This is a genomic window from Arthrobacter sp. NicSoilB8, assembly GCF_019977355.1.
Classification (GTDB): Bacteria; Actinomycetota; Actinomycetes; order Actinomycetales; family Micrococcaceae; genus Arthrobacter.
This window is the reverse complement of sequence record NZ_AP024655.1, coordinates 341,882-398,751: the sequence shown is the minus strand read 5'-3', so window position 1 is coordinate 398,751 and position 56,870 is coordinate 341,882. Positions and strand designations below refer to the sequence as shown.

The following is a 56,870-nucleotide window of genomic DNA, read 5'->3' as shown; positions in this document are numbered from 1 at the left end:
GCGTTGCCGGTTCCGACGACGGCGGGGACGCCCAGCTCGCGGCTGACGATCGCCGCGTGGCTCGTGGGGCCGCCGTGGTCAGTGACGATCCCGGCCGCCCGTTTCATGATGGGCACCCAGTCCGGGTCGGTCATTTCGGTGACGAGGATGGCGCCGTCGCGGAACTTCGCGATGTCCGCCGCGGCCCGGATGACGCAGGCCGTGCCGTGCGCGATCGAGTCGCCAATGGCCGACCCGGTGGCGAGCACGGGCCCCTGTTCCAGCAGATGGTGGATGGTGAAGTGCGGACCGGTCCGGCGCGACTGGACGGTCTCGGGCCGGGCCTGGACCATGAAGAGTTCCCCGGTCTCGCCGTCGCGGGCCCATTCCATGTCCATAGGCCGGCCGTAGTGGTTTTCGACACTGACGGCCCAGCGGGCGAGGGCAAGGATCTCGGCGTCGCCCAGCACGAAGGCCCGGCGTTCGGCCTCGGAGGTGTCCACCATGCGGGTGCGGGCGCTGCCGCCGCGGGCGTAGACCATTTTCCGGGCCTTGGAGCCGAGGGACTTTTCGATGATCGGGGTAATGCCGTCCGCGGCCGCGGATTCTGTCAGGAGCGGCTTGAAGACCAGGTACTTGTCCGGGTTGATGGTGCCCTGAACGACCGTTTCGCCGAGGCCCCAGGCCGCACTGATGACGGCGGCGCGGGGAAAGCCCGAGTCGGTGTCGATGGAGAACATCACCCCCGAGGCTCCGACGTCGGAGCGCACCATCCGCTGGACGCCGATCGAGAGGGCGACGTCCATGTGGTCGAAGCCCTTGACCTCGCGGTAGCTGATGGCCCGGTCCGTGAAGAGGGAGGCGTAACAGCGGCGGCAGGCGTCCAGCAGTTCCCGCTCACCCGCGATGTTCAGGAACGTCTCCTGCTGCCCGGCGAAGCTGGCGTCCGGGAGGTCCTCCGCCGTCGCACTGCTGCGCACCGCCACGGCGAGCCGGCCCTGGCCGGCGCGCTCGCCCAGGGACCGGTAGTGGACGCGGATGGAGTCCGCGATGTCGTCGGGGAACTCACTGGCAAGGAACAGCTCCCGGACGGCCTCGCCGGTCGCGCGCAGCGTGGCCTCTCCGGACCGGTAGGCCGCAATGCGCGACCGCATGGCCGCGTCGATCCCGTTGGCCGCGATGAATGAGCGGTACGCGGCGGCCGTGGTCGCAAACCCGTCGGGGACCCGGACCCCCTTACTTTGGAGGGTGCGGATGAGCTCGCCAAGGGAGGCGTTCTTGCCGCCGACCCGCGGGACGTCGGCCATGCCGATTTCGTCAAACCACATCACTGGCGATTCAGCCATCTCAGCGCTCCTGTGCGTTGTCGGTGGACCCATACTGCGTGGGAGCGGTGTCCCGGGGTCAGGGGCTTTGGACCCGCGGGCCGCCCCTGCCGGGTCCGGGCCGGGCAGGTGACCCGCCGGCTGACCCGCCGGCTGACCCGGTAGGATAGCCGCCGGCGGGTGACCCGGCCCTGCGGTGACGGACGATCTTGTACAGCCAGTCCGCGAGCAGGACGGCGGGGATCGCGGCCAGCGCCACGGCCAGCCCACCCGGTGTCGGCGGGGCCTGGCCCAGCAGCGTTGCCAAGGGCACGAGGAACAGGAACACGCACAGCAGCCCCAGTTCGGCCAGCACGGCCCACAGCAGAAGCCTGTTGGTGAACCAGCCCAGCCGCCAGGGCGGGACGGTGGCGCTGCGGCAGGCGAAGGCGTTCGCCAGCTGGGCCAGGACAACCGTGGTGAAGGCAGCGCCGGACGCCGCCATGAGCACGTCGGTGGCCGGCAGTTCGGCGCCGGGCCGCCACCCCGCGCCGAGCATTACCACCGTGAACGCCGTCATCTCCATCACCGCCTCCACCGGCCCGAGCAGCCCAAACACCCGGAACATGAGGGCACGGTCCATCAGGTGCCGGCGCTCGGGCGGCCGCTTCAGCGTCCCCTTGCTCGGCGCCTCGCTGCCCAGGGCGAGGGCTGGCAGCAGGTCGGTACCGATGTCCAGGGCCAGGATCTGCAGCACCCCCAGCGCCAGCGGGAAGTGGCCGCCGGACAGTGCCCAGATCACGAACGGGGTGAGCTCGGCGACGTTGTCCGTCAGGTGGTAGGTCAGGAAGCGCCGGATGTTCGCGTAGGTGGCGCGGCCCTGCTCCACGGCGGCGATGATCGTGGCGAAGTCGTCGTCCAGCAGCACCAGGTCGGCGGCCTCGCGGGCAACGTCGGTGCCGCTGCGTCCCATCGCGACCCCGATGTCGGCCTGCTGCAGCGCCGGGCCGTCGTTGACGCCGTCGCCGGTCATGGCCAGGACGTGCCCGCGGCCCTGCAGCAGGCGGGCCACCCGGAGTTTCTGTTCTGGCGTCACCCGGCTGACCACCACGCCGTCACGGTCCAGCAGGGCCGCCAGGACGGCGTCGTCCTCGGGCAGGTCCGGTCCCTGCAGCACGGTCTCCGTGGGGCCAAGCAATCCCGTCTCCCGGGCAATGGCGGCGGCGGTGAAGGCGTGGTCGCCGGTCACCATCGCGACCTTGATTCCGGCGTCTCGTGCAGCGGCGAGAGCCACCTTCACCTCGGCCCGGGGAGGATCGTGCAGGCCCATCAGGCCCAGCAGCGTCAGCCCGGACTCTGCGTCTTCCAGCCGGAACGTGGCGCCGGGCGGCCCTGGCAGGCTCCGGCTGGCGACGGCGAGCACGCGCAGGCCGCGGGCGGCCATCTCATCGACCATGATCCGTGCCTGGTCCGCGCCCGGGCCGGACGCCGCGTCTGGGGCCCCGGCGCCGGGTGCCGTGCCGCTGCCAGCGCCGCCACTGCCTCTGCCAGTGCCTCTGCCAGTACACAACGGAATCACGGACTCCGGAGCGCCCTTCACGTAGAGCGTGGTGCCGACGATTGCCGACTCCCGCAGCCGGCGTGAGTCAAACGCGAACCGGTGCGACGGCGTCGGCCAATCCGGCTGTTCGCCCGGAACGGCGAGCCGGACGGCGAGCGCGTCGATGGCGGCCTCCATCGGGTCCCCCTCCGCTATCCACCGGTCTTCGTGGAGGACGGCCCGCCCCACCGAGGCGGTGCGCGCCGCGACGCTGAGCTGCCGGGCCGCCTCCACGCCGCCGCCCGTGATGTCGGCCTCGGGCCCGTAGCCCTGGCCGTTGATGGTCAGCAGCCCGGCCGGCGTCCAGACCTCGACGACGTTCATCCGGTTCTGCGTCAGGGTTCCGGTCTTGTCCGTGCAGATGAAGGTCGTGGACCCGAGGGTCTCCACGGCCTGGAGGTTGCGCACCAGGGCGTTGCGCTTGGCCATGCGCTGCGCGCCGACCGCCAGGGACAGCGTGACGGTCGGCAGCAGCCCTTCCGGGACCAGGGCGACGGCCACCCCGATGGCGAACAGGAACGCATCGCGCCAGGAAATCCCGACCAGAAGCGAGAGCAAAAAGAACAGGGCCCCGATGCCCAGGGCCATGGTGGCGGTAATGCGGACGATTCTCTGCAGTTCCTGGGCGAGCGGGCTGGGCGGGGCCTCGACCTTTCCGGTCAGGGCTGCGATCTCCGCGAGCCTGGTCCGGCCCCCCGTCACCGCGACCACCCCTTCGGCCTGCCCGTTGACCACGAACGTCCCGCCGAACGCGGTGTCGCCCGGGAATTTGGCGACGGCCTCGCTTTCGCCCGTGAGCATCGACTCGTCCACCTCGCAGCTGGCGGCCAGGGCCAGCCGGAGGTCCGCCGGAACGCGGTCGCCGGCCACCAGCACCACGACGTCGTCCGGCACCAGCTCGGTGGAGTGGACCTTGATGACCCGGCGGTCCCGGCGGACCGACACCATGGCCGGGAGAAGCTCGCGGAGCTTCGCGGCGGCGTGCTGGGCCCGTTCCTGCTGGATGTAGGCGAACACCCCGTTGACCACAATGACCACCACGATGGCGACGCCGAGTTCGGGCATGCCGGCAATGAACGCGAAGACGGCAGCCACCCAGAGCATGATCGCGAAGAAGTGGGTCAGCTCGGCCAGGAGCCGCCGCCAGCCGGGGACCGGACGGGGCTCGGGCAGCTTGTTGGCGCCGAATTGCTTCAGCCGCCGGGCAGCTTCATCGGCGCTGAGGCCGGCGACGGCTGACAGCGAGTCCTGTCCCGGCCCGGGATTCACACGCCCGCTCCGCCCTTCACGGGCACCGCCGGCCGCCGGCCCTGATCAGGTACCTCATGGATCGAGCATGCTGCCGGCTCCCCGGGCTTGTAAGGGCCAAAGGTCATTTCGGGGCCGCCGTCGAAATCGCCGGGACGCTGCGGGGAGCGCTGTCCATGTACGGCGGTGGCGGTGCGGGTCCGGCGGATTCGGGACCGCCGCGGCGTTAGTCGCCGGCGGCACCTATCCCGAACTCGCTCTGAAGCCGCACGCGGGCGCCGCGCTCAACCAGGGTGGGGATGAAGGTCTTGATCCGGCCCCCGTCCAGGGCCTCGAACTCCTCGCCGACAATCCAGACGATGTGCAGCCGCGGAACGTGCGGAAAGCGGGTCATCAGGCGGTCAACAACCTGGTCGATGCCGGGTTCGTTCGCAGCGTCGGTCACTTCCTTAGTGTGGAGGCGGACCGGTCCGGGCGTCAATGAACCGGACGTCAATGAACCGTGCGTCAATGAACCGTCAGCCGGCAGGCGGCGGCAGCAACTGGCCCAGGCTTCGCAGATAGGTGCCAAAGCCGTCCGGAGCACGGGCATGGGTCCGGCCGGAGGTCATGACCCGGGTGCTGTCCGTCGCCGTGACCGTAAAGGCCCGGCTCCGGAGGTTGCGGACGAGGATCCGGTCCTCTTCGGACCTGATCCGGGCGAACCCTCCAGCGGCCAGGTAGGCGGACGCCCGGACCCCGAAATTCGCGCCGTAAATGTGGGGATGGTCCTCGTGGAAGGGGTGGCGTTCACGCCAGCGCCGGAGCAGTTCAGGGTCCATTCCGTTGGGGTCAGGTTCCACGGATCCGAGGACGGCGTCGGCTCCCGCCTCGGCGAACTCAAGCTGGCGCACCAGCCAGTGCTCCGGCACCCGGGAATCGGCGTCGGTATTGGCTACCCACGTCCGGACTGCCCAGGGCGGCTGCGTCCAGCGCTGGGCAGACTGCCGCCGCCGGGGCAGGCCGATGCCCGAGGCCCGGACGCCGGCGGCCCGGCTGGCGCCGGCGCTGCGAAAGCTGACGTCCAGGGCGCTGAACCGCGGGTCCGCGGCAACGTAGCCGGCCGCGATGGCGGCGGAACCGTCGGTGCAACTGTCCAGCACCACCGTCATCCGAAGGTCGACGTCGGGCCGGGCGCTGTGCAGGGCGTCGGCGGACCGTTGCAGGGCCCGCAGCGACTGCCCCAGGTGGGCTTCTTCGTCGTGTGCGGGCACGACGACTGCGACGCGCTCGATGCGGTGCCCGCGCGGCAACGGCAGCGGCAGGGCGGCCATCCCGGTCACCGGCCCCGTTCGAGGCCGCCGCGGTCCGGCACAGTGTCCGGCGGTAGGCCCGGCGGAGTGTCCGGGGGCAGGCCCGGCGTTGCTGCCGGCGCTGGTACTGCCACGGCATCCGGCGCTGCGTCCGGGGCAAGAAGCACCTCAAGGACAAAATCGCGTTCCTGATAGATACCGCCGCCGGTCCAGCCCAGCTGCCGCCGGGCCGCTGCGTGGACCGAGTCGCCGTCGAGTTCCCAGCCGGAAACGGGGTGCCGCCAGTGGCACAGCACGAGGGTTCCCCCGGCCATGAGCGCGCCATCGATCCGGCCGAACAGTCCGGCGAGCTCTGCCGGTGAGAGGTAGTAGCCCACCTCCGAGACGACGATCAGGTCGAATGATCCGTCCGGCCACTGGTCCGGGACGGTCAGATGGTGCGTCCGTGCAGAGGGCAGGTGGGCGAGCCGCCGGGCGGCGTGGGCCAGGGCGGTGCCGCTGGCATCAACGGCCAGGAAGCTCCCGCACCGCGGCGCGAGCTCCGCGCTCAGCGTCCCGATCGAGCAGCCGACCTCCAGCCCGGCCGTGTACGTGCGGGCGGGCAGCGCGGCGAGCGTGAGGGAACGCTTGCGGTGCTCGTACCAGCTCGAGGTGTACTGCCAGGGATCCTCGTCCCGGGCGTGCACAGCATCGAAGAGGCGCTCCGCGTCGCCCGCGGCGAAGGGGCGCGGGGACCGGCCTCCACCGCCGGCCGGGGCGTCGGACGGGGCATTCACCGGCGGAACGTTGCGCGGAGGGTCCGGGAGGTCGCCCGGGGCGTTGGCCGGATGCCAGGCAAACGTCTCCCAGGGCCGGTCGAAGTGCGCCAGGAAGTCCGGCGGCAGGAGCACCTCGTCGCCCGGCAGACCGGAGAGCGGCTGCACCTGCGACACATGCGCCGCCGTGGCCGCAGCCTTGGCTTGTTGCTCGGCGGGGCGCAGCGACAGCCGGAACCAGCCGTGCCATGCCGCGCCGGCCGAGTCAGCCGGCGCATCCGGAGCGGCCCACAGCCAGTACCAGATGGGGTATTCGAGGAGTCCGTGGCCCGCCGCCGTGCTGAGCTCGGCTGCGACGGATCCGAGGACGTCGTGGTCGGTATGGCCGTCCGAGCGGTAGGGCGCCACGAGCACCACGTCGCCGGCGGCACGCCCACACCGGACGGACGCTTCGCGGACTGCGGCGCGGATCTGCTCGCGGTGTTGGACGAGTTTGCCGTCGGGCAGGCCCAGACACTGCCAGCCCTGATCTCCGTCCCATGCCCGTTCCCCCAGCAGGTGCGTCAGGGCTCCGCCGAATTCCCGCACCCGGACGGCGGCGAGCTCGTCCGGCGTCGTGGTTGGCGAGCCGGGGTGCGATGCCTCCCCCGCCGTGCACAACAGCACGCGGACGGTGGCGCCGACGGCGTGCAGCCGGGCCAGCAGCCCGCCGGCGCCGAGCGATTCGTCGTCGGGGTGGGCCGCCAGTACGATGAACGCCCGGCCGGCGAGATCCGCGTCATCCAGCGGCAGCTCGGGCAGCTCGCCCGCGCCGCTGGAAGCCCACGCGGCCTCGCTGGTTCCGGCATCGTTGTGGCTGAAGCTCACCATGGGGTGTCACCTGCCAGCGTCAGGGCGCCCAGCTGCGCGTCGTCGCGCATGGCGTGGTGCTGGCGGATGTAGAGGGCCAGGTCGGCCATCCGTTTTCCGTAGGCGTCATCAAAAGCGAGCGGGGCAGGCCCCAGATTCTGGCTCACGAGCGCCTGGATCCGTTCGACGGCGGTGGCCACGCTTCCCCGGACGCGCAGAGCCTCACGCCATGCGCCGGCGTCGGAAAGTTCCCCCGCGTCGATCCGGTCGGCGGTCCGCGCGAGGTACGCGGTCAGGGCGGCCAGCGTGCGGTCAATCTCGCCGAGGTGGGCCAGCGCGATCTGATCCGGCTCCCGGCCGCCGTCGGCGGCCTTCCGCAGCGACGTTGTGAAGCTGCGCGCCACCGCCACGGCGCCGCCCAGCCAGCAGGCGGCCACGCCCATGCCGCCCCAGGCGAACCCCGGGCGCTGGTAGTACCAGCCGGATCCGCCCAGCGGAACGGCCGGGACGCCATCGAAATGGACCGTGCCGCTGGGGATTTCCCGCAAGCCCCGGCTGGTCCACTCCGGGTCCCCGAAGCTCACGCCATCTGCGTGGAGGTCGACGGCGAACGCGGCACGGCCGCCACCCTCGACGTGCGCGGTCAGCACCGCGTGGTCCAGCTGCGCGGCCAGCGAACACCAGGGCTTGGAGCCGTGGAGCAGGAAACATCCGTCGGCCGCCCGGGCCTCTAGCCGGAGCCCGGGGGCCTCTGCCGCGAACACGCCCCAGGCGCCGTCAAAACGGATCCCGCCAAAGTCCGGACAGTCCCGGCCTTCCCCCGCGGCCAGTCCTGCCGCCTGCGCCAGGATCGCGGCGGCGTCCAGGTGCGGTTCAAGCACCCGTCCGGCGGCGACGTCGACTGCGGTCACCGAGGCCAGGATCTCCCAGAGGAAAGCGGTCCGGCCTTCCCCCGGCTTTGGCGCCGTCGCCGCCGCCGCTTTGGCCAGGTCCAGCAGCGCCGGAACGTCGCCGACGGCTGCCTGTGCCTCGGCCATCAGTGGGCTGATGGCGTCCAGGTCTCCGGCCCCAGAGCCGAACCTGACAGAGCCGATCCTGACAGGGCTGATCTTGGCAGGGCTGATCGTGACTGAGGGTGCGTGGTGGGTGGTGTTGGTCCCGTTCATTTCGGCTGCCTGTATTCCTTCGGACTGGACGCTTCGGACTGGACGCTTCGGGCTGGACAGTTCGGGCTGGACAGTTCGGGCTGCGGGCGGGCTGCAGGGCCGGAGTCCGGCGCGTCGCCGGCGGGCCCCGACGCCGCTGCCAAGCAATCTAAGCATACTTAGCACTTGTTGCGGACCGGCCGAGACTACCCCACCGCTGCCTCGCGAACACCCTCCCGCGCCTACCGGACGATCGCGAGGGCGAAGCCGTCCCACCCCTTCGAACCCACGGTCTGCATGACCGTGCCGTCCAGCCGCGGGTCGTCGCCAAGCATCTGGAGCGCACTGATGATTCCCGGTGCGTTCACCGTGTCCATCGACGCATCCAGCACGGCACCCTCCCACACGACGTTGTCCACCACGATCGTGGTCCCGGGCCTGCCAAGCCGGATGGCCCAGTCCAGATAGTGCGGGTTGTTTTCCTTGTCAGCGTCGATGAACACGAAGTCGAACGGCGGTCCCGCCTCGCTTTCCAGCTCGCGGAGGGTGTCCAGCGCTGGGCCGACCCGGATGTCCACCTTGTGGCCCAGGCCGGCGTCGTCCACGTTCGCGCGCGCAACGCGGGCATGCTTGGGGAGGTACTCGCAGGTGACCAGGCGGCCGTCGTCGGGCAGCCCCTGGGCCATCCAGATGGTACTGAAGCCGGCCAGCGTGCCGATTTCCAGAACGCGGCGGGCGCCGGAGAGCTGGACCAGCAGTTTCAGGAGTTTGCCCGCGTTGGGCGCCACTTCGATCGGCGGCATGCCCGCCTCAACGGCGGTGGTCACGGCGCGCTGGAGCGCACGGTCCGGACGGACCACGACGTCGGAGAGGAAGTTTTCGACTGCGACCCAGGCGGGTGTGGACTGGTGCTCGATCATGCCCCCAGTGTCCCAGCCGCCCCGGCCCGGCGGTAGCCTCCCGGCGGCGGGAACAAGTCCGAATCAAGTCCGAAAGCGGCCCGGCTTCCTGCCGGGCTAGGCGTGCACGGGTCTGCCGGGCTCCTGCCTGCCGGGCCCACTGGAGGCCCCTGTACTGGCCGGCTGCCTAACTGTCGAGGGCCTCTTCAAGCCGCTCCAGCTTCCCGGTCAGCTCGCCGCTGTAACCGGGCCTGATGTCGGCCTTGAGGACCAGCGAGACGCGGGATCCATATGCGCCCACGGCTTCTGTCGCCCGTTTGACGACGTCCATGACCTCGTCCCATTCCCCCTCGATCTCGGTGAACATGGAACTCGTCCGGTTGGGCAGGCCGGACTCCCGGACAATCCGGACGGCCGCCGCGACGGCGTCGTGGACCGAAGCGTCGCCGGGCGCCTGGCCGTTGGCGGGGTCACCGGAGGGTGCTACGGAGAATGCGACCAGCATGTAATGGTTCCCTTCACTCGGTCCGGACAGCGAGGCGGAAAATCGGGGGCTGTCCCGGATCAGTCTTTCACGGCATGCCGTCACCGGACCGCCCGGATTGCCGGTGGAAACCGTCACATAACGCACTACCGGGCGGTAACTGCTTCGCTCACCCCGTGCGTTGCTACCCTAGGCAAATGAACCGGGCAGTAGACCGCAGGCCGCTCCGCGCAGACGCCGCGCGCAACGTGGACAAAATCATCTCCGCGGCCCGGCAGTGCTTCCGCGAGCACGGCCCGGAAGTGCCGCTGCAGACCATCGCCAGCACCGCCGGAGTGGGGCCGGCCACCCTCTTCCGGAATTTCGCCGACAAAGAAGAACTGGTGCTCGCCGCCCTCAACCGGCAGCTCCGGCTCCAGGTGGATCCGGCCATCGATGAGGCCCTGGCCGATTCGGACGCCGCAGCCGGACTCTTTCGGGTCATCGATGCCACGATGCGCGTTGCCAGCGAGGAAGCCAACCTCCTGGGAGCTGTTGCAGGCCGGCGCGGTCTGCTGGCCGGGATCACCGGGGGCCTGATTGAGTCCATCGCCGTGTTGCTGGGCCGCGGGCAGGGCCAGGGCACCCTGCGCAGCGATATTTCCATGACGGATATGATCCGCCTGCTGGCCATGCTGATCGGCGCCGTGGACACGATGGAACCGGGCTCCGACGCATGGCGGCGACCCGTGGCGCTGGTCGAGGACGCCATCCGGACGGAGCGGCCGGACCGGGCACTGCCGCCGCAGGCCCCGCTGCCGGGCACGGCGTTCGATGCCGTTCTTGGCTAGCTAAGTAAGATCGAGCCCATGGGATGGGAAACCCTCGCCGGGGTCATTGGCGGCATTCTGGTGGTCTACGCGGTCCTGCTGTTGCTGCTGTGGGGCTACGCCCGACGGCACCCCGAGACCGTCACCATGCGGGATGCCTTGCGGCTGCTGCCGGACCTGCTTCGACTCATCCGCCGCCTGCTGGCCGACCGCACTGTGGCGCCGGGCGTCCGGGTCCGGCTGGCACTCCTGCTCGTCTATCTCGCCTCGCCGATCGACCTCGTCCCGGATTTCATTCCGGTAATCGGTTACGCGGACGACGTCGTGATCGTGGCACTGGTGCTGCGCTCGGTGGTCGCCCGCGCCGGAGCCGACGCCGTCCGGCGCCACTGGCCCGGCACTCCGGACGGCCTTGCCGTCATGCTGCGGCTCGCCGGACTCGGGACGCCGGCCTAGCCGCTGGAATACGATCGCCGGGGCGTCAGTTGCTGTATGTCATGAAAGCGATGACATACAGCAAGTACGGAAGTCCGGATGTCCTTAAACTGACCGAGCAGCCCCTGCCGAAAGTGGGGCCCGGAATGGTTCTGGTCAAGGTCAAGGCGGCGTCGGTGAACCCGGTCGACTGGAAGATCATGGCGGGCTACCTCGATTCGATGATGGACCTGCAGTTCCCGGCCATTCCAGGCTGGGATGTCGCGGGCGTTGTGGAGTCTGTAGGCATCGACGCCCCGCAGTTCAGGCCCGGCGATGAAGTCATCTCCTACGCCCGCAAGGACTTCGTCCATGGCGGCAGTTTTGCCGAGTACATTGCTTTGCCTGAGCGGCTCCTGGCCCGGAAGCCGGAGACGCTGGACTGGGACCAGTCCGCCGGGCTTCCGCTCGCCGGGCTCACCGCGTACCAGGTCCTGACCCGGCTGGACGTAAAGGCGGCGGACACGCTCCTGATCCACGGCGGGGCCGGCGGTGTGGGCTCGCTGGGAATCCAGATCGCGGTGGCGCTCGGCGCCAGGGTGATCGCCACCGCCTCCGAAAAGAACCATGCCTTCCTTCGCGCCCTTGGCGCGGAACCGGTCAGCTACGGGGAGGGCCTCGCGGAACGTGTCCGGGCGCTGGCACCAGGCGGCGCCGACGTCGTCGCGGACTTCGTGGGCGACAACCTGGACACCACTCTGGCGGTCCTTGCCGAGGGAGGACGGCATGCCTCCATCGCTGACAGCGCGGTGGAGCAGCACGGCGGCACCTGGATGTGGGTGAACCCCATCGGGGCCGACCTTCAGCGTTTGGCGCGGCTCGTGGACGAACGCCGGCTCAAGGTCGAGGTGGCCCGCACGTTTCCGCTCGCGGAGGCCGCCGAGGCGTTCAGGCTGAACATGGAGGGCCACACCAGGGGCAAGATCATTGTGAAGGTCGACGACGCCGGCTGACCGGTATGGGGGCACGGCACCTGCCGGGAGCGTCAGGTCCCGGGGCCGAAGTCGGCGGCGACGGGCCCCGGTTCGAACCTGCGCAGGATCTCCTCGGCCACGAGCCGGACCTTGACGTTGCGGTTGTTCGAGACCTTGCTGAGCAGGGTGAAGGCCTCAGCCTGTGAGCACCGGCTCTGGGCCATGAGAATCCCTGACGCAAGGTTGATGATGGTCCGGGATTTCATGGCCTGGAGCAGATCCCGGTTCAGGTCCTGGACCGATCCCAGGCGCACGGCCAGGCGCATGGACTTCCCGGCCGTGGCGGCAAACGCCTCGCAGCTCGCGGCCGCCCCGCCGTCGAATGCATGCGGGTCGGCCGCCAGGTAGGTCAGGGCGGCCGCCGCCCCATCGTCCAGGGCCACCGGGACGCTAAGCGCGCTCCGGATGCCCCACCTGGCGGCGGTGCGCCGGTAGCGGTCCAGCCGCGGCTCGGTGGGGTCCCCGGTGAGGCGGCCGTCCAGCAGGGCGGTCCGCCCGGTCTCCAGCGCGTCCAGGGCGGGCCCGGCCGTCCGGTCCTGCAGCTGCTCCAGCGCCAGCGCAGCAGGGTCACTGCCGGCTGTCACGGCAGGCTTCGAGGCACGGATGAGGCGAACGGAACTCAGCACCCGGCAGCCTGCCGCGGACGCACCAAACTCGGCTATTGCGCCGGACATTTCCTGCAGAAACTCGTCGAGGCTGGCATTTTCAAGCACCAGATCCTGCAGGTGCTCCGACAGCCTGGCGCCCGACATCAGTCCTCAACCGGTTTTTCTTTGGCTTCCAGGAGGTGTTGCTGCAGCTTCTCTTCGGCTTCCCGACGGCGGCGGGCCATCTCGCGCAGTTCCCGGGTGGATTCAGCCCCGGCAGAAACAAACGGCTCGTGCGGCTTGGCATGAGGATGCTTGCGCGGCTCCTCAGCCCCCGGGTCGTCATGTTCACTCATGTTCGAATGCTCCCATGCGGCCCTTCCGGCAAGTAGGGACTAAAGACCGTTCCCGCCACACGCGGAACCGCGTAGGGAGGGACCGCGTAAAGAGGGACAGCGTAAAGAGGGACAGCGTAGAGAGGGACAGCGCGGGCCCGTCAGCCCCAGCCCAGCAGCCGCAGCCCGGCGGCCGCCGCCGCACCGGCGATCACCACCACGAGGAACGGCGCCCGGAACCACAGGGCGATCGCCGCCGCGGCCAATGCGCCAAGCCGGGCGTCCAGCGCGAGCGACTGGCCCGACGCCACCGCATTGACCACCGTCAGGGACGCCAGCAGCCCGATCGTCATGGTCCCGGCAATCCTGGACATCCGCGGGTTGCGGAGCAGGCTGGCCGGCACCAGGTATCCGAGCAGCTTCCAGGCGTAGGCGAGCAGGCAGGAGAGCAGCAGCCACATCCAGAGGTTCATGCGGGGTCTCCCGGGTACCCGCCATGCTGGTCGCGGTGATGATGCGCGTGATGCTCCGCGTAGGGGTCGACGTCCGGTTCGAGGCCCTCGTCGCTGCGGCCGTGGCTGAACCAGCCGATTCCGGCCGCCACGACGGCGGCGACGAGGATCGGCACTCCCGGCGGCGCGAACGGCACGGCCAGCACGGTGGCCAGGGCACAGACGGCCGCGATCGCCATGGGTTCCCTGCCCTTGAGCCGCGGCCACAGCAGGCCCAGGAAGGCTGCCACGGCTGCGCCGTCGAGTCCCCACTGCTTGGGATCCCCGAGGGCACCGCCCGCCAGCGCGCCGAGGGCCGTGAAAAGGTTCCAAAGGACGAACACCCCGATGCCGGCGGTCCAGAAGCCTCGTTTCTGCTCATCCGGGTCTGTCTGCCCCGTGCTGGTGGCGGTCGACTCGTCAATGGTCAGCTGGGCGGCGGCGAACTTGCGCCATCCGCGCGGCTGCAGCAGGGCGTTGATTTGCATACCGTAGATTCCGTTGCGCATGCCCAGCAGCGTCGCGGCGCTCATCGCGGCGACGCCGGACCCGCCTCCGGCCACCACGCCGATGAAGGCGAACTGCGATCCACCGCTGAACAGCAGCAGGCTCAAGGCCATGGTCTGCCAGAAATCGAGGCCAGACGTGACGGACAGGGCGCCGAAGGAGACGCCGTAGAGACCGGTGGCAATACTGATCGACACCCCGATCCGCACCGCCGGCGACTGCAGGATTCTCACGGGCGCCGGCTCCGCCGTGTCAGGGTCCAGGCCCACCCGATGAGGGGCGCCTGGAGCGGGAGGCGCAGGGTGTGCACCAGGCGCCGGCGCGGCGTGCCTTCCGGCCCGTACGCCGTGCGCAGGGCGTCAACGTGGCCGGCGAGGAACGCGGTGAACATTGCCGTGACGCAGCCGGCGGCGGCCGGCCGTGTGGCCGGGATCAGGAGCCCGACGGCGGCGGCCGCTTCCAGCAGGCCGCTCGCTGCCACCCATTCCTCCCGGGAGAGCACAGCCAGCGGGCCGTTGGGCTGCCTGCCGGAGTCGTCGCGGCACAGGATGTCGGGAACCACCGGGTGGAAGAATTCGGGCTCGCGGAAGTGCTTGGCGGCGCTGGCAAGCAGGAGCGCGCTCAGCGCCGCCGCGGACAGCGTCTGAAGGTCCCGGCCGGACCGGCGAAATGACATGCACCCACTCAATCACAGCGGCCGCGCCCGCCGTAATTCGCTCGGGAGCCGCGGCGCGGCCCGGTTCCAGCGCGGCTTGGATTCGGCAGGAACGACTCCGGCGGCCGGGCGGGACAGTTACCGGAGCGGCTGGCTGTCCGCCAGGAGCTGGGACAGGACCTGGGCCGGCCAGTTGGTGGTGATCTCGTGGATCCCGAGGTTCCTGCACCGCTCGACGTCCTCCGCGGCGTCGACCGTCCACACCCGGAACCGTCGCCCTGAACCAAGCCAGCGCTCAACCGTCCCGGGGTGCGCGCGGACGTAGCCGATGCCCGGACCGGCAATGCCCGCCTCGGCCGCGTCCAGGATCCGTTCGCCCTCGGCCTGGGCCGCCTTCATGACGTTGGCCAGGGCCCCGCCGGTCAGGGCACCCAGTCCCAGTTCCTCACGAATATCCGCCAGGTTGACGTCGTCGACGAGCTGGCAGACGGCCTCTGCCGGCACGGACTCGAGCAGGTGCTTCACGGCGTCGGGACTGAAGCTCATGAAGGAAACCCGGACGCTCTCCAGCATCGACGTCGCCGGATCCCAGCCCTCGCCCCTCAGGACCTCGAGGACACGGTCCTCGAGTCCGAGGTGGAACGGGCTCGGGTGTTTGAACTCAATCGCCAGGCCGATCCCGCGGCCGGCCGCGCGCAGGATGGCGAGCAGCTCCGGCAGGGTCAGGAACTGCTCGGACTTGGCGCCGTAGGCCTCCGGGACCCGCGCTCCCTTCCAGGAGGAGAAGTCCAGCAGCCGGAGCTCGTCCAGGGTCCGGTCCGCGACCTGACCGGTGCCGTCCGAGGTGCGGTCCAGGGTGGAATCGTGCAACAGCACCACGTGCTGGTCCCGGGTCAGGTGGACGTCGCACTCCACGCCGTCGGCGCCGTCGGCGATTGCCTGCAGGTACGCGGCCCGGGTGTGCTCGGCGAAGGCTCCGCTGGAGCCCCGGTGGGCATAGACCAGAGGACGGGCGGCGGCGGACACGTCAGTCGTCATGGTGCCACGTTAGCGGACTGCCGGCTCCGCGGCGGGACTAGGCTGGGCTCATGCAGGTGAACACTGAGCCAACTGCCCCGACCCGTGCCGCGGAACGTCCGGGCGGCGTTCCGGACGGTCCCGCCAGACGGCGCGCCGCGTCCAACGACGCCGAGAAGGCGGCGGCGCTGCGCCGGATGAAGCTCTTGGCGCTTTCGCTGCTGATCGTCATGGCCGTGATCTTCGTCGTCGCGTTCGCCCTGCAGAAGTACTATCCGTGGCTCGAATACGTCCGTGCCGCGGCCGAGGGCGGCATGGTGGGGGCCCTGGCCGACTGGTTCGCCGTCACGGCCCTGTTCAAATACCCCATGGGAATCAAGATCCCGCACACCGCCATCATCCCGCGCCGCAAGGACCAGATCGGAGCCTCGCTGGGCGAATTTGTGGAGACCAATTTCCTCTCCGAACAAGTGGTCCAGGAGAAGCTGGCGTCCGCGGACATTGCGCGCAAAGCCGGCGCCTGGCTGTCCAGCCCAGGCGGCCCGGACCGCGTGGCCAAGGAGGGCGCCGCGGTCATCCGCGGCGCGTTCAAGGTCCTCAACGACGACGACGTCCAGGCCGTCATCGAGGGCATGGTCCGCAAGCACCTGCTCACGCCGCCGTGGGGCCCGCCGGTGGGCCGGCTCGCCGAGCGGATCTTCGCCGACGGCCACCACCACGCCCTGGTGGACCTGCTCGTGGACCGCACCGTGGATTGGGTGCGGGACAACCAGGAGACAGTCAACAGGCTGGTCACCGACCGCTCGCCGACGTGGGTGCCGTCGTTCGTGGACGGACTCGTGGGCGACAAGGTGTACGTGGAAATCCTGAAGTTCACCCGCGCCGTGCAGTCCGATCCGCAGCACCAGGTCCGCCGGTCGATCGACAAGTACCTCAAGGACCTCGCGCAGGACCTGCAGCATGACCCGGTGATGATCGCCCGTGCCGAGGGCGTCAAGGCGCAAGTGCTCGGCGACCCCGAGGTCCGCGAGCTCGCCTCCCGCACCTGGGACACCATCAAGTCGGCCCTGCTCAACGCCGTCGATGATCCGCACAGCGAACTGACCGTCAAATTCAAGGCGGCCGTGCATGACTTCGGCACCCGGCTGCTGGTCGATCCGGAGCTCGCCGGCAAGGTGAACGCCTGGATCGGCGACGCGGCGGGCTACCTCGTGAAGACCTACCGCTCGGACATTGCCGGGGTCATCACGGACACCGTGGCCCGCTGGGATGCCGAGGAAACGTCCCAGAAGATCGAGCTGCAGGTGGGCCGGGACCTGCAGTTCATCCGGATCAACGGCACAGTGGTGGGTGCCCTGGCCGGACTCGCCATCTTCACTGTGGCGACCCTGCTGTTCGGCTAGCTGTTCTCCGGTCGCGGCTCCGGCTAGGCAGCGGCGACCTTTGCCTTGGTCCGGCCGTGCATGGCGAAGATCGTGAAGACCAGCGCCGCGAGCGCCGTGGCGACGAGCAGCAGCAGCCCGATCGCGTAGCTGTGCGCCGCGGCGTCATAGGTGGCGCCCATGATCAGCGGCGGGAAATAGCCCCCCAGGCCGCCGGCCGCGCTGACCACCCCGCTGATGCTGCCGACCTTGCCCTGCGGCGCGAGCACGCCCACCCAGGCGAACACCCCGCCCGTGCCCAGGCCCAGCGCCGCCGCCATGGCGACGAACGTCAGGCCGGCGGGGACATCGCCGTCGGGCTGCAGGTTCACCACCCAGGCGAGGACGGCGACGCCGGCGAGGGCGGCGATCACCACGGGCTTGGGACCGATCTTGTCAGCGAGCACGCCGCCCACCGGCCGCGCCAGCACGGCGGCGAGCGCAAACCCCGCGGTGCGGGCGCCGGCCGCGCTGGGATCAAAGCTATAGACATCCCGAAGGTACGTGGGCAGATACGTGGCGAAGGAAACGAAGCCACCGAAGAGGACTGCGTAGAGGAAGCACAGCTTCCACGTGACCGGGGTCTTCGCGGCGTCGATCAGCTTGGGCATCACGGGCGCGTTGCTGCGGGTCCAGCCCGGCGCCTCCTTCATTCGGAACCAGATGATGGCGGCCATGACCGCCAGAATCGCGGCGATCAGCAGGTGGGTGGGAACGTAGCCGATGGCGGCGACAAGCCGGGGGTTCAGGAAAGCGGCCAGGGCCGTTCCGCCCATGCCCGCGCCGAAGACGCCGGTGGCGAAACCCCGCCGGGCGGGCTCGTACCAGGCGCTGACGAAGGGGATCCCGACGGCGAAGACGGTTCCGGCGACCCCCAGCAGCACGCCGGCAGCCAGCACCAGGGCGAAGGAGTCGAGGCTGCCGCCGACGGCCACCAGCAGGATCGGGACGATGGAGGCCAGCAGGACAAAAGTGAACATGGCGCGGCCGCCGTACTTGTCCGTCAAGGCGCCGACGACGATCCGGCCCAGCGAGCCCACGAAGACGGGCATGGCCACGAGCACGCCGGTAGTGGCCGGATTGAGGTGCAGGTGCTGGGTGTAGAACGCGCTCAGCGTGGCGATGGAATTCCAGGCCCAGAAGCACACCACCGACGCCGAGGTGGCGAGCGTCAGGTTGAGCGCTCGGCCGGCGGGGGCGGCGACGGTCGGGGACACTGTTCCGGCCACGGTGGTCTCCTTTTCAGTTCGGCAACGCTTGGTTCGGCAACGCTCAGTTCGATGTCCAGTTCAGCAATGTCCAGTTCAGGAAGCTCACCGGTTCCTGGTGTCCCGGTCCCGGGTTCCGACGGCGGACCAGCCGCGCCGCGTGGCCACCGTGGAGCTCCGGGCGCCGACGGTGCCGGCGGTCCCTTTGGACCCGGCCCCGCCGGTGTCCCGGTCCCTGGAGCGGTAGACGATGTAGGGACGGAAGAGGTAGTGGAACGGCGCCGTGAAGGCGTGGACCAGCCGGGTGAAGGGCCAGATCACGAACAGCGCCATGCCCACGAGGGTGTGCAGGTGGAAGGAAAAAGGCGCCGCGGCCATGGCCGTGATGTCGGGCTGGAAGATGAACAGGGAGCGGAACCACGGGGCCACGGTCTCGCGGTAGTTGTGCCCGTGCTCGCCCTCGAAGACGCTGGCAAGCGTGGTCCAGAGCCCGAAGACGATCGCCGCCGTCAGCACCACGTACATGGTCTTGTCATTCCCTGTGGTGGCCATGAAGACGGGGCCGGTGGTCCGGCGGCGGTAGATCAGCAGGAGGATCCCGCCCAGCGTTCCCACACCGGCGATCCCGCCGACCAGCAGGGCGTTGAAGTGGTAGAACTCCTGGCTCATCCCGGCCGCCTGGGTCCACGCCATGGGAATGACCAGGCCGAAGAAGTGGCCGGCGATCACGGCGAGCAGGCCGAAATGGAACAGCGGGGACGCGATCCTCAGCAGTCTGGATTCGTAGAGCTGGGAGGACCGCGTGGTCCAGCCAAACTGGTCGTATTTGTACCGCCAGACCAGTCCGCCGACAAGGACCACCACCATGACGTAGGGCAGCACGCCCCAAAGCAAAATGTCTAGAGCGGAGATGTCGACGGCGGATCCGGGCTCGGCTTCCAGCATGGTCAGGCTCGATGCGAGCATGGTCAGGCCCCCTTCACGGGCAGCAGGCGCGGATCGTAGGGGTCCAGGCCTACGGCCTCAGTGGGTGGGCCGTAGCCGGCCATCCGCATGACGGCCTGCTCATCCGCCGGGGATTTCCCGGGCAGCGTGGCGCAGACGGCCTGCAGGATCCGGGCGTGCGGCAGCTCGTCCCGGAGCAGCCCGAAGCGCAGCATTTCCAGGCTCGCCCGGAAGCGCGTCAGGAGCCCGCGGCCGGCCGCGAGGTCCACCACGGCGGCGTATTCGAGGACCATCGGAAGGTAGTCCGGCAGTTCGCCGTGCGTGTCCACCAGAATGTCGCTTTGCCGGTAGGTTTTCTTGAAGTTGCCCAGGACCTCGCCGCGGCGCCGGGTGTCCCCGTCCGTCCAGTAGGACAGGTGCAGGGCGTGGCGCTTGCCGAGGTCGAACTCGCGCACGTACTGGGCCTGGCTCTCCATCGGCGGCGTGGATTCCAGCGCCTCGAGCACCTCCCGGAAGTCCTCGACGGCGCCGGGGAACTCGCCGAGGGCGGCGCGCATGAGCGGCACCCGGCCGATCAGGTCCTCGTCGGGGTAGGACAGGCACCAGGCCGCCGCGAGGTAGATGACCTGCTGGCGCCGGGTCACGGCTGCTCCCCCGGCCCGGGAGCAGGAGCGGGTGCGGCCGGCGTCCCGGGGAGGGCCGCCTTCTCCGGGAAAAGCCCCGGCGGTGCCCCCGTGCCGTCCCAGTTCAGCAGGTTCACCCGTCCCCGGAGAGTTGTTTCGCCGGGGGCCTCGCCGGAGGTCTGCCGGTCCCGGAGTGCGTTGAAGGTTTCCACTGCCACCGGGACGGGCCTGCCGCTGGCCTCGCCGAAGGGGGAGGAATCCTGCATCCCCGGGCCGCCGTCGAAGTCCAGCGAGCAGCCCATTTCCTCCAGGTCATGGGCCTGTTCCACGTGCGCTTTGGGGATGACGTAGCGCTCCTCGTACTTCGCGATCGCCATCAGCCGGTACATCTCGTACATGGTCTGCCCGTCCATGCCCACGGCTTCGGGGATGGAATCGTCGGGGTCGTTGCCCATGTTGATGCCGCGCATATAGGAGCGCATCGCCGCGAGTTTCTTCAGCACGGCGGTGACCCGGTCCGCGTCCCCGGCGGTGAAGAGCTCCGCGAGGTATTCAACCGGGATGCGCAGCGCGTCAATGGCGCCGAAGAGGCTGCCGGCGTCCTCGCCGTCGTGCCCCTGGTCCCGCAGCAGGTCCACCACGGGTGAGAGCGGCGGCACGTACCAGACCATCGGCATCGTCCGGTATTCGGGGTGCAGCGGCAGGGCGACCTTGTAGACCTTGGCCAGGGCGTACACCGGCGAGCGCCGGGCGGCGTCGATCCAGTCCTCCGGGATGCCCTGGGCCCGGGCCTCGGCCTGGACGGCGGGGTCGTTCGGGTCCAGCAGCACATCCATCTGGGCGTCGTAGAGTTCCTGGGGGTCGGTAACGGCGGCCGCCGCGGTGACGGCGTCGGCGTCGTACAGGAACAACCCCAGGTACCGCAGCCGGCCCACACAGGTTTCCGAGCAGACCGTCGGCAGCCCCACCTCCACCCGCGGGTAGCAGAAGGTGCACTTCTCGGCCTTCCCGGTCTTGTGGTTGAAGTAGATCTTCTTGTACGGGCAGCCCGTGACGCACTGCCGCCAGCCGCGGCACTTGTCCTGGTCCACCAGCACGATCCCGTCCTCCACCCGCTTGTAGATCGCACCGGAGGGGCAGGAGGCCATGCAGGACGGGTTCAGGCAGTGCTCGCAGATCCGCGGCAGGTAGAACATGAAGGTCTGCTCGTAGGCGAACTTGATCTTGTCCTCGGAGTCCCGCCGGACCTTCTCCACGATCGGGTCCAGGTGGCCGTTCTCGGCGGAGCCGCCCAGGTCATCATCCCAGTTCGCCGACCAGGTGATCTTGGTGTCCTCGCCGGTGATTAGGGACTTGGGCCGGGCCACGGGGAAATCATCGCCCAGCGGCGCATCCACGAGCGTCTTGTAGTCATAGGTCCACGGCTCGTAGTAGTCCTTGAGCTCGGGCTGGACCGGGCTGGCGAAGATCCCGAAGAGCTTCTTGACCCGGCCGCCGGCCTTGAGGACCAGCTTGCCGCGCTTGTTCAGCACCCAGCCGCCCCGCCATTTGTCCTGGTCCTCGTAGCGGCGCGGGTACCCCTGCCCGGGGCGGGTTTCGACATTGTTGAACCAGACATATTCGGTGCCCGCACGGTTGGTCCAGGCCTGTTTGCAGGTCACGGAACAGGTGTGGCAGCCGATGCATTTGTCCAGGTTCATGACCATGCCCATTTGAGCCATAACACGCATCAGTACTGCACCTCCTGGGAACGACGGCGGACGGTGGCAACCATGTCGCGCTGGTTTCCGGTGGGGCCAAGGTAGTTGAACGCGTAGGCCAGCTGGGCGTAGCCGCCGATCAGGTGCGAGGGTTTGACCAGCAGGCGGGTGACGGAGTTGTGGATGCCGCCGCGCCGGCCTGTCGCCTCCGACTTCGGCACGTCGATGGTGCGTTCCTGCGCGTGGTGGACGTAGACCACGCCGGCCGGCATCCGGTGGCTGACGATCGCCCGGGCCACCAGGACGCCGTTGGTGTTCAGGCATTCCACCCAGTCGTTGTCCCTGACCTTGATGGCGTCGGCGTCAGCGGGGCTCATCCAGACCGTCGGACCGCCGCGGGACAGCGAGAGCATCAGCAGGTTGTCCTGGTACTCGGAGTGGATGGACCATTTGGAGTGCGGCGTCAGGTAGCGGACCACCACCTCCAGCTGCCCGTCCCCGCCGAGTTTGGGTTCGCCGAAGAGCCGGTGCATGTCCAGCGGCGGCCGGTAGATCGGCAGCGGCTCGCCGATGTCGATCATCCAGTCGTGGTCAAGGAAGAAATGCATCCGCCCGGTCAGGGTGTGCCACGGCTTGAGCCGCTCCACGTTGATGGTGAAGGGGGCGTAGCGCCGGCCTCCCGTTTCGGAGCCGGACCACTCCGGCGAGGTGATGACCGGTACCGGCCCGGCCTGGGTCTGGGCGAAGGTAATGAATTTTTCCTCGGAGCCCTCGGAGAGGTCCGCCAGCTTCCGGCCGGTGCGGACTTCCAGGTCCTTGAAGCCCTGGACGGACAGCGCGCCGTTGGTGGTGCCGGAGAACGCCAGGATGGCCTCGGCCATTTTCGCGTCGGTATCGATCGCGGGTCGGCCGTCCGCGGCGCCGCCGAGCATCACGCCGTTGGAACGGCTGAGCCGGTCCAGCGGGCCGGCGAGTTTATAGGTGACGTTCTTGACCGTGAAGCCCAGCTTGTCGGCCAGCGGCCCGACGGCGGCCAGCTTGTCCGCGATGGCCGTGTAGTCCCGCTCCACCACGGAAAAGATGGGCATGTTCTGTCCCGGCACCGCGGGGATGGACGTGTCCCGCCAGTCACGCACGATCCCGCCGGGCTGGGCGAGCTGGCCGGGGGTGTCGTGCTGCAGCGGGACGCTGACCAGGTCGCGGCGGACGCCCAGGTGCGTTTTCGCCTGCCGGGAGAACTCCTGGGCCAGCAGGTGGAACATGTCGAAGTCGGTTTTGGTCTCCCACGGCGGGTCGATCGCGGGGCTGAAGGCGTGCACAAACGGGTGCATGTCGGTGGAGGACAGGTCGTGCTTCTCGTACCAGGTGGCGGCCGGGAACACGACGTCGGAGAGCAGGGTGGTGGAGGTCATCCGGAAGTCGGCGGAGACCAGCAGGTCCAGTTTTCCTTCCGGCGCCTGCTCGTGCCATTTCACGTCCCGGGGCTTGAGGCCCTCGGCGTGGTCCGGGCCCAGGACATTGTTGTGGGTGCCCAGCAGGTTCCGCAGGAAGTACTCGTTGCCCTTGGCCGAGGAGCCGAACAGGTTGGAGCGCCACAGCACGAGGGTCCGCGGCCAGTTTTCCGGGGCGTCCACATCCTCGATGGCGGGGTTCAGGGTGCGGTTCTTGAGCGCGTCCGCGATGTAGCTGGGGGTGTCTTCCGCGGTTCCGGCGGCGACGGCGGCCTCCGCCTCGTCGGCGAGGTCCAGCGGGTTGCGGTCGAACTGCGGGTAGAACGGCATCCAGCCGAGCCGGGCCGACTGGGCCAGCGCGTCCGCGGTGTGCATGCCGTCCAGGGCCCCGGTGGACAGCGGCGACTTGAGCGCGTCCGCGGAGTAGCCGTCCTGCCGCCACTGGTCCGTGTGCATGTACCAGTAGCCCGTGCCGATCATGGTCCGCGGCGGGCGGGCCCAGTCCAGGGCGTTGGCCAGCGACACCCAGCCGGTGGCCGGCCGGGTCTTTTCCTGCCCCACGTAGTGCGCCCAGCCGCCGCCGTTGCGGCCCATGCAGCCGGTCAGCATCACGAGTGCCAGGACCGCCCGGTAGGTGGTGTCGCCGTGGAACCACTGGCAGATCCCGGCGCCCATGATGATCATGGAACGGCCCTTGGACTCCTCGGCGTTCCGGGCGAACTCCCGCGCCACCCGGATGCATGCCTGCGCGGGAACAGAGGTGATCTCCTCCTGCCAGGCGGGGGTGTAGGGCGTCGCGGCGTCTTCGTAGCCCACGGACCATTCCCCCGGGAGCCCTTCGCGGCCCACACCGTACTGGGCCAGCATGAGGTCGAACACGGTGGTGACCAGCTGGCCCTCCACCTCGATGACGGGCACCCCGCGCCGGAGCACGCTGCCGGTGCCGTCCGCCTGCTCGAAGCAGGGGAGCAGAATCTCGGCGCTGGCCGCGGAGACCTCGCGCAGCGACAGCGCAGGTTCGATCCCTTCGAGGTCCAGGTTCCATTTGCCCTCGCCGCTGCCCGAATAGCGGAACCCCATGGAGCCGTTGGGCACGGCCGGGCGCCCGGCCTTCTTGTCGAACAGCACGGTGCGGAACGCCGCGTCCTCAGCCAGGGACTCGGCCGGGAGGTCTTTGGCGGTGAGGAACTTGGACGGGGTGAGGGAGCCGTCGTCGCGCCGTTCCAGCCGGACCAGGAACGGCAGGTCCGTGTATTGGCGGACGTAGTCGGAGAAGAACGGGACCTCGCGCTCGACGAAGAATTCCTTGAGCATGACGTGCCCCATCGCCATGGCCAGCGCGGCGTCCGTTCCGGCCTGGGCGGGGAGCCACTCGTCGGCGAACTTCGTGTTGTCCGCGTAGTCCGGACTGACGGTGACCACCTTGGTGCCGCGGTACCGCACCTCGGCCATCCAGTGCGCATCCGGGGTCCGGGTGACGGGGACGTTGGAACCCCACATCATCAGGTAGCTGGCGTCCCACCAGTCGCCGGATTCCGGGACGTCGGTCTGGTCCCCGAAGACCTGCGGGCTGGCCACGGGCAGGTCCGCGTACCAGTCGTAGAAGGACGTCATCACCCCGCCGATCAGCTGGATGAAGCGGGTCCCGACCGCGTGCGAGACCATGGACATCGCGGGGATCGGCGAGAAGCCGGCGCAGCGGTCCGGGCCGTAGGCCTTGATGGTGTTCACGTGGGCGGCGGCCGCGATCTCGGTCGCTTCCTGCCAGGACACCCGCACCAGGCCGCCCTTGCCGCGGGCCTGCTGGTAGCGGCGGCGCCGTTCCGGGTCCCCCACGACGTCGGCGAAGGCCAGCACCGGGTCCCCAAGCCGGGCCTTGGCCTCGCGGTACATCTCAACCAGGACTCCGCGCGCATACGGGAAGCGCACCCGGGTGGGTGAATAGGTGTACCAGGAGAACGCCGCCCCGCGCGGGCAGCCCCGCGGTTCGTATTCCGGGCTGTCCGGGCCCACCGAGGGGTAGTCGGTCTGCTGGGATTCCCAGGTGATGATGCCGTCCTTGACGTACACCTTCCAGGAGCAGGAACCGGTGCAGTTCACCCCGTGTGTGGACCGGACCACCTTGTCGTGGCTCCAGCGGTCCCGGTAGAAGATGTCGCCCTTGCGGCCGCCCTCCCGGAACACCGCCCTGCCGTCGTCGGTTTGGTCCCATTTCGTGAAGAATCGGCCCAGCTTCAACATTGCATCCGAGGCGGGTCCGTCCAACCCCGCGGCGCCTCCGGCAGTCATGCCCTCAAGCTATGGGGCACTTTCCGGGCCGGATAGGGCCTTAGGACACTGGGCGAACCCGGCAAGGGAGTGCCCGGCCGGGGCTCGGTTTTCAGGCCCGGGGCTTGGGGCTCAGGGCTCAGGGCTCAGGGCTCAGGGCTCAGGGCTCAGCTCAGCCCAGCTCAGCTCAGGCGAAACTTTCCAGCTCGACGCCGGCGGCCTCCAGGGCCGCACGGATCGCGGTGGCCGTGGCAATGGACCCGGGTGTGTCCCCGTGGAGGCACAGCGAGTGCGGCTCGATCCGGAGCACAGTGCCGTCGACCGCCTCAACCTCGCCCTTCGTGGCAAGCCGCACCGCGCGCTCGGCGATCTGACCGGCGTCGTGCAGCACGGCACCGTCCTGCGAGCGCGGCACGAGGGTGCCGTCCGGGAGATAGGCGCGGTCGGCGAAGGCTTCGGCGAAGACAGGATGCCCGGCTTCCTGGGCGATCCCCAGCAGGGCTGAGCCGGGGAAACCCAGCACGGGAAGCCCCGGGTCGTAGGCCTGGATGGCGGCGACCACGGCGGAGGCCTGCTCGGCGTCGCGCACGGTGCGGTCGTAGAGCGCCCCGTGCAACTTGACGTAATCCACCGAGGCACCCACGGCATGGGCGACGCCGTCGAGCGCGCCAAGCTGGTAGAGCACGGCGCCGAAGAGATCATCGAAGGTCATGTCCAGCGCGCGGAGGCCGAACCCGGCGAGGTCCGGGTAGCCGAGGTGGGCGCCGACCCTGACGTCGAGTTCGTACGCCGCCCGGCAGGTGTCCAGCATGGTCACGGGGTCGCCGGCGTGCAGCCCGCAGGCCACGCTCGCGCTCGTGACGAGCGGGAACATGGCGGCGTCGTCGCCCAAGGTCCACGTCCCGAAGGACTCCCCCAAATCAGCGTTCAGATCCAAAACGTGCCGCCGTCCTTCGTTGATGTCTTGGAGCCGCCGCGGTCCGCGGGCGGCTCCAGGGAAAGGTCCGGTGCGGTGTCGTGGAGCGCGGCCGGGCCGGTGGTGTCCGCGAGGGCCTGAAGCTCTCCCGGAATCGTGTCCGGGATGGGCCCGAATGCTTCCTTGGCGTTCGCCACGACCGCGCGGGCCATCAGCCGGTTGCCGACGCCGCCAACGACGGCGCCGATGCCGAACGGCAGGGCACGGCCCAACCAGGCCGTGCCCTGCTTTTTCAGCAGGGTCCGGAGGAACATCGTCTGGATCTTGGCGCGCACCGCGCCGAAGCCGGCAAGGGGGACGCGGCGGGTGAAGGCCGCGGTCCAGGCCTGGGACGGCCCCTTGCCGCGGCCCAGGGCCTGCCCGCTCAGCGAGCTCAGCAGCTCAGTGCCTTCCTCGCCCAGCATGATCGCCATGACCAGCGTGCTGGCCCGGTCCGGATCCACCATCCGCACGCCGTGCAGTTCCGCCAGCGAGGTGGAGAACAGTGCCGTGGCTTCGAGGAACCCGACCGCCGCGGCCGCCGAAAGGCCCAGCGCCGCCGCGGTTCCGACGCCCGGAATCACAGCCGCCCCGCCCACCAGCGCCCCGCCGCCGGTGACGGCCAGCAGGTAGTCGCGTTCCAGGATGGCGGCCAGCTGCGCAGCCGAGGCGTCCGGGTGCCTGCGCTGGAGCCTGCGGATGTTGGCCAGAACCAGCGGCCGCTGGACTTCAACGGCCTTCAGGAGCACGTTGTGGAGGCCGGGCCGGGGCTGGCCGGCGGCGTCGAACATCGCGCCGTGAGCTGTTTGCTGGGCAATCTTCATTGCCGGGTTGCTGCGCTTGGCCATGATCGCCTCTCCTCGGAACCGAAAAACTAAGTTCACTTAACACTAGGGCACGGCCCGGGCAGACTCAGCCCCCGCCCCGGCCGCGCCCCTCGTGGACCACGCCACCGGACCGGCCATAAGACCGGCCGCTACGCCGGCCACTAGACTGGGCGCATGCCCGCCCCGCGAGCCCTCCGCCCCTTCGCGCACCGGGAATACCGCGTGCTGATCACTGCGCTGGCCGTCTCCATTTTCGGTTCCGGAATGTGGGCCGTTGCGATGGTCTACGAGGTGATTCACCTCGGCGGCGGTCCGCTGGAACTCTCCCTCGTCGCGGCGGCGGGCAGCGTGGGGCTCGTGGCGTTTCTGCTGGCCGGCGGCATTGCCGCCGACCGCCTGCCCCAGCGGCTCCTGATCATCGCGGTCGAGGGCGCCAACCTCGCCGTCATTGCCACCGTCAGCGGACTGGCCATGGCGGGCTGGCTGCAGCTCTGGCACCTGGCGCTCGGGGCCTTCGTGCTCGGCGTCGGGGCTGCGTTCTTCTTCCCCGCCTACTCCGCCATCCTGCCGCGAATCCTGCCACCCGAGGACCTGCTGGCGGCCAACGGCCTCGAAGGGACCATGCGGCCGATGCTCCAGCAGGCCGCCGGACCGGCCGTTGCAGGCATCCTGGTGGCGGCGCTGTCCCCCTCGCATGCCGTCACCGGCGTTGCGGTGTGCCATTTGGTGGCCTTTTCCATCCTGAATTTCCTTCGCCCCCAGCCCGGTCCCGGGGCGCCGGACACGCCGGACGTTGCGGCCGGCGTCGTCGGCGGGGGCGGCGGGGGCGGTGACGACGGCCCCGGCGGGGCGCGGGCCAAGACGACCCTGCGCCACGACCTCCGCGAGGGCGTCAGATACACCGTCCGCACTCCCTGGCTGCTGTGGACCCTGCTGTGGGCCTGCATTTCCGTGTTGTTCCTGATCGGGCCCATCGAGGTCCTGGTCCCGTTCGTGGTCCGGGACCAGCTTGGCGGGGACGCGCGCATGTTCGGCTTCCTGCTCGCGATCATGGGCGTCGGCGGGGCCGCGGCTTCGCTGGCCACGGCCTCTTTTCCGCTCCCGCGACGTTATCTCACCGTCATGATGGTGTCCTGGGGTGCGGGCAGCCTGCCGATCGCCGCCGTCGGCATCATGGACAGTTTCTGGGCCGTGGCAGCGGCCCTGTTCGTCTTCGGCGCCACCGGCGGGGTGGGCATGGTGATCTGGGGGACCCTGCTGCAGCGCCGGGTGCCGCCGCATCTGCTGGGCCGCGTCTCGAGCCTGGATTTCTTCGTGTCGCTGGCCCTCATGCCGGTCTCCATGGCTCTCGCCGGACCGGCGGCCGAGGTGGTGCCGCTGTGGCTGATCTTCCTCGTGGCCGGGACCGTGTGCCCGGTGATGGCCGTCGTCGCGCTGGCGGCGGCCAGGATGCCGGCCGACGAGCTGGCCCATCCCCTTTCCGGCGCGGAAGTCGAGCCCGTTTCCGGCGCCACCAAGCAACGCGGGGTCACTTAGCGCCCATCCCAGGGGGATTTATGGGCGCTAAGTGACCCCGCGTTGCTTTGGCGGTGGCTCAGACGCCGGCGCGCACCACCGGGATGGACGCCGTCGGGAGGCCGCTGGGGAAGATGGTCGGCTCGGGTGCCGCAACCGGGGCCAGCGGGACCCGGACGGTGTCGCCGGCAACGGTGAGCAGTTCCCCGCGCACGTCGATCTCCAGCGGTTCGCCGTCGCGGACGGTGAGGCTGATCGAGTCCTGTACCAGCCCGATGTGCAGGAGCCGGCCCTGGATCTTCAGGTGGAACTCGAGGCCGTCCCATTCGGCGGGCAGCCGCGGGTCGAAGTACGGCACCGCGCCCTGGTCCCGGAGTCCGGCGAAGCCGCTGACCAGCGAGCTCCACACGCCGCCGGTGGAGGCGATGTGGACGCCGTCGATCGTGTTGCCGTGGGTGTCGTCGAGGTCGATGAACAGGGCGTGGGTGAAGTGGTCCAGCGCGGCCTGGCCGTAGCCGACCTCGGCCGCCATGATGCCCTGGACGCAGGCGGAGAGGGTGGAGTCGCCGGTGGTGATGGGGTCATAGAAATCGAAGGCGCGGCGCTTTTCCTCGGCCGTGAAGTCCTGCCACTGCAGGAACATCGCCAGCACAGTGTCTGCCTGTTTCAGGACCTGGTGCCGGTAGATCACCAGCGGGTGGAAGTGCAGCAGGAGCGGGTACTTGGACCGGGGCGTGGTCCAGTCCCAGGGCTCCAGGGTCATGAAGTCGTTGTCCTGCGAGTGGACCTGAAGGTCCTCGTCGTAGGGCAGCTGCATCCGGTTGGCGGCCTGTTCCCAGAGCTGGCGTTCGGCATCGCCGATCTCGGCGTGGTCCAGGGCGGCGGCGGCGCGGAGGTTAAAGCGGGCCATGACGTTGGTGTAGAGGTTGTCGTTGACCACCGCGGTGTACTCATCCGGGCCGGTGACGCCGTGGATGTGGAACAGCCCGTCCTTGCCGAAGAAGCCCAGGGACACCCACATCCGCGCGGTTTCGATCAGCAGTTCGGCGCCGAGGGTATCCCGGAATGTCTGGTCCCCGCTGGCCCAGATGTACCTGTTGGTCGCGAAGGCGATCGCGGCGGCGATGTGGAACTGCGCGGTGCCGGCCGCGTAGTAGGCGCTGGCCTCGAGGCCGTTGATGGTCCGCCACGGGAACAGGGCGCCGTCGACACTGAGCTCCTTGGCGCGGATCTTCGCCTCGGGCAGGAGGTCGTGGCGGAATTCCAGGACCTGGCGGGCGTTGCCCGGGTTGGTGTAGGTCAGGTACGGTAGCAGGTACACCTCCTGGTCCCAGAAGTAGTGGCCGTCGTAGCCGGAGCCGGAGACGCCCTTGGCCGGGATGCCGGCCACATCCGCGCAGGCCGTCGCCTGGGCAAGCTGGAAGAGGTTCCAGCGGACGCCCTGCTGGAGCTCGGTCTGGCCCGCCACTACGATGTCGCTCGTTGTCCAGTACGCCCGGTAGTGGGCCTCGCTCTGGGCGAAGATCTCACCGACCGGCTTGAGGCCGGCTTCGGCGACGTCCGCGAGGTCCTCGGCGGCCTGGCCCACGGCGTAGCTGACGCTCTTCTCCAGCACGAACGGTTCCTCCGCGCTGACGGCGAGCACGTAGCGGACGCTGCTGTCGTCCTGGTCAACCAGGGTGTCGAACGGCTGCACCCCTGCCGAGGTCCAGTGATCCACCGCCATCCCGAGCCGCTGCTTGGATTCCGAGGCCTCCCAGGACAGACGCAGGGAGCCGTCGCCGCCGTCGAGCCGCAGGGGCAGCAGCACGCGCCCGGCGTGGCGGCCGGCGCGGCGCGGATCATGGGCGGAGTGGTCCTCCACCGGCTGGTCCTGGCGGTTGATGACCGAGGACGTCACGTCCGCCGAGATGTCACGGTCGGCCGCCACCTCGAGGCTGATGCCCAGCGCGCCGCGCGATTCATAGCCCACGGCACGGCGCTCGGTGGTGGTCACCGTCGCCCCGGAGCGGCACTGCCAGGTGATCCGGCACTCGTAAACGCCGGTGACGAAGTCCACGCTGCGGCGGTAATCCAGCACCGTGGACTCCTCCAGGCTCAGCTGCTCGCCGTCGATGATCACGGTGAAGTTGTTCGCATCCGGGACATAGAGGATCCGCTGCCCGGTCCGGGCGAAGCCGTAGGCGTTCTCCGCATGCTTGATGTCCCAGGTCTCATGGAAGCCGTTGATGAAGCTGCCGGGAAGTTCGGCATCGGCGGCCGCCCAGTGCGCGCCGCGGATCCCCAGGTGCCCGTTGCCGAGGCTGAACAGGGTCTCCAGGGTGCCAGCGTTGCCGGGGAGATGGACGGTCTCGACCAGCTGCCAGGGATCGTTGGGGAACCGGGCGCGGTCCGAGGTGATGAGAGCCATGGTTTAGGGGTTCCTTCGGCGGGTGAGTGATGCGGGTGTGCGGTGCTGGTCAGCGGTGGGGGCGCGGGTGGCGGGCCGCGGCCGGGTCTGGCGCGGGACGCGGCGCCGGTGCCGGCGCCGGTGCCGGCGCTTGGTGCGGCCGCCCGGCTAGAGCAGTTCGGCGAGGTCGTTGACCACTACCGTGGCGCCGGCGTCGAGCAGGGTCTGCCGGCCTGCTCCGCGGTCGACGCCGATCACGGACAGGAAGTTCCCGGCGCTGCCGGCCTGCACGCCGGAAACGGCGTCCTCCACCACGACGCACTCCTGGCTCGGCACGCCGAGGAGGCGCGCGGCATATTCATACGTGGCCGGGCTGGGCTTGCCGGGCAGCCCCTCGGTCACGGCGACGACGCCGTCGACCACCACCGGGAAGTAGTCGGACATCCCGGCGGCCTTGAGTACGGCCGGGGCGTTGCGGGAGGAGGAGACGACGGCGAGCTTGAGTCCGCGGGCCAGCGCGGCGTCGACAAACCGGACGGACCCCTCATACGGCTCGACGCCACCGGCCTCGACGATGTCGTTGAAGACCTTGTTCTTGCGGTTGCCGAGCCCGTGGACGGTATCGTGCGCGGGGTCGTCGTCGGCCGGCCCCTCGGGCAGCGCAATCCCGCGGGACGCCAGGAAGTCCCGGACGCCGTCGAAGCGCGGCTTGCCGTCGATGTGGTCGAAGTAGTCGCTTTCACGGTACGGCGCAGCCTCCGGGACAGAGGCCAGGAAACCGTCGAAGAGCTGCTTCCAGGCGTGCTCGTGCACCACCGCGGTGGGGGTCAGGACGCCGTCGAGGTCAAAAAGGATGGCGGAGGCTCCGGAGAGCGCACCGGCGAGGCCGGAAGTATCGGGAACTGCGGTCATGGGTCAAGGTCCTTTCAGACGATGGGCAGGCAAGACGGTCTTGTTCAAAACTTTTCGTTGTGTCGCAGCCGGTTCTGGGCGGCCGGCTTAGGCGGCCGGGCCGGGCCTGCGGTTCAGGGCGCTGTTACGGTGCGACGGCGGCTGCGGCCGCTGCTGCTGTGGTCTTGTGCGGCTGGCGCCGCTTCGGCGGCGGGAGCCAGCCGTTCAGCAGCGCACCGCGGTCAGCAGTGCAACGCGCTCCGGCGCTCCACCAGTTTGGTTTCCAGCAGATGGTTCGACGGCGGACCGGCAAGCGGCGGATTGGGAAAGCCCGAGCGATGGAGTCTTTCAATCAGCAGGTTGGCCGCGAAGGCGCCTTGGTCAGCCACTGGCTGGGCCATGGTGGTCAGGCCCAGGAACCAACTCATCTGATGATCGTCTATTCCTATGATGGACACGTTTTCCGGCGCTGACAAACCGAACTCCCGCAATGCCATGAGCGCGCCGAAGGCTGTTTCGTCGCAGCCGGCGAAGATCGCGGACGGCATCCTGCGGTTTTCGATGAGCTTCGCCATGGCCTGCCTGCCGCCTTCGATGCTGGAGCCGGCGTCGATCACGAGGTCCGGATCGGCCGTGAGTCCGTACCCGGCCAGGGCCCGTTCGAAACCCCGCCGGCGTTCGCTGGCGGTCACGAGCGAGGGCGCACCTGTTTCGCTGCCGGCGAGAATGGCCAGGTTCCGGTGGCCGAGCCCCAGCAGATGGTTCGTGGCGGCGTGTGCTGCTTCCTCGTTGTCGATGCCTACGTTGTCCCACGGGACGCCGTGCATTCCGACGCTGGCCACGGCCAGGCCCGACCCGGCCAGTGCAGCCATTTCGGCCTCCCCGAGGGCGATGTTGAGCAGCAGCACACCGTCCACCCGCTGCGCCAGGCCAGCGAGGTCGCCGAAGACCTTCTGCTGCACGCTGGGCCGGTTCCGGAGGCTGATCAGAACGGTGTCATAGCCGCTGTCGGCAAAGACTTCCTCGGCCGCTTCCACCGCCCGGGCAAAGAACCACGCCGTGGCGGTCGGGGCGATGATGGCCACGGAACCGGTGCTCCCGCCGGCCAGCCGGGATGCCGCGGACGAGGCCTTGTAGCCGAGCTCGGCCGCCGCGTCACTCACTCTCGCCATGGCATGTTCGGAGATATTGGGCAGGTGCCGGAGCGCGCGGGAGACGGTGCAGATGGAGAGCCCTGAGAGCTCCGCGACGTCTTGGATGGTCACGCGCGAGTTCTTGGCCTGCGGCACGGGCTCAGCCCTTTCTTCCCCCTGAAGTAGTGGGCCCGGTGTTCATGGCCGAGGTCGATTGTAAACGCTTACAAATTTGGCATGCAAGTGGATGATCAGAGGTCGGACGAGCGGCTCGTCGGCACCGGCCAGCGCCCGGTCAGCGCCGGTCAGCGCAGGACGTAGTGGCGCAGGAACGCGCTGACGTCCACGAGCTCGGCCTTCGAAATCGAATGGCCCATGCCGGGGTAGGTCCGGGCCGTGAGCGCGGTGTTGCGGTGCAGCCACTCCGCGGTGTGTTCGGCGGCGGCGTCGTTGATGACGGCGTCGCCCTTGTCCCGCCCCCAAAAAAACGGCGGCCGGGAGGTGAAGGATTCGCTCATGGCCAGGAGTTCGTTGTCCAGGACGAAGCCGGAGAGCCCGACGACGGCGCGGAACTGGGCCGGCCGGAGCCGCAGAAGCGTGCTGGCCATGGCCATCCCCTGCGAAAATCCGAGCAGGCTGACGCTGCTGTGCCGGTCCTTGACCGACTCAATCCAGCCGAAGACCGCGTTGGTGGAGGTGATGACGTCGGCAAAATCATGGGTGAGGAAATAGTCCAGCAGGAACCATCCGTAGTGGTCGCCGATCTCCTTGGGTCCGCGCAGTGCGGCGCAGCTGAACTCCGGCGGCAGGGATCCGAACAACTTGGACATTCGGGATTCATCCGTGCCGTAGCCGTGCAGCATCACCAGCAGCGGCGTGCCGGCGCGTTCGTGTTCGGGCTTTGACCAGACGACCGTCTCCATGGGCCCAGCCTATCCAGAGCCGCCCCGTGCCCGCCCCTGGCACCTGGCCCCGCGCCGGTTTCCGCTACCGACCCGGACTTCCGCGCCCCGGATCCGCCGTGCGGCCGTCCTGCAGGTGCGCAGCCGTCCGGAACCGGTGCGGAAATTTCCCGGCGGGGCGGAGTCCGTTTCATTGAATCAGCCGGGGCGGGGTTGTAGCGTGACGCTGGACAGCATGCTTAGCATCACCGATCCGTCCCGCGGGACACCAAGGAGCACGTTATGAGAATAGGTTCCGCAATCTTCCTCATCGCCATCGGCGCCATCCTGGCCTGGGCCGTAGCTCCGGGGCTGATCCCCAATGTAAACCAGGCCATGATCGGCTACATTCTCATGGTGGTGGGCGTTATTGGCCTCATCGCCTCGCTCGTCCTCGCCTCCCCCGGGCGCGGCCGCACCCGCCGGGTCAGCGAGAGCCGCACGGTGGTTGACCCCAATACCGGCGAGACCATCACCCGCAATGAGAGCCGTGACGCGGGCATCTGAGCCATGACCGCGCACCTGCACGGCGCGGAACTCAACGACCCGGAAGCCGGGCCGGACCTTGAGGTCTGGCCCGGCTTCTGCCATGTGAGCCGCACGCTCGCCCGGCCGCTGGACATGTCCTACGGCCCCAGGCCCAAGCAACGGGCATGTCCCCTGCACGCAGCCCCACCACTGAACATGCCCCACCCAAGCACAGGACATGCCCAGTCCGCGGGACGAGCAATGGACACAACACCAATCCGCCCACCCCCCAGCCCCACCACTGGACATGTCCTACGGCCCCAGGCCCAAGCAACGGGTATGTCGCCTACACGCAGCCGCACCACTGGACATGTCCCACGGCCCCAGGTCCGGCCGCTGGACATGCCCAGCCCAAGCACAGGACATGCCCAGTCCGCGGGACGAGCAATGGACACAACACCAATCCGCCCACTCCTCAGCCCCACCGCAGGACATGCCCCTCGGCGCCAGGGCCCGCTTCTGCGTTCATGTTGTTTTTCATTGACAAACCAACAAGAACAAAGATAAAGTCAAACAATTCCACTTCATGTGATGGGAGTCACGGAAGCGGCCGGGGGTGAATCCGCACGACAATCTCCCCCGCAGCACGAGGACAAACGCCAGCACAGACGCAGTACGCAATGGAGGGTAAGTGTTCGCCGAAGAACGCCAGCAGCTGATCGTGGGGCTCATCTACGCCAGCGGCCGGGCCAGCGTCACGGACCTGGCCGAGCGCTTCAGCATCACGACCGAAACCATTCGCCGGGACCTCGCCGCCCTGGAAGCCGCCGGCAGCGTCCGCCGGGTGCATGGCGGCGCCGTCTCCCCGGACCGCTTTAGCACCACCGAAGAAAGCATCCTGGAGCGGACCGTCCAGCGAAAGTCCGAAAAGACCCGCATCGCCGAGGCCGCCCTGGCCCTCATCCCGGACGGCCTCACCGGCAGCATCCTGATCGACGCCGGCTCCACCACCGAGGCCCTGGCCGAGCTCCTGTCTGCCCGCGCTGCCGGAGCCGCCGCGTCGGGCGGCCTGCCGGCATCCGGGTCCGACGCCGAACTCGTCGTCATCACCCATTCCCTCCCCATCGCGTCCAGGTTGTCCGGCGAGCCCGGCATCGCCCTGCACCTGCTCGGCGGCAAAGTCCGCGGGCTGACCCAGGCCGCGGTTGGCCAGTCCACGGTGGAGGCAGCCCGCCGGATCCGTCCGGACATCGCCTTCATCGGCACCAATGGCATCCATGCAGCCTTCGGGCTGAGCACACCCGATCCTGAAGAAGCCGCCGTCAAGGCGGCCTTCGTCCAATCAGCGCGCCGCATTGTGGTGCTGGCTGATTCCTCCAAGCTGGACGCGGAGACGCTGGTCCAGTTCGCCTCGTTGAAAGATCTGGACACCTTGATCACAGACACGCAACCCAGCCGGGAACTCGCCAGCGCCCTTGCGGAAGCCGGAGTGGAGGTGGTGGTCGCGTGATTGTCACCCTCACCGCCAACCCCAGCCTGGACCGCACCGTGGCGCTGCCCGGCCCCCTCCTCCGCGGGGAAGTTCAGCGCGCCGTCTCCGTCCGCCAGGAATCCGGGGGCAAGGGAGTCAATGTCTCCCGTGCCCTCGTGGCCTCGGGGCTCAAGACCATCGCCGTCCTCCCCGGCGCCGAGGCCGACCCCGTCCTCGCAGGACTTCGGGACACAGACGTTCCCTTCGCGGCGCTCCCGATCGGCGAGCCGCTGCGCAGCAACGTGGCCCTCACCGAGCCGGGCGGCGTCACCACCAAGATCAACGAACCCGGACCGGTACTCAGCGAGGAGCAGCAGGAGGCCCTGATCGGCCTGCTGCTGGACAACGCCCGCGGTGCCGCCTGGGTTGTCCTGGCCGGCTCGCTCCCACCCGGGGTTCCGGCCGACTTCTACGCGACCGTCACCCGGCGGCTGCGTTCCCTGTTTGATGGCGAGGCCGCACCACGGGTCGCCGTCGACTCCTCCGGCGAACCTCTCGCCGCAGCGGTCTCCGGCCATACCTCGGGCAAGCCGGACCTCTTGAAACCCAACGCCGAGGAACTGGTGGAACTGGCTGCCGCAGCCGGCTTCGCCACCAACAAATCCGCCGAGGAGCTTGAAGCGGACCCGGAGGCTGCAGCAGCGGCCGCCTCCGCCGTCGTGCGCTCCGGAGTGGGTGCTGTACTGGCAACCCTCGGCTCCAAGGGTGCCGTTCTTGTAACGGCCGACGGCGCGTGGCTGGCCACGCATCCGCCGGTCACCGCGGTCAGCACTGTCGGCGCCGGCGATTCGTCGCTGGCCGGATACCTGCTCGCTTCCAGCCAGGGCGCCGCCCCGGTTGATTGCCTCCGTCAGGCGGTGGCCCATGGTGCCGCCGCCGCTTCCCTGCCTGGCTCCACTGTCCCGGCAGTCAACCAAACCACCCCTGATGCCGTAACCATCACGGCCCTCCGGAAGGATTGACAGTGACTCAGCTCATTACCACCGAACTGGTCGAGCTCGACCAGAATCTGGGCAACACGCCCGAGGACGTGATCCGGCACTTGGCAGGCAGAGTTGCAGCCAACGGACGGGCCACCGAGGTCGAGGGCTTGTTCGCCGACGCCTTCGCCCGGGAGTCCAAGACCGCCACGGGTGTCCCCGGCGGCATCGCGATCCCGCACTGCCGCTCGACGGCGGTCACCGAGCCTACCCTGGCAATGGCGCGGCTGTCCCAGCCGGTCGATTTTGGCGCCAAGGACGGCCCCGCGGACCTGATCTTCTTCATTGCCGCTCCTGAGGGCGCGGACCAGGAGCACCTGAAGCTGCTCTCGAAGCTGGCGCGGTCCCTGATCAAGAAGGACTTCACGGCCAGCCTGCGCGCCGCGAAGTCCCAGGCGGAGATTGTGGAGCTCGTCGAAGCCGCACTGGCGGACAAGCCCGCCACCCACGCCGCTGAAGCACCGGTTGCTGCAGTACCGGCCGCCGCCGCCGCTGGTGCCGCTGCAGGCACCGCCGCGGGTGCAGCGGGTGCCGCTGGCGAAGGCGCAGCGAAGGCCAAGGGCCCCAAGCGACTCGTCGCCGTGACAGCCTGCCCCACCGGCATCGCCCACACCTACATGGCCGCCGACTCGCTCGTCGCCGCGGCCAAGGAAGTCGGCGTGGACCTGCAGGTCGAAACCCAGGGGTCTTCCGGCGCCAAGGCCCTTGACCCCGCCGTGATCGCCGCCGCCGACGCCGTAATCTTCGCCGTGGACGTGGACGTGCGCGGCAAAGAGCGCTTCGCCGGCAAACCGGTGATCAATGCGCCGGTCAAGCGCGGTATCGACGAACCGGACAAGATGGTTGCGGAAGCACTCGCGGCCGCGGACAACCCGCACGCCCGCCGCGTCCCGCACTTCGCTGAGGACCAGGCCGAACACGACGCCGAGGAGAAGGGCGAGCACATCGGCACCAAGCTGAAGAAGGCACTGCTCACCGGTGTCAGCTACATGATCCCGTTCGTCGCCGGCGGCGGTCTGCTGATCGCCCTCGGCTTCCTGATGGGCGGCTACGACATTACTGCCTTCGCGGACAAGATCCTTGCGGAGAACAGCCTGTTCAACCTGCCCACGGTGTACCCGGAACTGGCCTGGGGCCCGCTGGGCGCCTTCCTGGGTGCCGTGTTCTTCAAGATCGGTGCCCTGTCCCTCGGCTTCCTCGTGCCCGCCCTGGCCGGCTACATCGCCTACGCTATCGCTGACCGGCCGGGCATCGCCCCGGGTTTCGTGTCCGGCGCCGTTGCCGTCTTTATGGGTGCAGGGTTCCTTGGCGGCATCGTCGGCGGCCTGCTCGCCGGCTACGTGGCACATTCGATTGGCAAGCTCCAGGTGCCCCGCTGGCTGCGCGGCCTGATGCCGGTGGTCATTATCCCGCTCGTGGCGTCCATCGTTGCTTCCGGCCTGCTCTTCGCGTTCCTGGGCCGGTACGTCGCGGCGGTCACCGTCGGGCTCAACAACTGGCTGTCCAGCCTCACCGGTGCCAGCGCCATCGCCTTGGGCATTGTCCTTGGCCTGATGATGTGCTTCGACCTCGGCGGACCCGTCAACAAGGTTGCCTACTCGTTCGCCGTCGCCGGTCTGGGAGCAGCTTCCCTCACCAACCAGGCGCCGTACCAGATCATGGCGGCCGTGATGGCCTCCGGCATGGTCCCGCCGCTGGCCATGGCGCTGGCCGCGACCGTACTGAACAGGCGGCTTTTCAGCCTGGCTGAAATTGAAAACGGCAAGGCCGCGTGGCTGCTGGGTGCCTCCTTCATCTCTGAAGGCGCCATTCCGTTCGCCGCAGCGGACCCGCTGCGGGTCATTCCCGCCAGCATGCTCGGCGGTGCCGTGACCGGTGCAATATCGATGGCGGCAGGCGTGGGGTCCAAGGCCCCGCACGGCGGAATCTTCGTCTTCTTTGCGATCGACAACTTCCTGATGTTCGTCGTCGCGATCGCGGCCGGCACGGTCGTCAGTGCGTTCGCCGTGATCGGCCTCAAGCGCTGGGCAGTGAAGAAGCCGGTTGGTACGGTGGAATCGGTTCCCGTAGCCGCCTGAGCCAGTCGTCGCCGACAGTTCCGGACGATTTTTCCAAGCAGATATTCACAGCTGATATCCACAAGCTGACTTCAAGGAGCAGAAATGACCGAACGTAACGCCACCATTGCCAGCCGCGTTGGGCTGCACGCCCGTCCGGCCGCCATCTTCGCCGAGGCTGCGGGCGAGTTCGACAGCCTCGAGATCACGATTGCCCGCCTGGGCGAGCCGGAGGACGAGGCCATGGACGCCGCCAGCATCCTGTCGCTGATGAGCCTGGGCGCCTCGCACGGCGAGGTTGTGGTGTTGCGTGCCGAGGGTGAAGGCGCCGACGCCGCCCTGGAACGTCTCGTGCAGATCCTCGAGACGGATCACGACGCCGAATAGCCTCGCCCTCCGGCGCCCGCGCACGGAGACCCTGTAGTAACCCGGCAGTACAAGAAGGCCCGGCCGCCCCCGACGAGGGGCCGGCCGGGCCTTCGCGTTGCCGGTCGGCGCCTGGTTCCGAAGCAACGCGGGGTCACTTACGGCCCATTCCACCGGGGAACTTGGGCGCTAAGTGACCCCGCGTTGCTCTGGCGGCGGACCGTCAGGGCAACTCTTGTCAGTGAACTTGGTAAATGCTTGTCACCGCACGGCGGCGCCGCTAGTTTGGAATCCGCGGCGGCACCGTCCGCCGGCCACCGCCGGACTGGTTCCCGGCCGAAGGAGATGAGCGGAAAGCCATGCCAACGAAGAAGGGCGAGCCCGGCTCAGAGAGCCCCAGCATCAAGGACCCCGAACTCTACGAGAAGCTGCTTGAGGACGGCGCATCGAAGCAAAAAGCCGCGCGGGTCTCCAATGCCGCCGCCAAACGCGGCCGCTCCGCCGTGGGCCGCAAAGGCGGCAAGGCGGGAGACTACGAGGACTGGACCGTTCCGCAGCTCAAGGAGCGCGCCAAGGAGATCGGCCTCAAGGGATACTCGGCGAAGAAAAAGAGCGAGCTTATCTCCGCCCTGCGGAACTCCTGACGCCGATGGCCGCGGCGTCCCGGCCCACGGCCTCAGGCACCCTTGCGCGCTCGTGCCGCCGGGGCTTTGGCGGCAGCCGTCTTGGGGGCCGCACCCTTCGCAGCTGCACTCTTGCCGGCCCCGGCGTCGCTGTCACCGGCCTTGTCCGCGGCAGTTTTGGAGGCGGCTGTCCTGGAGGCAGGAGTCCTGCGGACGGCCGGCTTGGACGCGGGCTTGGATCCGGAAGCCGTGGAGGCGGATCTGGCCGGCGCCCCGGAGGAAGCCGCGGCCTTCGTCCCGCCGCCCGCCGCCTTCTTGGGGGCGTCCCCGGCCCCGGCGGACTCTGCCGTTCCGCCCGCGGACGCCCCGCCGCCGCGCTTCTTCTCGAGGCTCCGCTTGAGTGCCTCCATCAGGTCAATCACTTCGCCGGTGCCGGCTTCGGCCGCGACGGCGCCAAACGTCTCCTCGGTGTCGAGGGATTCCCCCTTCTCCAGCTTCGCGTCGATGAGCTGGCGCAGCTGGAGCTGGTAGTCGTCCGTGAACTGTTCGGGCTCAAAATCGGCGGCCATCGAATCCACCAGGGCGGCGGACATTTCACGTTCCTGGGCGGAGATGCGGATCGAGGTTTCGAGCGCCGGGAAGCTGGCCTCGCGCACTTCGTCGGCCCACAGAAGCGACTGCAGCATCAGGATGTCGCCGCGGATCCGCAGCGCACCCAGCCGGGTCTTCTCGCGCAGGGCGAACTGGACAATCGCCACCCGGTCGGTGTCCTCGAGGGCACGCCGCAACAGCACATAGGCCTTCGGCGACTTGGAGTCAGGTTCCAGGTAATAGCTCTTCTCGAACATGATGGGATCGAGCTGGTCCGCCGGGACGAACTGCACGACGTCGATCTCGTGGCTGTTCTCCGCGGGGATGGATTTCAGTTCCTCCCGGGTCAGCATCACCGTGCGGCCGTCGTCCTCGTAGGCCTTGTCGATGTCCTCATAGTCGATGATCTTGCTGCAGACCTCGCAGCGGCGCTGGTAGCGGATCCGTCCGCCGTCGGCGTTGTGGACCTGATGCAGGCTGATGTCGTGGTCCTCGGTCGCGCTGTAGACCTTGACCGGCACGTTGACCAGCCCGAATGCGATCGCGCCCTTCCAGATGGCTCTCATGGGACAAGTGAACACCAGAGCGGTTCGGAGGTGAAGACCGTTGACTGAGCGAAACACCGGGCCGGACGCCCGGCGGGATGCTGAGCCGGACACCCGGCGGGTCCCCCAGCGGGACAATACAGGCCCGGCAAACGGCAGGCAGCGGGTCCGGGTGGGCGGCCGCGAGCTGGTTGTGACCAACCTGGACAAGGTCATGTACCCGGAGACCGGCACCACCAAGGCCGACGTCCTTGCCTACTACGCCGCGGTCGCACCGGTGCTGATCCCGGCAGTCCGGAACCGGCCCGCCACGCGGAAGCGCTGGGTCCACGGCGTGGGAACCTCGGAGGAGCCGGGGCAGGTGTTCTTCCAAAAGAATCTGGACGAATCGGCGCCCGGCTGGATTTCCCGGGCAGCCATCAAACACAAAGAGCGCACCAACCAATACCCGCTGGTCAATGACGCCGCCACCCTCGCCTGGCTCGCCCAGATCGCGGCCCTGGAAATCCATGTGCCTCAGTGGCGGGTGGATTCGCACGGCAATGCCCTGCCACCGGACCGGATGGTACTGGATCTGGACCCCGGCGACGGAGCCGGACTGGCGGAATGCGCGGAAGTCGCGGGGCTGGCCCGCAGCATCCTGCAGGACGTGGGCCTGGACGCCGTCCCCGTGACGTCCGGGAGCAAGGGCATCCACCTCTACGCGGCGCTGGACGGGACCCGGAGCTCGGAGCAGATCTCCGACTTCGCCCACGAACTGGCACGGGCCCTGGAGGCGGACCACCCGGACCTCGTGGTCAGCGACATGAAGAAGGCCCTGCGCAGCGGCAAGGTCCTGGTCGACTGGAGCCAGAACAGCGCCGCGAAGACCACGATCGCGCCGTACTCGCTGCGCGGCCGGCTGCGGCCCACCGTTGCGGCGCCCCGGACGTGGCGAGAGCTTAACTCCCCCTCCCTGCGCCAGCTGGACTACCACGAGGTCATGAAGCGCGTGCAGTCCGGCAAGGACCCGTTTGCGGCGATCTCCGGAGGCCGCAGCGCCGGTGGCGGGAGCGCGCCCGGCCACCCGGGCGACACCGCAGCCAACACACCGCCGTCCGGCAGCACGGACGACAGCCCGACGCCGGGCAGAGGTTCAGCAGCCGGAACGGGTTCAGCCGCGGCCACGACGGGCGGCGGGGGCGCCGACGATCCCCGGCTGGAGTCCTACCGCGCCAAGCGGGATGCGGCCGCCACCCCGGAGCCGTTCACGGCGGAGTCCCGCCGCAGCAGGGACACCGCCCCGGGCACCGGCGGTGGCACGGGCACGGACGCCGGAGTGCTCCGAGAGTCCTTTGTCATCCAGGAACACCACGCCAGCCGGCTGCACTACGACTTCCGGCTCGAACGCGACGGCGTGCTCGTGTCCTGGGCATTGCCCAGGGGCGTTCCTACCAGCAAGGCCAAGAACCACCTCGCGGTCCAGACCGAGGACCACCCGCTGGACTACGCCGACTTCGAGGGAGTTATACCCAAGGGCCAGTACGGCGCCGGGACGGTCAGCATCTGGGACCACGGCTACTACGAATGCGAAAAGTGGATCGCCGGCAAGGAGGTCATCGCCACGCTGACAGGCACGGCGGACGGCGGCCTGGGCGGCACGCGCAGGTTCGCCCTCATTCACACCGGCCAGGCCGATGACCAGTGGCTCATCCATCTCATGGACCCGGCGGGCGCGCACAAAGGGCACCGGGGTGCGGGTCAAGAGCCCGGCACACGGCCGGAAGCAGAGCCCGACGCAGAGCACACCGCGCATCACGACACCGGGCCGGCGGCGGCACCCGGGTCACCGGGGTCACCCGCGGCAATGGCGGGACCGGAGAAGGAGAAGGAGACGGGAGCGGAGCCGGCCCCGTCCCCCGGCCCGGCTCCGGATGCCACGGGTTTCAGCCCGATGCTGGCCAGCGCCGGGACCGCTGCCGACCTCGCGGACAAGGACTGGCAGCTGGAACTCAAATGGGACGGCGTCCGGGCGCTGATCGTCGGCGACACCACGCAAGTCCGGCTCATCAGCCGTAACGGCAACGACATGTCCGCGAGCTACCCGGAACTGACGGACCGGTCCTGCTGGCCGGAGCAGGGCTTCGTCGCCGACGGCGAGATCATCGCCTTCGGCCGCACTGGCAGGCCCGACTTTGGCCGGCTGCAGGGGCGCATGAAACTCACGAAGGCCGCCGAAGTCGCGAAGGCGCAGGAGTCGACGCCGGTGCGGCTGATGCTGTTCGATCTGCTCTTCGACGCCGGCGAGGACCTGCGGCGCCTGCCGCTCAGCGAGCGCCGGCGGCGGCTCGAGCGCTTCTTCCGCCCGTCAGGCGGCCCCGTGGACCTCTCCGGCGTGATCGGCGGCGACGCCGCACGCCACCTCGACATCGCGCACATCCTGGAAAGCGCCGCGGAGGTAGGTCTGGAGGGTGTCATGGCCAAGCGCACGGACGGCCGCTACGTCGGCCAGCGCAGCCGGTCCTGGCTCAAGCTCAAGGTGGAGCGGACGCAGGAGGTGGTGGTCGGCGGCTGGCGGCCCGGGAAGGGCGAGCGCCGGGAATCCGTGGGTTCGCTGCTGCTGGGAATCCCGGACGGCCCGAAGCTACGGTACGTGGGCCGGGTGGGCAGCGGCTTCAGCGCCCGTGAACTTAAGGAACTCAGGCAACAACTGGACGCGCTGCCGCGGAAGACTTCCCCGTTCCAGGACGTGCCGGAAGCCGATGCCGCCGACGCCCACTGGGTGAGCGCGAAACTCGTCGGCGAGGTCACCTTCGGAGATTGGACCGGCAGCGGGAAACTCAGGCACCCGGTGTGGCGCGGCTGGCGCCTGGACAAGACGCCAGCCGAGGTTGTGGTCGAACCTGTTGCCGGTCCCTAGCTACAGCAGCAGGCCCTAGTCGTGGTGGGGCATCTGCGGACGGCTCTGCCGGTGGATTGCCGCGGTGGCCACCTGCTGGCCCTGCCGCCCGCGGGCGGTATCGCGGTCCTTGGGATGACGGTGCTTGCCGCTGCCGTCCGGCCATTGCTGGCCTTCCGCCGCCGGGGGAACGTGCGGCTGGGACTCCGGCCCGGGGGCCTCGGCCATGGACTGGGCCAGATGACTCGCGACCTCGGGCTGGATTTCTTCCCCGAACTGATGATCCGCCATTGATCTTCCTTTCCGCTGTAAACAACCGCTGTGAAATGAAGTGTCCATCAATCGTAGGACTGCAGGGATGAGATGTCTGTAGTAGCCTCCGGCGGACTTCCCTGGGGCCCGGATCCCGGCCAAAATCAGGCGTCTTTGAGCGCCGGTGCGGAAAATTTTGGTCGCGGCGCCGCGGACAACGCCCGTTCCCTGTAACCGCGCGGCGAGACGGGGCAAAAGAATTTGGCGTATTGCCCCCAAATGTTCTCCGAAGTGCCGGATCATACGGCACCGAACTCGGAAACTCCAGAGAAATCCCGTAAAATTGAAAGCCTGCCCAGAGCGGGGCAGCTACAAGTCGCAAGCAAATGACCTCCATAGGAGTGGCCCAAATGCCCACAGACCGAAGCATGACCGACTCTTCAGCAGGCGTTATAGACGCCAGCGGAACCAACCAAAGCGCACCCAAGGGTGTGAAGAAGCCAAAGCTACGCCGACGTCGACTCCGTGAGTCCGACGTGAACGTGGTCGACCAGCCGATGCTCAAGAAGGCGCTGGGCGGCACCATCGTGGGTAACACCATGGAATGGTACGACGTCGGCGTGTTCGGCTACCTGATCACCACCATGGGACCGGTATTCCTGCCGGAGGCGGATAAGTCCGTCCAGACCCTGTTCCTGCTGGGAACCTTCGCCGCCACCTTCATCGCCCGCCCCCTCGGCGGAGTGGTGTTCGGCTGGTTCGGCGACAAGATCGGCCGCCAGAAGGTTCTCGCCGCAACTCTGATGATCATGGCTGCCAGCACCTTCGCCGTCGGCCTCCTGCCCGGTTACGCCCAGATCGGCATCTGGGCCGCGGTCCTGCTGGTCCTGTTCAAGGTCATCCAGGGCTTCTCCACCGGCGGCGAGTACGCCGGCGCCACGACCTTCGTGAGCGAGTACGCCCCGGACAAACGCCGCGGCTTCTTCGCCAGCTTCCTGGACATGGGTAGCTACCTCGGCTTCGCTGCCGGCGCCGCCCTCGTGTCCGTGCTGCAGCTGACCCTCGGCCAGGACACCATGGAGCAGTGGGGCTGGAGGATTCCGTTCCTCGTGGCCGGTCCGCTGGGCCTGATCGCTGTTTACTTCCGGAGCAAGATCGAGGAATCCCCGCAGTTCCAGGCCACCCTGGACGCCCAGGAGAACCTCGCCAAGGACGCAACCGCCGCTGACACGGCCGCCTCCAAGGGCCCGGTGGGCATTGTGAAGGCCTACTGGCGCTCCATCATCGTCGCCATGATCCTGGTAGCTGCAGCCAACACCGCCGGCTACGCCCTGACGTCGTACATGCCTACCTACCTCACCGAGTCCAAGGGCTACGACGAGGTGCACGGCACCCTGCTGACCATCCCGGTGCTTGTCATCATGAGCCTTTGCATCCCGCTGACCGGCAAGCTCTCCGACCGGATCGGCCGCCGTCCGGTGCTGTGGATCGGCGCCCTGAGCACGGTCGTCCTGGCCGCCCCGGCATTCCTGCTGATCGGCGTCGGCGAGATCTGGTCCACGCTGCTGGGCCTCGGCCTGATCGCCTTCCCGGTGACGTTCTACGTGGCCAACCTGGCGTCTGCCCTGCCGGCGCAGTTCCCGACGTCCAGCCGCTACGGCGCCATGGGCATCGCGTACAACTTCTCGGTTGCCATCTTCGGCGGCACCACCCCGTTCATCGTCGCGGCCCTCATCTCGGCCACCGGCAATGACATGATGCCGGCCTACTACCTGATGGCCACCTCGGCGATCGGCGCCGTGGCGATCTACTTCCTCAAGGAATCGGCCCAGATGCCGCTGCCGGGCTCCATGCCCAGCGTGGACACCCAGGCCGAGGCCCGCGAACTGGTCGCGACGCAGGACGAGAACCCGCTGATCGACCTCGAGCACATGGACATGCCGATGGTCGCACCGGCCGCGGACTCCGCCGCAGGGCGCGGCGAAGCTGAGAAAGTCCCGGCCACAGCCTGAGCCTGCCCGTCCTGAGCCGGCCTGACCCGGCAGCGGCAGTCCAGACCCCGTAGTCACAGCCCCGCCCTATGAGGCCTGTTCCGTATGCTTACCCGTTGGGGGAAGCATACGGAACGGGCCTTAGGCGTGTCCGGACCGCTATCAGCCCCCGGAGGGATCCCATGAACCCCGGGAACCCAGAGAAGACCAAGAAACCCGGGAGGAAGTTGTGAAGTCCGTACTGGCCCACGCCCGTTCGCTGCACAGCCTGGCCCCGGCCAACAAGGACCACGTGTCGGCGTGGCGGGTGGCGATCAGCGTGGCGGTGCCGACTCTGGTGCTGCTGGCCGCCGGGCGCCCCGAGCTGATCGGCTACGCCGTTTTCGGTGCCCTGACCGGCATGTACGGCCGCACCGAGCCGCATCAGCTGCGGCTCCGCCATCAGGGCCAGGCAGCTGTCCTCCTGCTCACGGGCGTAGGAGTGGGCGTGTTCCTCTCGATCCAGCACGCCCATTCATGGGCGCTGGTGATCACGGAGGCCGTGTTTGCCGGCGCGGGGTCGCTGTTCACGGACAGGACGGCCCTGAAACCCGCCGGGCCCTTCTTCGGGATCCTGGCCCTGGGCGCGTGCGCGTCTGTTCCCGCCGCCGTCCCCTGGCATGCCGCCGTCCTGATCGCCGCAGGGTCGGCCGCGTTCTCGATCATGGTGGGCTTCGGCGGCTGGTTCGTGGCCCGCTCCTGGCGGCACGGGTGGCAGCGCGGCTGGCGGCGGGACGTCACGGCGCTACGCGGGGCAAGCCGACGGGCGGCGTGGCTTCATGCCGCCCGGTACATGACCGCCGTCGGGGCTGCCGGGACCATTGGGGTCCTCAGCGGCAGTGGCCACCCGCATTGGGCCATGGCCGCGGCGGCGGTGCCGCTTGCCGGGGCCGACCTGCCCAGCAGCGTCTACCGCGGCATCCACCGCATCGTCGGCACGCTCCTGGGACTCGTGGTGGTCACGGCCATCCTGTTCCCGTGGCCCGGGTCACCGGTGCTGGCCTTCCCCGGCCATGAGGCCGCCGTCCTGGCTTGCCTGGTGATCGTCCTGCAGTTCAGCACGGAACTGTTCATGACCCGGCATTATGGCCTCGCGATGGTCTCCTTCACCCCGGTCATCCTGCTGGTCGGACAGCTTGCGGCGCCGGCCGATCCCCGCGTCCTGGTCACCGAACGGGCCGTCGAGACACTGGTGGGGGCCGCCGTCGGCATCCTGGTGGTGGTGCTGATCCGGCGCCGGAGCCCGCACATGCCCTAAGGGCGCCGGTCCCGAAAGTACCCGGCGCGGCTACTTGGCGCGCCGCGGCGGCCCGGCGACGAACCGTGCCGGCAGCACCCGTGTAACCGAGGTCAGGACTTTGTAGCGCCGGCTGGGGATCGAGACGGCCTTGCCCTTGGCGTTGTCCGCCAGGGACTCGCTGACCACCTGCCGGGCCTCGAGCCACATCCAGCGCGGCGCCACCGTCTTGTCCATCCCCATCCGGTCGTGGAACTCGGTGTGCGTGAAACCGGGGCACACGGCGGTGACCCTGACCCCGCGAGCCGCATACGCCATGTTGGCCCAGCGCGAGAAACTCAGCAGCCAGGCCTTCGCGGCCGAGTACGTTCCACGCGGCAGGAAGGCCGCCACGCTCGCGACGTTGATGATCCTGCCGGACCGCCGCGCGAGCATGCCCTGCAGCGCTGCGTGGGTGAGCTCCATGGCGGTTTCGACATGAAGTTTCAGGTGTCTCTTCTCCTCGGCGATGTCGTTGTCCTCGAAGGACCGCAGCAAGCCGATTCCCGCGTTGTTGACCAGGATCTCCACCGGCCGGGCCGGATCGGTGAGACGCGCGACGACGGCCGCAACCCCGGCGTCGTCAGTAAGGTCCGCGGCGATCGTCTCCGTCGCGGCCCCGTACCGGTTCTCCAACTCCGCCGCCGTGGCCGCGAGGCGGCCGGCGTCGCGGGCCACGAGCACCATGCTGTGGCCCTCTTCGGCAAGCTGGCGGGCGAACTCGGCGCCCAGTCCCGCCGTTGCACCCGTAACGAGAGCGGTGGTGCCCGGCGTGGAGGCTGTGTGTGCGTTCATAGCGACAGCCTAACCGTGCGGCGGCTCAGGCCAAGGCCGTGTCCGGTTCCAATTCGTCCCCCGCCGGGCCGTCCCCGTCTGTCAGGTGGCGGTTCTGAATTTCTTCGGCGGCGAGCTCGTACCAGGTGTGTGCGCCAAACGAAGGGCTGTTGGTGTCCAAGTGGCGGTACAGTGCGTCCGCGAGCTGGCACAGCGCGGTGTCGGACAGGGCCCGGACCGTGGCCGCAGGATCGAGCGTGCCCTCGAAATACTCCGAAAGCGCCAGCAGGTTCATGGCGCCAAGGTCATTGTCGCTCCCTGCCTCAGCGGCCAGCGGGGTGTTGGCCTCCCCCAGCCCGGTATCCAGGCCGGTATCCAGGCCTGAGTCGAGCCCGGCGAGGACTTCGGCGTCGGCACCGACGTGCAGGAGGCAGATGGGCAGCTCGGCCGGCTCATCGAGCGTGAGGCGAAACGGCACGGGCGCCTTGGAATCCCCGGCGTCGGGGGCCGGCAAGGGTCCGGCGTCGGCGAGCCGGCGAAGTCCAAGCAGCACTTCCGGGTCCAGGTGGGAGGTGCCGTGGAGGTCGATGACTACCTCGGCGCCCGCCCCGAGGCGGCCGGCGCGGCGCACGATATGCATGAGGGCGGCCGCATCAGACGGGGTGACGCAGCCGGAAATTTCGAGAGTGACCTGCACGGGATCGAGGTCCACACGGACAAGCACACGCAGTTTATGGTTCAAGGGGTTCTCCAAACGGACCTGTCCAAGAGCCAGCTGCATAACTCTGCTCAAACCTTACGAGGTTGTTGTCCGGCTCACAAGCCGGCCGGACGCGACCCCGGCCGTTCCGGCCCGCCCCCCTAGCTGGGCTCAGGCTCCCTCCGGCACGCGTTCCGGCCAGTCCACATATTGGTGGTACGTCTCGTGTCTGCGCAGGTAGCGGTACATGAAGGGGCAGTCCGGAATGATCCGCTTGCCGGAGGCAACCACGTCATCGAGCGCGAAGTGCGCCAGCACCTTGGCGAGCCCCTGGCCCTGGAACTGCTCCGCCGTGTCGGTGTGGATGAAGTCGATATGGCCCGGTCGGTCGATGAAGCGCACCTGGACGGCGAGCTTGCCGCCGACATGTAGTTCATAGCGGTGCAGCTCGTCGTTCCTTGTCGTGGCAACGTCAGGGCTGAAGGTGTCTTCCGTGGCTGCCGAGTTCTCCGTCATGGTTCGACATTGGCACTTAATGGCGGACGTGGCAATGGCGGTTCTGATCCACCGGGCCGGTCAGCCGATGCCGTCAGCCGGACCGGAATCCGCCCCAGCAGCACCACCGCGAGCGCGAAGCATGCAGCACCCCCGCCCAGCAGCCCAAGTGTGAGTCCATGGAGTGCGGCGTCGACTGCCGGGACAAAGACGGCGACGGCGGCGAGCAGCACGGCGGCCGCCGGCCGGTTCGGCGCGGTGCCCGGCGCCGTCGGACGCTCCTCGAGCCTGCCGAACAGCGCAAGGACCGGCAGCAACAGCGCGATAACGCCCAGCAGTACCAGCGGCCGCCCCCACCACCAGGCCGCGCTACCGCCGGCCGGCTGCGGAAAGTCTGTCAGCAGCAGCAGTCCGGACATCGCCGCCAGCAGGGGCAGGTGCCATAAATAGACAGTCATGGACCGGCGTCCGGCCACGCCCACCACCCGGCGCACCCACGCCAAGGACGCGATCCGTTCCAGCAGCGGCCGGAAGAGCTGGAAGGCGGCGGCCTGCGAGATGCCAAGGAGCAGCAGCGTCACGTTGGGCGGGTTGAGGTTTACCAGCATGTTTCCGGGGTACAGCCCCAGCAGCACAAGCAGCCCCAGCAGGAGGTTGCTGGCGACGATGACGCCAAACAGAGCCGGCCGGCCCGGCCGCAGCGGCCGGCCGTCAGCGACGAAGAATCCGAGCTGCTGCACGGCGCACCAGACGAACACCATGTTGAGGTAGGCCAGCGTCGGCAGCATCCCCCGCATGCAATCGACCGCCACGGCCAGGGACGTGAGCCCGGCGAGGGTCAGCCACGGCGCGCGGGCGTGCAGGGCCGCCAGCCAGGGAAGATTCAGCTGCGCGGCGAGGTACGCGGCGAGGAACCACAGGGGCATGCCCGCTCCGCTGGTGAGCAACTGGATGACCTGCGGGTCAACCCCCGCGAGCAGCGCCAGGGACAGGCCGGTGAACATGACCGCCAGCAGGACGGCCGCGGGACGGATCAGGCGCAGCAGCCGGCCCTGCATGAAGTCGAAGGCGTTGCCGCCCCTGGCGCGCAGCCGCCGCCAGGACTGCAGGCCGGTAATCCCGCCAGCCACGAAGAACAGCGGCATGATCTGGAGGACCCACACGACAGGCTCAAACCATCGCTGGTTGCCCAGCGTGTTTTCGGTCGTCACGGTGCCGTCGGGGTTCAGGACGGGGCTGACCATCATGGTGTGGCCGACCACCACCAGTACCAGGCAGAAGAACCGGGCAAGGTCGATCACCGGGTCGCGGTCCGGCACCCTGATGATCGTGCCGGCCGCCCGCTGCTGTGAAACCATAGCGCCCCCTAGGAAGCCCGGCCGTGTTGCCTCCATTGTCTGTCTTGGGGCGCGTCACGGCCAGAGGACGAAGCCCCTGCCCGGCGCCTCCCGTCCCGGCTCTCGCCGGGAGGGGAGGCGCCGTCCCGTGCTGTCAGCGGGACAGCGTGGCCAGGGCGCCGGCCGCGAACGTCCTGGCGGAAGTGTCCCAGTGGCCCAACAGGGCCTGGAGGTTCTCGCCGTCGGCGCGGTGGGCGGCGGTCTGTTCCTCGAGGACCGCAAGGACGCCGGTGCGCAGCTCGGTATTGAAATTGACCTTGCCCACATTCATGGCCGCGGCCTTGACCAGTTCCTCCGCCGGGATGCCCGAGGCACCGTGCAGGACCAGCGGGATCCGGGTCCGCACGGCGATGTCCTGCAGGACGTCCCAGCGTAGCCGGGGCTCCCCCTTGTACTTTCCATGGACATTGCCCACGGCCACGGCGAGCAGCTGCGCGCCGGTGCGGGCCACGAAGTCCTCCACTTGGGCGGAGTCGGTGAGGCCTGCCGGTTCGTCGGCCGCTGCGCTGCCTTCGCTGTTCGCGGCGTCGGTCCCGAAGGCCCGGTCCTCGTCGCCGGCAAGCCCGCCGAGTTCGGCTTCAATCACGACGTCGGCCCTGCCCTGCGCTTCGAGGGCGGCCCGGACACTCCGGACCAGCGCGATGTTGTCCTCGTAAGGCAGCGAGGACCCGTCGACCAGCACCGAGTCGGCCCCGGCGCCGACGGCGTCGGCGATCACCTGCGGGTCGGTGGCGTGGTCCAGCTGCACGGCAACCGGAACGCCGGCGGCGTCGGCGAGCCCGCGGAGGGCGGTGATCAGCCGCAGACCGTTCGGCGTGGCCGCGGTCTTCGGCGCGACGAGCAGGATGGCGCCCCGCCCGGTCTCCTCGGCCGCGCCCACAACGGCGAGTGCGGTCGTGAAGTCGTAGCAGGTGAACGCCGGTACGGCTGAGCCCTGCTGCAGGGCGGCGCCGACCAGCGCGTCGAGTTGGGTACGCATCAGGCGCTCAGGCCTCCCACCAGGATCCAGGCCACGAACGTGAGGGCGAAGCCCGCCAGGCCCAGCACGGTGGTGAGCACGGTCCAGGTCCTGAGGCCGTCGGCGACGGTCAGGCCGTAGTACCGCACGACCACCCAGAACCCGGCGTCAGTCACGTGGGACAGGCCGAGGGCGCCGAAGCCGATGGCGATCACGATCACGGCAATCTGCGCCGGCGTGTAGCCGCCGCCGGCAACGGCGGAGGAGAGCAGGCCGGCCGTGGTGACGATCGCGACGGTGGCCGAGCCCTGGGCGGCACGCAGGGCCAGCGAGATGATGAAGCCAAGGAGCAGCAGCGGCACGCCGAGGGTGTCGAGGGATTCGGAGAGTGCCTTGCCGATTCCGCTGACCTGCAGGACGCTGCCGAACACGCCGCCGGCCGCAACAACCATGAGGATGGAGGCGATCGGGGGCAGGGCGCCTTCGAAGATTTCGCCGGTTTCCGTCAGCGACCACTGACGGCGGACGGCGAGGAGGAAGAAGCAGAGCGCGACAGCCACGAGGAGGGCGAAGACGGGGTTGCCGACGAAGGCGGCGACGCCGTACCAGAAGTTGTTCTTGTCGATCACGAGGGTGCCGACAGTGCCCAGGAGGATCAGCGCGATCGGGGTGGCGATGAGGAAGATGATCAGTCCGGGGCGGGGCGGGGCAATCGCTTTGCTGCCCGGGCCCTCGTGGCCGACACGGACCATGGTGGCGGAGCCGAACTCGTCCACCTGGGCCTTGACGGTGGGCAGCAGATCGTAGTCCTTGCGGTTCATGATGGAGGCGACCCAGTAGGACAGGAAGCCGAGCGGCACGCAGATCACCAGGGAGATCAGGGCAATCAGTCCGATGTCGGCGCCGAGCACGCCGGCGCCGGCCACAATGCCCGGGTGCGGCGGCACGGCGACGTGGATGGCGAGCATGATGCCGGCCATGGGCAGGCCGAACTTCACCGGGTGGACGTTGGCGATCTTGGAGAAGGCGTAGACGATCGGCACCAGCACGATGATGCCGACCTCGAAGAACACCGGAATCGCGACCAGGAAGCCCACGGCGGTGAGCGCCACGGCCACCCGCTTGGCGCCGAGCTTGGCGGTGAAGTGGTCGGCCAGGGACTGCACGCCGCCGGAGACCTCGATCATGCGCCCCAGGATGGCTCCGAGGGCGATCAGGAGGGCCACCTTGCCCATGGTGCTTCCCACCCCGTTGGCCACCACGGTGAAGACGTCTTTGAGCGGGATCTGCGCGGCGACGGCCACCAGGATGCTGACCGTCAGCAGGGCCACAAAGGCCTGGATCTTGAAGCGGATGATCATGATCAGCAGCAGGGCGACGCCGGCCACGGCGATGGTCAGCAGCAGCGGAGTTCCCAGCTCCACGGCCGGCTTGATGACGGGCGCGTCGGCCGCGCGCACCATCAGGGAATTGAGCAGGGGGGTCATGAGGGGTTGTCTCCTTTGACAGGAATATTGTCCGGCGATTCGACCGCGAGGTAAAAGTGGCGGAACAGTGGCGGGAGGGGTCCGACGACGGCGGAGGGGGGACCGCCGTCGTCGGGGATGGGGTGGCTGGTTAGGCGGTGCGCTTTGTGGGCGCGAGGACCTTGATGACGGCGGAGTCGTCGGCGGCGGCAAGGCCCTGGGCCTGGCCCAGGAGGTAGAGCTGCTCCGCGGCGGCGGCCACGGGGGCGGCGAGGCCGGCGGCGCGGGTGGCCTTGCCGACGATTCCCATGTCCTTGACGAAGATGTCCAGGCGGCTGAGGACTTCGGCGCCGTTCTCGGTGTAGGCCTCCAGGATGCGCGGGCCGCGGTTGGAGAGCATGAAGGAGCCCGCCGCGCCGGCTTCGAGGGCGGCGAGGGTCTTGGCCTGGTCCAGGCCAAGGGCGTCGGCCAGCGCCATTGCCTCGGCGGCGGCGGCGATGTGGATGCCGCAGAGCAGCTGGTTGACAGTCTTGAGGGCCTGGCCGTCGCCGGGCTTGTCGCCCACCACGGTAAGGGTGGAGGCGAGCAGTTCAAGGGCCGGGCGGGCCTTCTCCTGGGCCTCGGGCGATGCGCCCACCACGATCAGCAGGTCGCCTTCGCCGGCACGCTTGGGACCGCCGGAAAGCGGGGCATCAACCAGCTCGACGCCGTATTCGGCCAGGCGGTCCACCGTGGCCGGGATGGCCTCGGTGCCCACGGTGCTGCCCAGAATCACGACGGCGCCCGGCTTCAGCACGGAGGCCACGCCGTTCTCGCCGAAGAGGACATCGTTGAGCTGCTCACCGTTACGCACTGCCAGCAGCAGGGCGTCGGCGCCTTCCGAAGCCTTCCGTGCTGAGGCGAACGTGCGGATGCCGGCCTCTTCGGCCAGCTTCAGGCGAGGCTCGGCGATGTCGAAGCCGTGGACCGTGAGCTGGCTTGCCAGGCGCGTGGCCATGGGCAGGCCCATTGCGCCGAGGCCCAGGACGGTGATGGTGTAGTTGCTGGTCATGGTGTTCTCCATCGAATGACGTGTTGTGGCGTGCGGTGTTGAGTGGGTGGCCCCACGCCTGCCGGGTTCCCTGGCCGTGGGGCCTCACCGGCGAGGGACCCTGCCTGAGCTTGCGAAGGCTGGGAGCCGGTGGGGACTTGCGAGGTCAGGGGGCAGGTGGGGACTAGAAAGTGCTGCTGAGTTTGCGGGTGACATCGGCGAGGGACTGGTCGTCGCCCACGTTGCCGGCGAAGACGATGTACGGGATGCCCTTGGCCGGGCCGTCCACCGGCTCCCACAGGCTGACGATGCCCGGCAGCATGGGCCCGCGGACGATCGCGTGCCGGATTTCCAGGCCGTGCGCGGCCACGTCCGAGGACGTGATGCCGCCCTTGGCGATCACGAAGCGGGGCGGGAAGGTCTTGAGCGTGCGGTTCACCACGGCGACGACGGCGGCGGAGACGGTGCGGGCGATCCGCAGGCTTTCGGCGGCGTCATCGGTCCTGATCAAGAGGCGGCTGGTGTGCACAATGACGTCGCCTTCGTGAAGGGCCGCGACCACCGTGCCGACGGTTTCGTCCAGGTACTCCCCGGCGTTGTCGCCGAGCAGTTTCTCGACGTCGATCTCCACAATCCGTGCCGCGCTGTGCTGCTCGGTGAGCGCGTTGAGCTGGCGGGTGGTGACGCCGACATGCGAGCCGACGACGATCAGGCCGCCGGCCTCCGAGGGAGTGTTGCCTTCGTAGGCTTCTTCCGAGGTCAGCGCCGTGCGGACTTCCTGGCCGATGCGGCCGCGAACGAATGGCGGACCGACGCGGTAGAGCAGTTTCTTGCCGCGGCTTTCCGCTTCCTCCAAGCCCAGGGCCAGGGCACGGAAGTCATTCTCGGTGACGATGTCGGCCACGATCGGAGTGGAGTCGGTGGCGGATTCGATGGCATCCGCGATGGCCTTGGCGGAGATGGCAGGGTCCCCCGCGGCTGCACCGGCGCGGATGATGTTGAGGTCCAGGACGATCACGGAGTCAGCGGCGAAACGGCCTTGGGACTTTTCTTCCACGTACTTGGCCATCTCCGAGTTGGCGAAGCCGAAGCTGGCGTCCCGTGCGAATTCCGTCTCGGCCACGGGAGTGAGGGTGCCGGCGTCGGCTCCGGTGCCGCGCATGTAGTGCACACCGCCGATGGTGACGCGACCGGCGTCGGGGAATGCGGGAACGATCACGACGCCGTCCGTCGCCTCGCCATTGACGGCCGTGACGGTGGCCGCAATGACGTCCGGTTCCAGCGGGTAGTGGCCGCGCAGGGTCGAATCACTGCGGCTGACGAAGCTGAGCCGCAGGGCTCCCTCATCCGTTCCGGCGGTCGCTGCTGCAGCCGCGAGGGCGTTCCGGACGATTTCCTCGTTGCGGTAGGCCGCCTCGGCGGGGTCAAGGCTGCGGGTGTTGGTCAGCACGTAGACGGCGCGCTGGCGCTGGCCGTCGACCTCGTAGGCGAAGGCCCAGGCGAAGTCGGCCACTTCCCAGCGGGTGAGGACCGGGAGGTTCGCCACGGACTGGGTGCCGGTGGGGTCGTCGTCGAGGACTACCAGGACACGCGGGGATGCCTCGGACGAGGCCGCCACGCTGTCTGCCACTAACCGGGCGGGGATCTGTACTTCCGCGGGGAAGGCGGCCAGCACGTCTGCTTCGAGGGGCACTATGCACTCCATTGTGTGGGGATCAATCGGTGGAAGCCTGCGGCTCGGCGGGAGCCGCAGGAAGGGCTATATGTAAGATGTCAGACATCTTATATCTGGATGCTAGTGTGGCATATGGCACAACGACGCGCAAGTAGACTTGGCCATCAGGGAACAGCCATGAGACAAAACATCAGGCAGAGCCTCAGGCAAAGACCTTAGGCAAGGCTTCAGGCAAAGCAGAGTCGCTGGACGGGGAGAATTGGCTAGGAAATCGCTGGTCGGCGTAGTGGCCGACGAATTGCTGGACCGGATCATCGCCGGCGAGTTTCCGCCCGGCACGAGCGTTCCCGGCGAACTGGAGCTCAGCTCCCGGCATGAGGTCAGCCGCATGACCGTGCGCGAGGCCATGAAGACCCTTGAAGCCCAGCGGATTCTCAGCGTGGAACGGGGCCGCGGCACGTTTGTGAACCCGGTGAACCGCTGGGGCTCCCTGGACGCTGTGCTGCGGGCGGCGTCGGAAGGCGAGAATGACGCCTCTGCCGCCATTCAGCTCATTGAATTGCGCCGGATGCTGGAGACGGGCGCCTGCGAACTGGCCGCCGGGCGGATGGCGGATTCCGACATCGACGCTCTCCGCACTCACGTCGCAAAGATGCGGATCGCACACGAAGGAAACGATCTGACGGCTTTTGTCGAGGCGGACCTCGCCTTCCATGACCTCATCCTGCAGGCCTCCGAAAACGTCTTCGTCGCAGTGTTGTTCGAGCCGCTGCACCGCGTCCTGGAAAAGCGGCGGACGGAAACGTCCAAGGTGCCGGACATCCAGGAACATGCCATCGGACACCACCAGAACATCGTGGATGCCCTGGCATCACGGGATCCGCACCGTGCCCGCGACGCCATGGACGCGCACATGCAGCAGACCCTTGACGACTTGAAGACCTACGTCCTGGCCGAAGGGCCGGCCTGACCCGTCAGACGGCACAGATCAGGCCGCGCAGATCAGGCCAGCGAAAGGAAGAGCTTCTCCAGTTCAGCCCGGTCCAGGCTGGGGTCTTCCTGCTGCATGCACTGCTGCAGGCCCGTGGCGATGATGGAGAATCCCGC

General features: G+C 68.9%; 51 protein-coding genes (2 of these 51 running past the window's edge). 15 read left to right on the top strand and 36 right to left on the bottom strand.

Features of this window, described 5'->3' with window-relative positions:
* The 8 genes from ppsA to LDO15_RS01820 form a co-directional block, all read right to left on the bottom strand.
* On the bottom strand, positions 1–1,325 hold the 5' portion of the coding sequence (ppsA, locus tag LDO15_RS01855; RefSeq protein ID WP_223983419.1) for a phosphoenolpyruvate synthase. 1,111 nt of this gene lie to the left of the window's left edge; only the first 1,325 of its 2,436 coding nucleotides appear in the window; it begins with the start codon at positions 1,323–1,325; the stop codon falls past the left edge of the window.
* Positions 1,326–1,383: 58 nt separating this feature from the next.
* Positions 1,384–4,152, bottom strand: a complete 2,769-nt coding sequence (locus LDO15_RS01850; RefSeq protein ID WP_223983416.1) for a cation-transporting P-type ATPase — start codon at positions 4,150–4,152, stop codon at positions 1,384–1,386.
* 205 nt (positions 4,153–4,357) lie between these two features.
* Positions 4,358–4,576, bottom strand: coding sequence for a hypothetical protein (locus LDO15_RS01845; RefSeq protein ID WP_223983413.1), 219 nt, complete (start codon positions 4,574–4,576; stop codon positions 4,358–4,360).
* 73 nt (positions 4,577–4,649) lie between these two features.
* The gene (locus LDO15_RS01840; RefSeq protein WP_223987687.1) at positions 4,650–5,444 is read right to left on the bottom strand and encodes a glycosyltransferase family 2 protein; all 795 of its coding nucleotides are present in this window, start codon (positions 5,442–5,444) and stop codon (positions 4,650–4,652) included.
* A 5-nt stretch (positions 5,445–5,449) separates the two neighbouring features.
* Positions 5,450–7,048: a bifunctional PIG-L family deacetylase/class I SAM-dependent methyltransferase gene (locus LDO15_RS01835; protein WP_223983410.1), complete on the bottom strand. Its 1,599-nt coding sequence runs from the start codon at positions 7,046–7,048 to the stop codon at positions 5,450–5,452.
* Positions 7,042–8,064 (bottom strand): acyl-CoA dehydrogenase family protein, encoded by a 1,023-nt coding sequence (locus LDO15_RS01830; RefSeq protein WP_223987684.1) that lies wholly within the window; start codon positions 8,062–8,064, stop codon positions 7,042–7,044. Before LDO15_RS01830 ends, LDO15_RS01835 begins: the two co-directional genes overlap by 7 nt.
* 350 nt (positions 8,065–8,414) lie before the next feature.
* Complete coding sequence (locus LDO15_RS01825; protein ID WP_223983408.1) at positions 8,415–9,092, bottom strand: O-methyltransferase; 678 nt, start codon at positions 9,090–9,092, stop codon at positions 8,415–8,417.
* A gap of 166 nt (positions 9,093–9,258) precedes the next feature.
* Complete coding sequence (locus LDO15_RS01820) at positions 9,259–9,576, bottom strand: thiamine-binding protein (RefSeq protein WP_223983406.1); 318 nt, start codon at positions 9,574–9,576, stop codon at positions 9,259–9,261.
* A 176-nt stretch (positions 9,577–9,752) separates the two neighbouring features.
* Between LDO15_RS01820 and LDO15_RS01815 the strand changes: the two genes are divergently transcribed.
* The 3 genes from LDO15_RS01815 to LDO15_RS01805 are packed head-to-tail and all read left to right on the top strand — an operon-like array spanning position 9,753 to position 11,791.
* Positions 9,753–10,385, top strand: coding sequence for a TetR/AcrR family transcriptional regulator (locus LDO15_RS01815; protein WP_223983404.1), 633 nt, complete (start codon positions 9,753–9,755; stop codon positions 10,383–10,385).
* Positions 10,386–10,403: 18 nt separating this feature from the next.
* The gene (locus LDO15_RS01810) at positions 10,404–10,820 is read left to right on the top strand and encodes a YkvA family protein (RefSeq protein ID WP_223983402.1); all 417 of its coding nucleotides are present in this window, start codon (positions 10,404–10,406) and stop codon (positions 10,818–10,820) included.
* A gap of 41 nt (positions 10,821–10,861) precedes the next feature.
* Entirely contained in the window at positions 10,862–11,791 is a 930-nt protein-coding gene (locus LDO15_RS01805) for an NADP-dependent oxidoreductase (protein ID WP_223983400.1), read from the top strand.
* Positions 11,792–11,823: 32 nt separating this feature from the next.
* Here the strand turns inward: LDO15_RS01805 and LDO15_RS01800 are convergent, their stop codons facing one another.
* From LDO15_RS01800 to LDO15_RS01775, 6 genes are all read right to left on the bottom strand, one after another.
* Positions 11,824–12,564 carry a GAF and ANTAR domain-containing protein gene (locus tag LDO15_RS01800; RefSeq protein ID WP_223983398.1) on the bottom strand — a complete coding sequence of 247 codons (741 nt, stop codon included), beginning with the start codon at positions 12,562–12,564 and terminating at the stop codon, positions 11,824–11,826.
* Positions 12,564–12,755: a hypothetical protein gene (locus tag LDO15_RS01795; protein WP_223983396.1), complete on the bottom strand. Its 192-nt coding sequence runs from the start codon at positions 12,753–12,755 to the stop codon at positions 12,564–12,566. Before LDO15_RS01795 ends, LDO15_RS01800 begins: the two co-directional genes overlap by 1 nt.
* Positions 12,756–12,895: 140 nt before the next feature.
* Positions 12,896–13,207: an AzlD domain-containing protein gene (locus LDO15_RS01790; RefSeq protein WP_223983393.1), complete on the bottom strand. Its 312-nt coding sequence runs from the start codon at positions 13,205–13,207 to the stop codon at positions 12,896–12,898.
* Positions 13,204–13,965 carry an AzlC family ABC transporter permease gene (locus LDO15_RS01785; protein WP_223983390.1) on the bottom strand — a complete coding sequence of 254 codons (762 nt, stop codon included), beginning with the start codon at positions 13,963–13,965 and terminating at the stop codon, positions 13,204–13,206. Before LDO15_RS01785 ends, LDO15_RS01790 begins: the two co-directional genes overlap by 4 nt.
* Positions 13,962–14,408 carry a hypothetical protein gene (locus LDO15_RS01780; protein ID WP_223983388.1) on the bottom strand — a complete coding sequence of 149 codons (447 nt, stop codon included), beginning with the start codon at positions 14,406–14,408 and terminating at the stop codon, positions 13,962–13,964. Before LDO15_RS01780 ends, LDO15_RS01785 begins: the two co-directional genes overlap by 4 nt.
* Positions 14,409–14,525: 117 nt before the next feature.
* Positions 14,526–15,425 (bottom strand): glycerophosphodiester phosphodiesterase family protein, encoded by a 900-nt coding sequence (locus tag LDO15_RS01775; protein WP_223983385.1) that lies wholly within the window; start codon positions 15,423–15,425, stop codon positions 14,526–14,528.
* Between the two features lie 176 nt (positions 15,426–15,601).
* On the opposite strand from LDO15_RS01775, the gene LDO15_RS01770 reads away from it, so the two are divergent.
* Complete coding sequence (locus LDO15_RS01770) at positions 15,602–16,807, top strand: DUF445 domain-containing protein (RefSeq protein ID WP_223987682.1); 1,206 nt, start codon at positions 15,602–15,604, stop codon at positions 16,805–16,807.
* 23 nt (positions 16,808–16,830) lie between these two features.
* Here LDO15_RS01770 and LDO15_RS01765 read toward each other — a convergent pair whose 3' ends face one another.
* From LDO15_RS01765 to LDO15_RS01735, 7 genes are all read right to left on the bottom strand, one after another.
* Positions 16,831–18,054, bottom strand: coding sequence for an MFS transporter (locus LDO15_RS01765; RefSeq protein ID WP_223983383.1), 1,224 nt, complete (start codon positions 18,052–18,054; stop codon positions 16,831–16,833).
* 84 nt (positions 18,055–18,138) lie between these two features.
* Complete coding sequence (gene narI / locus LDO15_RS01760) at positions 18,139–18,978, bottom strand: respiratory nitrate reductase subunit gamma (protein ID WP_223987680.1); 840 nt, start codon at positions 18,976–18,978, stop codon at positions 18,139–18,141.
* A 23-nt stretch (positions 18,979–19,001) separates the two neighbouring features.
* The gene (gene narJ / locus LDO15_RS01755) at positions 19,002–19,622 is read right to left on the bottom strand and encodes a nitrate reductase molybdenum cofactor assembly chaperone (RefSeq protein WP_223983381.1); all 621 of its coding nucleotides are present in this window, start codon (positions 19,620–19,622) and stop codon (positions 19,002–19,004) included.
* The gene (narH, locus tag LDO15_RS01750; protein ID WP_223983379.1) at positions 19,619–21,331 is read right to left on the bottom strand and encodes a nitrate reductase subunit beta; all 1,713 of its coding nucleotides are present in this window, start codon (positions 21,329–21,331) and stop codon (positions 19,619–19,621) included. The genes narJ and narH overlap by 4 nt, the downstream gene beginning before the upstream one ends.
* A complete protein-coding gene (locus LDO15_RS01745) occupies positions 21,331–25,041 on the bottom strand; it encodes a nitrate reductase subunit alpha (RefSeq protein ID WP_223983377.1) in 3,711 nt (1,236 codons plus the stop codon). Before LDO15_RS01745 ends, narH begins: the two co-directional genes overlap by 1 nt.
* Positions 25,042–25,207: 166 nt before the next feature.
* Positions 25,208–25,957, bottom strand: a complete 750-nt coding sequence (locus LDO15_RS01740; protein ID WP_223983375.1) for a 5-oxoprolinase subunit PxpA — start codon at positions 25,955–25,957, stop codon at positions 25,208–25,210.
* A complete protein-coding gene (locus LDO15_RS01735; protein ID WP_223983373.1) occupies positions 25,948–26,823 on the bottom strand; it encodes a hypothetical protein in 876 nt (291 codons plus the stop codon). Before LDO15_RS01735 ends, LDO15_RS01740 begins: the two co-directional genes overlap by 10 nt.
* A 153-nt stretch (positions 26,824–26,976) precedes the next feature.
* On the opposite strand from LDO15_RS01735, the gene LDO15_RS01730 reads away from it, so the two are divergent.
* Positions 26,977–28,338 (top strand): MFS transporter, encoded by a 1,362-nt coding sequence (locus LDO15_RS01730; RefSeq protein ID WP_223983370.1) that lies wholly within the window; start codon positions 26,977–26,979, stop codon positions 28,336–28,338.
* Positions 28,339–28,396: 58 nt separating this feature from the next.
* Here the strand turns inward: LDO15_RS01730 and LDO15_RS01725 are convergent, their stop codons facing one another.
* The 4 genes from LDO15_RS01725 to LDO15_RS01710 all read right to left on the bottom strand — a co-directional run bounded on the left by LDO15_RS01725 (position 28,397) and on the right by LDO15_RS01710 (position 33,653).
* Complete coding sequence (locus LDO15_RS01725) at positions 28,397–30,727, bottom strand: glycosyl hydrolase family 65 protein (RefSeq protein ID WP_223983367.1); 2,331 nt, start codon at positions 30,725–30,727, stop codon at positions 28,397–28,399.
* Between the two features lie 147 nt (positions 30,728–30,874).
* Positions 30,875–31,618: an HAD-IA family hydrolase gene (locus tag LDO15_RS01720; RefSeq protein WP_223983364.1), complete on the bottom strand. Its 744-nt coding sequence runs from the start codon at positions 31,616–31,618 to the stop codon at positions 30,875–30,877.
* Between the two features lie 221 nt (positions 31,619–31,839).
* Positions 31,840–32,862, bottom strand: a complete 1,023-nt coding sequence (locus tag LDO15_RS01715; protein WP_223983361.1) for a LacI family DNA-binding transcriptional regulator — start codon at positions 32,860–32,862, stop codon at positions 31,840–31,842.
* 173 nt (positions 32,863–33,035) lie between these two features.
* A complete protein-coding gene (locus tag LDO15_RS01710) occupies positions 33,036–33,653 on the bottom strand; it encodes a phospholipase (protein WP_223983359.1) in 618 nt (205 codons plus the stop codon).
* Between the two features lie 261 nt (positions 33,654–33,914).
* Here LDO15_RS01710 and LDO15_RS01705 point away from each other — a divergent pair, with 261 nt between their 5' ends.
* The 6 genes from LDO15_RS01705 (at position 33,915) to LDO15_RS01680 (ending at position 39,717) form a co-directional block, all read left to right on the top strand.
* Positions 33,915–34,178: a DUF6458 family protein gene (locus LDO15_RS01705; protein ID WP_223983357.1), complete on the top strand. Its 264-nt coding sequence runs from the start codon at positions 33,915–33,917 to the stop codon at positions 34,176–34,178.
* A 652-nt stretch (positions 34,179–34,830) separates the two neighbouring features.
* Positions 34,831–35,649 (top strand): DeoR/GlpR family DNA-binding transcription regulator, encoded by an 819-nt coding sequence (locus tag LDO15_RS01700; protein WP_223983355.1) that lies wholly within the window; start codon positions 34,831–34,833, stop codon positions 35,647–35,649.
* A complete protein-coding gene (locus LDO15_RS01695) occupies positions 35,646–36,632 on the top strand; it encodes a hexose kinase (RefSeq protein ID WP_223983353.1) in 987 nt (328 codons plus the stop codon). The genes LDO15_RS01700 and LDO15_RS01695 overlap by 4 nt, the downstream gene beginning before the upstream one ends.
* Before the next feature lie 2 nt (positions 36,633–36,634).
* Positions 36,635–38,728 (top strand): fructose-specific PTS transporter subunit EIIC, encoded by a 2,094-nt coding sequence (locus LDO15_RS01690; protein ID WP_223983351.1) that lies wholly within the window; start codon positions 36,635–36,637, stop codon positions 38,726–38,728.
* Between the two features lie 84 nt (positions 38,729–38,812).
* Positions 38,813–39,094, top strand: coding sequence for an HPr family phosphocarrier protein (locus tag LDO15_RS01685; protein ID WP_223983348.1), 282 nt, complete (start codon positions 38,813–38,815; stop codon positions 39,092–39,094).
* 338 nt (positions 39,095–39,432) lie between these two features.
* Positions 39,433–39,717, top strand: a complete 285-nt coding sequence (locus LDO15_RS01680; RefSeq protein WP_223983346.1) for a Rho termination factor N-terminal domain-containing protein — start codon at positions 39,433–39,435, stop codon at positions 39,715–39,717.
* A gap of 32 nt (positions 39,718–39,749) precedes the next feature.
* On the opposite strand, the gene LDO15_RS01675 is transcribed toward LDO15_RS01680, so the two are convergent.
* Positions 39,750–40,853, bottom strand: a complete 1,104-nt coding sequence (locus LDO15_RS01675) for a Ku protein (RefSeq protein WP_223983344.1) — start codon at positions 40,851–40,853, stop codon at positions 39,750–39,752.
* A gap of 193 nt (positions 40,854–41,046) precedes the next feature.
* Between LDO15_RS01675 and LDO15_RS01670 the strand changes: the two genes are divergently transcribed.
* Positions 41,047–43,731 carry an ATP-dependent DNA ligase gene (locus LDO15_RS01670; RefSeq protein ID WP_263428409.1) on the top strand — a complete coding sequence of 895 codons (2,685 nt, stop codon included), beginning with the start codon at positions 41,047–41,049 and terminating at the stop codon, positions 43,729–43,731.
* 15 nt (positions 43,732–43,746) lie between these two features.
* Here LDO15_RS01670 and LDO15_RS01665 read toward each other — a convergent pair whose 3' ends face one another.
* Positions 43,747–44,001 (bottom strand): hypothetical protein, encoded by a 255-nt coding sequence (locus LDO15_RS01665; RefSeq protein ID WP_223983339.1) that lies wholly within the window; start codon positions 43,999–44,001, stop codon positions 43,747–43,749.
* Between the two features lie 371 nt (positions 44,002–44,372).
* Between LDO15_RS01665 and LDO15_RS01660 the strand changes: the two genes are divergently transcribed.
* Positions 44,373–45,974 carry an MFS transporter gene (locus LDO15_RS01660; protein WP_223983337.1) on the top strand — a complete coding sequence of 534 codons (1,602 nt, stop codon included), beginning with the start codon at positions 44,373–44,375 and terminating at the stop codon, positions 45,972–45,974.
* A gap of 208 nt (positions 45,975–46,182) precedes the next feature.
* Complete coding sequence (locus tag LDO15_RS01655) at positions 46,183–47,250, top strand: FUSC family protein (protein ID WP_223983335.1); 1,068 nt, start codon at positions 46,183–46,185, stop codon at positions 47,248–47,250.
* Positions 47,251–47,280: 30 nt separating this feature from the next.
* On the opposite strand, the gene LDO15_RS01650 is transcribed toward LDO15_RS01655, so the two are convergent.
* From LDO15_RS01650 to LDO15_RS01615, 8 genes are all read right to left on the bottom strand, one after another.
* The gene (locus tag LDO15_RS01650) at positions 47,281–48,063 is read right to left on the bottom strand and encodes an SDR family NAD(P)-dependent oxidoreductase (RefSeq protein ID WP_223983333.1); all 783 of its coding nucleotides are present in this window, start codon (positions 48,061–48,063) and stop codon (positions 47,281–47,283) included.
* Positions 48,064–48,088: 25 nt separating this feature from the next.
* The gene (locus tag LDO15_RS01645) at positions 48,089–48,784 is read right to left on the bottom strand and encodes a hypothetical protein (protein ID WP_223983332.1); all 696 of its coding nucleotides are present in this window, start codon (positions 48,782–48,784) and stop codon (positions 48,089–48,091) included.
* A gap of 129 nt (positions 48,785–48,913) precedes the next feature.
* The gene (locus LDO15_RS01640) at positions 48,914–49,258 is read right to left on the bottom strand and encodes a GNAT family N-acetyltransferase (protein WP_223983331.1); all 345 of its coding nucleotides are present in this window, start codon (positions 49,256–49,258) and stop codon (positions 48,914–48,916) included.
* Positions 49,255–50,595 carry an acyltransferase gene (locus LDO15_RS01635; protein ID WP_223983329.1) on the bottom strand — a complete coding sequence of 447 codons (1,341 nt, stop codon included), beginning with the start codon at positions 50,593–50,595 and terminating at the stop codon, positions 49,255–49,257. Before LDO15_RS01635 ends, LDO15_RS01640 begins: the two co-directional genes overlap by 4 nt.
* A 133-nt stretch (positions 50,596–50,728) precedes the next feature.
* Positions 50,729–51,613, bottom strand: coding sequence for a class II fructose-bisphosphate aldolase (locus LDO15_RS01630; protein WP_223983327.1), 885 nt, complete (start codon positions 51,611–51,613; stop codon positions 50,729–50,731).
* Positions 51,613–53,079, bottom strand: a complete 1,467-nt coding sequence (locus LDO15_RS01625; RefSeq protein WP_223983324.1) for a GntP family transporter — start codon at positions 53,077–53,079, stop codon at positions 51,613–51,615. The genes LDO15_RS01630 and LDO15_RS01625 overlap by 1 nt, the downstream gene beginning before the upstream one ends.
* A gap of 130 nt (positions 53,080–53,209) precedes the next feature.
* Positions 53,210–54,109, bottom strand: coding sequence for an NAD(P)-dependent oxidoreductase (locus LDO15_RS01620; RefSeq protein ID WP_223983320.1), 900 nt, complete (start codon positions 54,107–54,109; stop codon positions 53,210–53,212).
* 163 nt (positions 54,110–54,272) lie between these two features.
* Complete coding sequence (locus tag LDO15_RS01615; protein ID WP_223983318.1) at positions 54,273–55,781, bottom strand: four-carbon acid sugar kinase family protein; 1,509 nt, start codon at positions 55,779–55,781, stop codon at positions 54,273–54,275.
* A 241-nt stretch (positions 55,782–56,022) separates the two neighbouring features.
* On the opposite strand from LDO15_RS01615, the gene LDO15_RS01610 reads away from it, so the two are divergent.
* Positions 56,023–56,733: a FadR/GntR family transcriptional regulator gene (locus tag LDO15_RS01610; RefSeq protein WP_223983314.1), complete on the top strand. Its 711-nt coding sequence runs from the start codon at positions 56,023–56,025 to the stop codon at positions 56,731–56,733.
* A 32-nt stretch (positions 56,734–56,765) separates the two neighbouring features.
* Here the strand turns inward: LDO15_RS01610 and LDO15_RS01605 are convergent, their stop codons facing one another.
* Positions 56,766–56,870: the end of a metal-sensitive transcriptional regulator gene (locus tag LDO15_RS01605; RefSeq protein ID WP_018774886.1), read on the bottom strand. Its footprint extends 153 nt past the window's final position; only the last 105 of its 258 coding nucleotides appear in the window; the start codon falls outside the window, past its right edge — the gene reads right to left on this strand; the stop codon is at positions 56,766–56,768.

What these genes read in the sequence shown, in the direction of transcription:
- LDO15_RS01840 (WP_223987687.1), bottom strand. Translation starts at nt 5,444, where the DNA reads ATGGCCGCCCTGCCGCTGCCGTTGCCGCGCGGGCACCGCATCGAGCGC.
- LDO15_RS01835 (WP_223983410.1), bottom strand. Translation starts at nt 7,048, where the DNA reads ATGGTGAGCTTCAGCCACAACGATGCCGGAACCAGCGAGGCCGCGTGG.
- LDO15_RS01830 (WP_223987684.1), bottom strand. Translation starts at nt 8,064, where the DNA reads ATGGCCGAGGCACAGGCAGCCGTCGGCGACGTTCCGGCGCTGCTGGAC.
- LDO15_RS01825 (WP_223983408.1), bottom strand. Translation starts at nt 9,092, where the DNA reads ATGATCGAGCACCAGTCCACACCCGCCTGGGTCGCAGTCGAAAACTTC.
- LDO15_RS01820 (WP_223983406.1), bottom strand. Translation starts at nt 9,576, where the DNA reads ATGCTGGTCGCATTCTCCGTAGCACCCTCCGGTGACCCCGCCAACGGC.
- LDO15_RS01815 (WP_223983404.1), top strand. Translation starts at nt 9,753, where the DNA reads ATGAACCGGGCAGTAGACCGCAGGCCGCTCCGCGCAGACGCCGCGCGC.
- LDO15_RS01810 (WP_223983402.1), top strand. Translation starts at nt 10,404, where the DNA reads ATGGGATGGGAAACCCTCGCCGGGGTCATTGGCGGCATTCTGGTGGTC.
- LDO15_RS01805 (WP_223983400.1), top strand. Translation starts at nt 10,862, where the DNA reads ATGAAAGCGATGACATACAGCAAGTACGGAAGTCCGGATGTCCTTAAA.
- LDO15_RS01800 (WP_223983398.1), bottom strand. Translation starts at nt 12,564, where the DNA reads ATGTCGGGCGCCAGGCTGTCGGAGCACCTGCAGGATCTGGTGCTTGAA.
- LDO15_RS01795 (WP_223983396.1), bottom strand. Translation starts at nt 12,755, where the DNA reads ATGAGTGAACATGACGACCCGGGGGCTGAGGAGCCGCGCAAGCATCCT.
- LDO15_RS01790 (WP_223983393.1), bottom strand. Translation starts at nt 13,207, where the DNA reads ATGAACCTCTGGATGTGGCTGCTGCTCTCCTGCCTGCTCGCCTACGCC.
- LDO15_RS01780 (WP_223983388.1), bottom strand. Translation starts at nt 14,408, where the DNA reads ATGTCATTTCGCCGGTCCGGCCGGGACCTTCAGACGCTGTCCGCGGCG.
- LDO15_RS01775 (WP_223983385.1), bottom strand. Translation starts at nt 15,425, where the DNA reads ATGACGACTGACGTGTCCGCCGCCGCCCGTCCTCTGGTCTATGCCCAC.
- LDO15_RS01770 (WP_223987682.1), top strand. Translation starts at nt 15,602, where the DNA reads ATGAAGCTCTTGGCGCTTTCGCTGCTGATCGTCATGGCCGTGATCTTC.
- narI (WP_223987680.1), bottom strand. Translation starts at nt 18,978, where the DNA reads ATGCTGGAAGCCGAGCCCGGATCCGCCGTCGACATCTCCGCTCTAGAC.
- narH (WP_223983379.1), bottom strand. Translation starts at nt 21,331, where the DNA reads ATGCGTGTTATGGCTCAAATGGGCATGGTCATGAACCTGGACAAATGC.
- LDO15_RS01745 (WP_223983377.1), bottom strand. Translation starts at nt 25,041, where the DNA reads ATGACTGCCGGAGGCGCCGCGGGGTTGGACGGACCCGCCTCGGATGCA.
- LDO15_RS01735 (WP_223983373.1), bottom strand. Translation starts at nt 26,823, where the DNA reads ATGGCCAAGCGCAGCAACCCGGCAATGAAGATTGCCCAGCAAACAGCT.
- LDO15_RS01730 (WP_223983370.1), top strand. Translation starts at nt 26,977, where the DNA reads ATGCCCGCCCCGCGAGCCCTCCGCCCCTTCGCGCACCGGGAATACCGC.
- LDO15_RS01725 (WP_223983367.1), bottom strand. Translation starts at nt 30,727, where the DNA reads ATGGCTCTCATCACCTCGGACCGCGCCCGGTTCCCCAACGATCCCTGG.
- LDO15_RS01720 (WP_223983364.1), bottom strand. Translation starts at nt 31,618, where the DNA reads ATGACCGCAGTTCCCGATACTTCCGGCCTCGCCGGTGCGCTCTCCGGA.
- LDO15_RS01710 (WP_223983359.1), bottom strand. Translation starts at nt 33,653, where the DNA reads ATGGAGACGGTCGTCTGGTCAAAGCCCGAACACGAACGCGCCGGCACG.
- LDO15_RS01705 (WP_223983357.1), top strand. Translation starts at nt 33,915, where the DNA reads ATGAGAATAGGTTCCGCAATCTTCCTCATCGCCATCGGCGCCATCCTG.
- LDO15_RS01685 (WP_223983348.1), top strand. Translation starts at nt 38,813, where the DNA reads ATGACCGAACGTAACGCCACCATTGCCAGCCGCGTTGGGCTGCACGCC.
- LDO15_RS01680 (WP_223983346.1), top strand. Translation starts at nt 39,433, where the DNA reads ATGCCAACGAAGAAGGGCGAGCCCGGCTCAGAGAGCCCCAGCATCAAG.
- LDO15_RS01675 (WP_223983344.1), bottom strand. Translation starts at nt 40,853, where the DNA reads ATGAGAGCCATCTGGAAGGGCGCGATCGCATTCGGGCTGGTCAACGTG.
- LDO15_RS01670 (WP_263428409.1), top strand. Translation starts at nt 41,047, where the DNA reads ATGTACCCGGAGACCGGCACCACCAAGGCCGACGTCCTTGCCTACTAC.
- LDO15_RS01665 (WP_223983339.1), bottom strand. Translation starts at nt 44,001, where the DNA reads ATGGCGGATCATCAGTTCGGGGAAGAAATCCAGCCCGAGGTCGCGAGT.
- LDO15_RS01660 (WP_223983337.1), top strand. Translation starts at nt 44,373, where the DNA reads ATGCCCACAGACCGAAGCATGACCGACTCTTCAGCAGGCGTTATAGAC.
- LDO15_RS01650 (WP_223983333.1), bottom strand. Translation starts at nt 48,063, where the DNA reads ATGAACGCACACACAGCCTCCACGCCGGGCACCACCGCTCTCGTTACG.
- LDO15_RS01640 (WP_223983331.1), bottom strand. Translation starts at nt 49,258, where the DNA reads ATGACGGAGAACTCGGCAGCCACGGAAGACACCTTCAGCCCTGACGTT.
- LDO15_RS01635 (WP_223983329.1), bottom strand. Translation starts at nt 50,595, where the DNA reads ATGGTTTCACAGCAGCGGGCGGCCGGCACGATCATCAGGGTGCCGGAC.
- LDO15_RS01630 (WP_223983327.1), bottom strand. Translation starts at nt 51,613, where the DNA reads ATGCGTACCCAACTCGACGCGCTGGTCGGCGCCGCCCTGCAGCAGGGC.
- LDO15_RS01625 (WP_223983324.1), bottom strand. Translation starts at nt 53,079, where the DNA reads ATGACCCCCCTGCTCAATTCCCTGATGGTGCGCGCGGCCGACGCGCCC.
- LDO15_RS01620 (WP_223983320.1), bottom strand. Translation starts at nt 54,109, where the DNA reads ATGACCAGCAACTACACCATCACCGTCCTGGGCCTCGGCGCAATGGGC.